Source organism: Xanthobacter aminoxidans (assembly GCF_023571765.1).
GTDB classification, from domain to species: Bacteria; Pseudomonadota; Alphaproteobacteria; order Rhizobiales; family Xanthobacteraceae; genus Xanthobacter; species Xanthobacter aminoxidans.
The window spans coordinates 57,672-114,794 of record NZ_JAMJXC010000001.1 but is presented as its reverse complement, the minus strand read 5'-3'; the positions used below and the strand labels follow the sequence as shown (position 1 = coordinate 114,794).

Below are 57,123 nucleotides of genomic sequence, written 5' to 3'. Positions count from 1 at the left end.
CGAGGGGCGAGCCCTGCTTGATGGCGGCGACGCGGGCGAGCGCCTTCTCCATGAACCTGTCGAACATGCTCTCCTGAACCAGCGCGCGGCTGGGGCAGGTGCAGACCTCGCCCTGGTTGAGGGCGAACATGACGAAGCCCTCCACCGCCTTGTCGAGGAAGTCGTCGTCGTGGGCCGCTACGTCCTCGAAGAAGATGTTGGGCGACTTGCCGCCCAGCTCCAGCGTCACCGGAATGAGGTTCTGGCTGGCATAGCCCATGATGAGGCGGCCGGTGCCGGTCTCGCCGGTGAAGGCGATCTTGGCGATGCGGGTGGAGGCGGCGAGCGGCTTGCCGGCCTCGAGGCCGAAGCCGTTGACGATGTTGAGCACGCCCGGCGGCAGCAGGTCGCCGATGAGTTCGGCCACCAGAAGGATGCTGGCGGGGGTCTGCTCGGCCGGCTTCAGCACCACGCAATTGCCGGCCGCCAGCGCGGGCGCCAGCTTCCACACCGCCATCAGGATGGGGAAGTTCCACGGGATGATCTGTCCGACCACGCCGAGGGGCTCGTGATAATGATAGGCGACGGTGTCGTGGTCGATCTCGGAGAGCGCGCCTTCCTGCGCCCGCACGCAGGCGGCGAAATAGCGGAAATGGTCGATGGCCAAGGGGATGTCGGCGGCCATGGTCTCGCGGATCGGCTTGCCGTTGTCCCAGGTCTCGGCGCGGGCGATCAGCTCGAGATTGGCCTCCATGCGGTCGGCGATCTTGTTGAGCACCAGGGCGCGGTCGGCGGCGGAGGTGCGACCCCAGGCCTTCTTGGCGGCGTGGGCGGCGTCCAGCGCGCGCTCGATGTCATGCTCGTCGGAGCGGGCGACCTCGCAGATCACCTTGCCGGTGATGGGGGAGGTATTCTCGAAATAGCGGCCGTTCACCGGCTCGACGAAGGCGCCGCCGATGAAGTTGCCATAGCGGGCCTTGAAGGGCGAGGTGTGAGTGCTCGACAGAAAGGCTGGGCTGTTCATTGTTTCCTCCCATTGGTGGTGCAGGAGGATTTGCAGCGGCCGTGCCAGTTCTCGAACGTGCACTGCACGCCTTTATTTGCAGTGCGGGAAGATGCTGCGAAAACTTGATTTTGTCCGCGTCAGGAGGACCTACGCAGAACCCCGACTTTACGGCCGGCGAATAGTCGTGCGAGACTGTCGCGCATAAGAACAAGGTGTCGCGACACCTGTCGCAAAATGCGACAGTCGCCGCGGGAAACGTCGCGCTAGGGAAGCGAAACGAGCCGAGGGACGAATGCCTGCGCCATTTCCGCCCCTCTCGCCGGTGCCGCCACCGGACGAGCTGCTCACCGCCCGCCGCCGGTTCTTTTCCGGCGCGCCCGGGGCGGAGCAGGCGCTCGCCCTTCCCATCATCCGCTCCTGGACCCGCTGCGCCGAGCGCGGCCTGCCCGTGGGCGGCCGGCTGAAGGCCGAGCCGCTGACGCAGGGCGAACTCTCCGTCCGCCGCGAGCGGTATGAGGCGCTCCGCCGCCGCTGCCGGCCGGAGCTGGAGGCGCTGCACCTCAGCGCCAGCGCCGCGGGCGGCATCGTCATCCTCACCGATCCCACCGGCCTCGTGCTCGACACCGTGGGCAGCGCCGATTTCGCCGATCGCGCGGCGCAGGTGGCCCTGCGGCCGGGCGTGAGCTGGAGCGAGGCGGACAGCGGTACCAACGCCATCGGCACAGCGCTGATCGAGCGGCGCGGCATCGAGGTGCGCGGTGCCGAGCATTATGCCGAGCCGCACGGCATCCTCACCTGCGCCGCCGCGCCCATCCACGATCCGTTCGGCGAGCTGGTGGGCCTGCTCGACCTCTCCGGCCCCTCCGCCGTGCCGCACCTGCATGCGCTGGCGCTGGTGGAGCTGGCCGTGGGGCAGGTGGAGCACCGCCTGTTCGAAGGCGCCTTCCCCGGCCGGGACGTGGTGCGCTTCCACGCCGATCCCTCCTTCCTCGGCACCGCGCGCGAGGGCGTGCTGGTGTTCGAGGACCATCGCCTCGTGGCCGCCAACCGCCCCGGCCTCGCACTGCTGGGCCTCGGCTGGGATGCCCTGGGCGCGCGGCGCTTCTCCGAACTGTTCGAGGGCAGCCTCGGCCGCCCCGGCGACGCCCGCCGCGCCCGCACGCCCAACGGCGCCGTCATGCTGCGGCTGGAGCGGCAGTCGCCGACCCCGGTGCGGGCCGCCCCGGCGCCCGTCGCCGCGCCGGCACCCGCCGTAGCCCCCGCCGGCCCCAGCTTCGATGCGGAGACCGAGCAGGCGCTGGGCCGGGCCATCCGCCTGATGAATGCGGGCGTGCCGGTGCTCATCCAGGGCGAGACCGGTTCCGGCAAGGAGGTGTTCGCCCGCCAGATCCATGCCCGCGGCCCGCGCGCGGCCGGCACTTTCGCGGCGGTGAACTGCGCCGCCCTGCCGGAAGGGCTGATTGAATCCGAGCTGTTCGGCTATGAGGACGGCGCCTTCACCGGCGCCCGCCGCGCCGGCTTCAAGGGCCTGTTCCGCGAGGCGGACGGCGGCGTGCTGTTCCTCGACGAGATCGGCGACATGCCCCTCGGCCTCCAGAGCCGCCTGTTGCGCGTGCTGCAGGAGCGGGAGGTGACCCCGCTGGGCGGCGGCAAGGCGGTGAAGGTGGATTTCGCCCTCGTCTGCGCCTCCCACCGCGACCTGAAAATGCTGGTGGAGCACGGCAGCTTCCGCGCCGATCTCTATTTCCGCATCGCCCAATACACCGTCACGCTGCCGCCTTTGCGCAGCCTCGCGGACCGGGAAGCGCTGGTGGAGCGCCTGTGGCGCGAGATGGCCGGCCCCGGCCCGGATGCGCCGCGTCTCTCGCCGGACTGCCGCGAGGTGCTGGCACGCCATACCTGGCCGGGCAATTTCCGCCAGCTCACCGGCGTGCTCAAGGTGCTGCTCGCCCTCGCCGAGCCGGGCGAAACGGTGGGGCCGGAAGCGCTCCCCGCCGACGTGCGGACAACCGATCTGCGCGCAACCGATCTGCGCAGTCCCGCGCAGCCCCCCGCCGCATCGATGCTCCCGGCCTCTCAGGCGGCCGATCCTGCGCCCGGCCTGTCCGGCGATCTCGGCAGCGTCACCCGCGCCGCCATGGATGCCGCCCTGAAGGACTGCGACGGCAACATCTCCCGCGCCGCCCGCCGCCTCGGCATCCACCGCTCCACCCTCCACCGCCACCTCGCCTCCCGCGGGCATTGAAGGGCGCGGGCGGGAGCCCGGCTGCGGAGGGAGACGACGCACGCCCTCTCATTCCGTCATCGCCCGCCTTGTGCGGGCGATCCACCGCGCGGCAAGAGGGGTGCCCCATCGGCGCGAACCGGACAAAAGGCGGAGTGGATCCCCCGGACGAGCCGGGGGATGACGGCGAAAAGCCCGGAAGCCGCGCGATGGCGGGTGGCGCCATCGCCCGCGTCAGGACGCCCTTCACACCCCCGCCAGATGGTGCAGCACGATCCCCGAGGTGGTGGCGACGTTCAGGCTGTCGAAGCCCTCCGCCATGGGGATGGCCACCGTGCGCACCCGCGCCATCACGTCCGCCGGAAGGCCCGGCCCCTCGGTGCCGAACAATGCGGCGACGCGCGGCGGGCGATCGAGACGGGAGAGGGTTTCCTGCCCGGACGGGGACAGCGCCACCGCCTCGAACCCCCGCTCGGAAAGCTGTTCGATGAGCACGCCGGCATCCCGCACCCGCGCGAACTGCACCACGAGGCTCGCCCCCACGGAGACGCGGATCGCCTTGCGGTAGAGCGGATCGCACGAGGCCTCATCGAGGATCACCGCATCGGCGCCGAAGGCCGCCGCATTGCGGAAGATGCCGCCCATATTGTCGTGATTGGTGAGGCCAAGGGCCGCCACCACCAGCGCCCGTGGCCCCAGCCCATCCAGCAGCGCGCCCACGTCCGGCAGCGGCCGCGCCGTGCCCAGCGCGAGGATGCCGCGATGGATGTGAAAGCCGACGATGGCGTCCATCATCGGCTGCGGCGCCACGTAAACGGGCAGGTCGTCCGGCAACGCCGCGATGAGATCGGACAGCCGCTCCGCCTGCGCCTGCGACAGCAGCACGGAGGAGAGGCGATGGCCGCCGCGCGTGCCCAGCCGGCCGGCGAGCAGGCGCAGCACCACCTCTCCCTCGGCCATGAAGCCGCCCTGCCGCCCCACCAGATCGCGCTCGCGCACGGCGCGGAAGCCGGCGATGCGGGGATCGTCGGCCTCGGATATCGGAACGATCATAGGGGCCGGCGCTTCACCGGCACGGGGGCGCAGGTGCTGGCGCGCACCACCAGCTCGGGCGTCATCTCCGCCCGCTCCACCGGCCGGCCGGGATCAGCGATGCGCTTCAGGGCCAAGGTTGCGGCGGCGCGGCCGTATTCGGGAATGAAGGTGTGCACCGTGGTCAGCGGCGGGTACCACACCCGCGCCTCCTCGATGTCGTCATAGCCGACAAGGGAGAAATCGCGGCCCGCGAGAAGACCGGCCGCCTGCAGCTCCATCAGCGCGCCGAAGGCGGAGAGGTCGTTGAAGCACACGGCGGCGGTGGGCGGCTCGTCCAGCGCGAGCAGGCGCGCCATGGCCTTGCGGCCTTCCGCGCGCAGGCCCGGACCTTCCATCACCAGCGTCGGATCGAAGGGAATGCCGGCCGCGGCAAGGCCCGCCTTGTATCCCGCGAAGCGCTTGCGGCCGGTGGAGATGGCGCCGAAGCCGCCGATCATGCCGATGCGCCGGTGCCCCAGCGCCACGAGGTGGGCGACGCCGAGCGCGACGCCGGTCACGTCGTCGGACCCCGCGAAGTCGAAGCCGGAGCCCTCGATCTCGCGCGTCACCTGCACCACGGCGATGCCGGTGGAGGCGAGCGCCTTCAGATCCTCCACCCGCGAATGGGCGGCGGGGGAGACGAGGAAGGCGTCGGGCCGGTATTCCGCCAGCGTGCCCAGCGTGCGGGTCTGGCGCGCCACATCCTCCTGGCTGACGCCCAGCAGCACGGTCTTGCCGGCCTCGGAGAGGGCATCCTCCACCGCCGCCAGAAGCTCGGTGAAGGAGGGGTTCACGATGTCATGCAGGCCGAGGGCGACGATGTTGGTGCGCGCCGTGCGCAGGGCCGCGGCGCCGCGGTTCGCCACATAGCCGCGCGCCCGCGCCGCCTCCTGCACCTTGAGGCGCGTCGCCTCGGCGACCATGGGGCTGTCGCGCAGGGCCAGAGAGATGGTGGCCGTGGACAGCCCCAGCTCCCGGGCGAGGCCCTGCAGCGTCACCTTGCCGATGGGCGCACCGGCGGGAGATGCACCGGGGTGAGCGGCACCCGGCGGAGGAGGATTCGTCTCGTCCATGGGCCATCCCTATAGCGGATCTGTCGCGTCTCGCGCCGTCCTTTCGGTCATGCTAAACGATTTAGCGACAACAGCAACGACAGCTGCGACGATACGAATCGGGAGGATGCCATGGCGGGTACGCGGGTTGGTTTCATCGGGGTCGGCCTCATGGGGCACGGCATGGCGAAGAACATCCTCGCCAAGGGCTTTCCCCTCGCCGTCATGGGCCACCGCAACCGCGCGCCGGTGGAGGATCTGGTCTCCCGCGGCGCCACCGAGGTGAAGACCCCCGCAGAGATGGCGGCCGAGTGCGACGTGATCGTGCTCTGCGTCACCGGTGCGCCGCAGGTGGATGAGGTGCTCAACGGCGAGAACGGCATCCTGAAGACCGCCAAGGCCGGCCTCCACATCATCGACACCTCCACCTCCGAGCCGACGCTGACCATGGCGCTGGCGGCGAAGCTGGCGCAGGACGGCATCTTCCTGTGCGACGCGCCGCTGGGCGGCACGCCCATCCAGGCAGAGGAAGGCGCCCTTTCCGCCATGGTGGGGGCGGACGACGCGGCGTTCGCGGTGATCGAGCCGGTGGTGGCGGCCTTCGCCAGCCGCATCGTGCGGGTGGGCGCGCCGGGCGCGGGCCACACCATGAAGCTGCTCAACAACTTCCTGTCGCTGGGCTACGGCGCCATCTATGCCGAGGCGCTGGCCATCGCCGGCAAGGTGGGCGTCACGGCGGAGGTGTTCGACAGCGTCATCCGCGGCTCGCGCATGGATTGCGGCTTCTACCAGACCTTCATGGGCTACGTGCTGGACGCGAACGTGAACGCCCACCGCTTCACCATCACCAACGCCCACAAGGACATGCGCTACGTCACCAACCTGGCCACCAACACCGGCGCTTCCGCCTTCATCAGCGCCACGGTGAAGAACCTCTATGCGGCGGCCGAGGGCCTCGGCAATGGCGGCAAGAACGTGCCGCAGATCACCGACGTGCTGGCGCAGATGAACGGCCTGCCCACCGTGATCGAGCTGAAGGCGGCGGCCGAGTAGCGTTACCGCAATTTACCGTCGCCCCGCCCCGGATTCACACTTCCGACACCGCCGCGCGCCAGCCTTCTCCGGCACGGCGTGCGGCGCAATGGCTCACGGGCAAGGCGGAACCTTCCGGCCCCGAAAGCATTTGCCGCCATATCGCGCCCCCTGCCGGGGGAGCGCCGGCAGGCAACGGGATCGGGAGGCTGCCAGACGTGTCGCAGACCGGGCAACGATTGGTGAGCATCGATTTCTGGCGGGGCTTCGCCCTGCTGACGATCTTCATCAACCATATTCCCGGCCACGTCTTCGGCGGCTTCACCTATCGCAATTTCGGCTTCTCGGACGCGGCCGAGCTGTTCGTCTTCCTCGCCGGCATCTCCGCCGCCTTCGCCTATCTGCGGCCCTTCTCCGCCGGCGAGCGCGTGCGGACCACCGCGCGGGTGTGGATGCGCGCCTTCACCCTCTATGCCGCCCATCTGGTGCTGGTGGTGATGTCCGTGGTGGTGGTGGGCGGCTTCGTGGTGCTCACCGGCGACGAGCGCATGCTCGAATGGATGCACCTCGACATCATCCCGCAATATCCGCTGGAATCCCTCGTGGGCATCGGGCTGCTCACCTACCAGCCGGGCTATCTCAACATCCTGCCGCTTTATGTGGGCCTCCTGCTGATGGCGCCGATCCTGCTGCTGCTGGCGCGGCGCAGCCTTGGCCTTGCCCTTGCGGCCTCGCTCACGCTCTATCTCGTCACCCAGTTCGCCGACCTCGCCTTGCCGGTGTGGCCGGGGGCGGGGGGCTGGTTCTTCAATCCGCTTGCGTGGCAGCTGCTCTTCACCTGCGGCCTCGTGACCGGCGCGCTGATGGATCGCGGCCTGCGTTCGGCCGCCCACCGCGTGCTGGACGTCGCCGCGCCGCTCTATCTGCTGGTGGCGCTGGTGTGGGCGGTCAACGGCTATCCGGTGACGCCCGACCTCTCCCCCGTGCCGCCCTTCCTGTGGGATTTCGACAAGACCAACCTCGCCCTGCCGCGCCTGCTGCATGTGCTGGCGCTGGCCTATTGCGTGTCGCGTTTGCCGCTGGAAGCGTGGCTGAAGAAGAGCCAGTCCGCGGCACCGCTCATCCTCATGGGCCGGCATGCGCTGCCGGTGTTCAGCCTCGGCACCGTGCTCAGCCTCGGCGCGCAGGTGGTGCGCCCCCTCGCCGATGGCGCGCTGGCCGTGGATTTGCTAATCGTTGCCGCAGGTTTCTCGCTCCAGTGGTCCCTCGCATGGGCACTCGAATGGCAGCGCCGCGATCGCGCCCCGGTGCGGCAGGCGGCGCCGGTCCCGGCTTCACCGGCCGTGGCGCTCGCGCCCGGGCCGTGAGGCGCGCGGGCGGCGTTTTTCTCGCCGTCTGGCTCCTGCTGTGCCCGCTCGCGGCCGGGGCCACGATCTCCAGCGCCTGCCGGGTGCCCGACATCTTCCTCGCCTTCGACAGCGATCTCGTCCGCACCGAGCGGCTGGTGGATCGCTCGGCCCCCGTGCGCATCCTGATGATCGGCCCCCAGCCCGACCGTCAGGCGCTGTCGGACAAGAAGCGCAGCCGCCTCGAGACGGAGCTGAGCAACCGCCTGCCCAACATCACCTTCACCATCATCGACGAGGGCGCGACGCAGGGCCTCGCGCGGGATGATTTCGGCCGCATCCGCTCCGCCGTGGAACGGGTGGCGCCGGACCTCATCATCTGGCAGGTGGGCACCGCCGATGCCCTCGCCGCCACCGATCCCGAGAGCTTCGCCCACACGCTGGAGCAGGCGGCCGACTGGCTGCGCGGACGCAACATCGACCTCGTGCTCATCGACCCGCCCTTCGTGCCGGGCGTGGACCACGAGCACCTCTACGGCCGCATCGTGAAGCAGATCGACGCGGTGTCGGACCGGGAGCGCATGAACGTGGTGCAGCAATACGGCGCCACGAGCTATCTCCAGTCCTCCGCCCGCTCCCCCGCCGAAGGCCGCGCCTGCATGGCGGAACTCGTCGCCGAGGCCATCGTGAAGGCCGTGACGAGATAGGTGCCGCAAGGTTTTCCCTTCACCCGCCCTTAACCCATTGCCGCCATTCTCACGATCGTGAGTAAGCGTTGCGTAGGGTTGCGTCATGCGTAGTGTGGCCAAGGGGGCGGCCGGGCGGACGGCGCGTCAATGTCGTCCGGAGTATCCCGCAATCGCCCCCTTGGCGGCCCCACCGGCCGCACCAAGGAAGGCGGCTTCTTCGGGAGCGGCTCCTGCGGGAGCGGTTTCGGACCGTGCTCTCCCCCTCAATGAAATTCTGATCGGCGACACCATCGCCCGCATGGCGGCCCTGCCCGCCGGATCGGTCGATCTCGTCTTTGCCGATCCGCCCTACAACCTCCAGCTCGGTGGCGAGCTGAAGAGGCCGGACGAAAGCCGCGTGGACGCGGTGGACGACCATTGGGACCAGTTCGAGAGCTTCGCGGCCTATGATGCCTTCACCCGCGCCTGGCTCTTGGCCGCGCGGCGAGCTCTGAAGCCCAACGGCACGCTCTTCGTCATCGGCTCCTATCACAACATCTTCCGCGTCGGCGCGCTGATGCAGGATCTGGGCTTCTGGATCCTCAACGACATCATCTGGCGCAAGGCGAACCCCATGCCCAACTTCCGGGGCCGGCGCTTCACAAATGCGCACGAGACCCTGATCTGGGCCGCCCGCAGCGCCGATTCGAAATACACCTTCAATTACGAGGCGCTCAAAGCCGGCAACGAGGATGTTCAGGTGCGCTCCGACTGGCTCTTCCCGCTCTGCACCGGGCAGGAACGGCTGAAGGACGAGAAGGGCCGCAAGCTCCATCCCACCCAGAAGCCCGAGGCGCTGCTCGCCCGCGTGCTGCTGTCCTCCACCAAGCCCGGCGACGTGGTGCTCGATCCCTTCTTCGGCTCCGGCACGACGGGCGCGGTGGCCAAGCGCCTGCGCCGGTCCTTCATCGGCATCGAGCGCGAAGAGACCTATGCCGATGCGGCGCGCGCCCGCATCGACGCCGTGGAGCCCCTGTCGGAAGAGGCGCTGGTCGCCCCGCCGAGCGCGCGGGAAGCGCCGCGTGTCGCCTTCTCGGCGCTGGTGGAGCGCGGCCTCGTCACCCCTGGCGCCGAACTCACCGACGCCAAGGGCCGCTTCCGCGCCGTGGTGCGGGCGGATGGCACGATTTCCCTCGCCGACAGCCCGAACGTGGGTTCCATCCACCGCGTCGGCGCCCTCGCCCAGGGGGCGGAGGCCTGCAACGGCTGGACGTTCTGGCACGTGGAAGAGGCGGGCCGCCGCCACCCCATCGACATCCTGCGCGCCCGCCTGCGGGCCGAGATGGGCATCGCCGCCGAATAGCTCAGAAGCGGTAGTTCACCCCCGCGCGGACGACGTTGAAGGCGGTGTCCGACGATGCGGCGATGACGAACTCCGGCACCGGGTTGGCCGGGCTGTTGGCAAGCGGGAAGGTGCTGCTGCCAAGGTTCACATAGAGATATTCCGCCTTCACCGACCAATGGGCGTCGATGCGCGTCTCCGCGCCGCCGCCCACGGTCCAGCCCCAGCGGGTGGAGGAGGACGAACCGGCCCACGCATATTGCGCGCCGTTGGCGCCGCCGATGAAAAGGTTCGTGCCCCCATCGCCGAAGGCGAGGCCGCCGGTGGCATAGAGCAGCGTCGCCCCCACCGCATAGCCGAGCCGAGCCCGCACCGTGCCGAACCAGTCGCCGGTCAGCGCATAGTCCTTGACGATGAACTGGCCGGGATTGACCAGCGAGGGGAGGATTTCGCTCCCGGCCTGGCTCCGGTCGGCATAGGCGAAGTCAGCCTCGAGGCCGGCCACCACCGCGTTCCACTGCCAATTGTAGCCGATGGTCGCTCCGGCGGTGAAGCCGGCCGAGGAGCCGCCCAGCGCATTCCCATACTCGAGCGCATGCTCCACCGGATTGACCACCAGGAACTTGCCGCCGATCTCAGGCGTGACGGTGGAGGCATCGATCACCGCGCCCGCGGTCACGCCCGCATAGAAGCCCTGCCAGGAGAGCGGCGCGGCGGCCGCCGCAGGCGCCGGCGCCTTCACCGCAAGATCTGCCGCGCACACCGGTGCGCATGTTGCCATCACGGCCGCAATAGCCAGTCCGAACCGCATTTTCTGCCCCCAGTGCCCGCAAACACGAGCTTAGCTTTACGAGGCTCATGCTGCCCTATGCAAGTACCCTCCGCGTGTCGCGTCTCATTGATCGTCGAGATGCGCGAGCACCTTGCGCATCACCGAGGGCAGCGCCTCCGCATCGAACCCCTCCGGCCGCACCCAGCGGTGCCCCTCCGGCGCAGGCGTCTTGGCAGGGAGATCGGCGCGCAGCACCTTCAACGTCAGCGCGAAATGGGTGAAGACGTGCTCCACCGCGCCGGGCAGCGCCCGCCAGCGCGCCTTGAGCGGCGCGTGGTTCTCCGGCGCCTCCGGCTTCGGGCCCCAGGGGGTGGAGGGCACCTCCGTCATCTTCGCCAAGAGCCCCTTGTCCGGCCGGGTGCGCAGCAGCACCGCGCCATCCGCCCGAACGGCGAGGAAGGCGACGCCCTCCCGCTTCGGCTTGTCGCCCTTGGGCGCCTTCACCGGATAAAGCGCCGCATCCCCCGCCGCCCGCGCCTCGCACGGCTCCATCCACGGGCAGAGCGAACAGGCCGGCGAGCGCGGCGTGCAGATGGTGGCGCCGAGGTCCATCATCGCCTGCGCGAAATCGCCGGGGCGCTGCGCTGGCGTGAGGGCGGCGGCCAGCGCCTTGATTCGCGGCTTGGCGCCGGGCAGCGGCTCCGCCACCCGATAAAGCCGTGAGACGACGCGCTCGATATTGCCGTCCACCGGGCTCGCCTTGAGGTCGAAGGCGATGGAAGCGATGGCCGCCGCCGTGTAGGGGCCGATGCCCGGCAGGTCGAGCAGCGCCGCCTCGTCGTCCGGGAAGCGCCCGCCATGGCGCGCCACCACCGCCTGCGCGCAGGCGTGCAGGTTGCGGGCGCGGGCGTAATAGCCGAGCCCGGCCCAGGCGGAGAGCACCTCCTCCAGCGGCGCGGCGGCCAGATGCGAGACCGTGGGCCAGCGGGCGAGGAAGCCGGTGAAATACGGCCCCACCGCCTTCACCGTGGTCTGCTGGAGCATGATCTCGGACAGGAAGACGTGGTAGGGGTCCGCCGTCCGGCCCGGCTCGGCCCGCCAGGGCAGGCGGCGGCGGTGGCGGTCGTACCAGGCGAGGAGCGCCGAAGGGGCCGGGGTTCCGGATCTGGAATTTCGGGCACCGCTTGCGGCCGCGCGTGCGGCGGGGGAGGATGTCATGCGGCCAAGGTGGCCGCGCCCGCGTGCCGGGGCAAGGGGTTCGGTGCCCCGTCGCCCCACCATCCCGTCCGTCCGCCGGAGACGCCTTGAACAGGTCCAACTTCACCCGCCGCTACCGAGGCCCGCGCCCCCTCGCCGATTTCGTGGCGCCGGGGATCAGCGACCTGTGCGGCCGCGCCGGCTTCTCGGTGGTGGAGGTGGTGACCCACTGGGACGAGATCGTCGGCCCGGACCTTGCGCCCCGCTGCATCCCCCTCAAGCTGCAATGGCCGCGGGAGGACGGAGCGGCGGCCACCCTCGTGGTGCGGGTGGAAGGCGCCTACGCCATCGAGCTGCAATATGCCGCCGGCATCGTGGTGGAGCGAATCAACGCCTATTTCGGCTGGCGCTGCGTCGGCCGCCTCACCCTGCGCCAGGGCCCGGTGCCCCAGCGCCACGCGCCGCCACCCGTGCCGCCGAAACCGGACAAGGCGACCATCGCCGCCGTGCGACACGAGATCGGCACCTTCGAGGACGAGGCGCTGGCCGAGTCGCTCGCAAAGCTCGGCGCGCTGGTGCGGCGCGAGCAGCGCGGCGGCTAGGGGGCGGGTGCTGACCGGCCGGCGTTCACCCGTCCGTTATCTCGGGCGCGCGGCGCGGGCCTTTCCCGCCATAAGGGCGACATGATAGAGCGCGAAGGCTCTTCTGCAGGTTCGGCGGTGCGGTGCCGGACTGTTCCCGTTTCCCGTTCTGATGCCCTAACGGAACCGGCGATGCGGCCAAGACCAGGCAAGCCCAGGAAAGCCCGGGGAAGCCCGGTCGCCAGCCGCCGGACCATTCGGAGATGTCCATGATTGTCGATCGCCGCCGTTTCCTGGTCACCGCAGGTCTCGCCGCGCTGGCGGCCGGGCTCGGCCTGCCGCTCTCCTTCGATCCCGCCGCGGCCCAGACCGTGGAGCAGGCCAAGCTGATCGCCCCCGAGGCGAGCCCGCTGCCGGAGAAGGCGCTGGGCAGCGCCACGGCGCCGGTCACGGTCATCGAATATGCCTCGATGACCTGCAGCCACTGCGCCGCCTTCCACACCGGCACCTTCCCCGAGCTGAAGAAGAAGTACATCGACACCGGCAAGGTGCGCTTCATCTTCCGCGAATTCCCGTTCGAGCCGGTGGCCACGGCTGCCTTCATGCTCGCCCGCTGCATGCCCGAGGACAAATATTTCCCCATGGTCTCGACCCTGTTCGAGACGCAGAAGACCTGGGCCTACAGCACCGATCCGGCCGCCGGCCTCCTCGCCGTGGCCAAGCAGGCCGGCATGAGCCAGGCCGATTTCGAGAAGTGCCTCACCGACCAGCAGCTCGGCGAGAAGGTGCAGGAAAGCGCCCTCTACGCCAACAAGGAGCTGGGCGTGAACGCGACCCCCACCTTCTTCATCAATGGCAAGAAGGTCTCCGGCGCCCTCGGCATCGCCGAATGGGACAAGGAACTGGCGCCGCTGCTCGCCGGCAAGTGAATTCGCCAGCCTGATCTAGAAGGGCCGGTGCGCTGCGCCGGCCCTTTTGATTTGCGTGTTGCTGACGCTCAGGCGCCGCGCGGGCTTTCACGCCGCCCGGAGCTTCCTCTCCACATAGCGGCTTTCCTGCGTGCGCCCGCCATAGCCATAGGCATCGGCCTTCACCTCGCGCACGAGGATGTAGCTCTCCTCGTCCAGATCCGGCAGCAGGCCGGACATGGCGGCGAAGACGGCTTCCAGATAGGCGGCCTTCTCGTCCTTGGTATTGGTGCCATCCACCACCAGGATGTCGAGGGAGAAGGACGTCCGCCCCTTCGCCGACAGCGCCTCCCCGCCCACGAACCAGTGCTCGGCCGGAACGAAGGAGACGGCCACCGCCGTCACCTTCGGGTCCTTGCGCAGGATGCCGGCGGTGAGACGGGACAAGGTGGCGGCGACATTCGCCGCGAGGGCGTCGTCCGGGGCGCCGGACAGCTTCACGTTCAGGATGGGCATTTCGTCCTCCAGGGCTGCGGTGGGTGCAGCGATGGCTTCTTGTAGGCCGCCCAAATCCATGAGAAAAATTGAATTCTAAAATTCCAGAGATTTGCTAATCTCATATCATGATCCGCAATCTCGACCTCGATCTCATCCGCAGCTTCGCCGCCGTGGCCGATCTCGGCTCCATCTCCGCGGCGGCGCGGAAGGTCGGACGCAGCCAATCCGCGGTGAGCCTCCAGATGGACCGGCTCGCCGAGGCGGTGGGCTTCTCCCTTCTGGAGCGGCGCGGGCGGGCGGTGTCACCCACCCTGCGCGGCGCCGCCTTCCTGGAGGACGCGCGGCGCCTGCTCGATCTCAACGACCGCATCCTCACCCAGCACGTCCACGGCGCCTTCGCCCAGCCGCTGCGCCTGGGCTTCGTGCAGGATGTGGGCGAGCAGGTGCTCCAGCGCATCCTCTACCGGCTTTCCGCCAGCTTCCCACAGGCGCCCATCACGGTGCGGGTGTGCACCACATCCACCATGCTCGACATGCTGCGGGCCGAGGAGCTGGACGTGGCCGTGGGCTTTCGCAGCGAGAGCGAATTGCCCGCCTCCCTGCTGCTGCGCGAATCCATGGTGTGGATCGCCGCGCGCCACCTTCGCCTCGACCGTGAGGCGCCGGTGCCCCTCGTGCTGTTCGAGCACCCGTGCTCCTGCCGCACGGCCGCCATCGCCGCGTTGAATGCCGCCGGGCGGCCGTTCCGCATCGCCTTCACCAGCCCCAGCCTGCCGGGGCTGATGGCGGCCGTGGGGGCGGGCATGGGCGTCACCGTGCGCTCGCCCCGGGCGCTCAGGCCCGACCTCGCCATCGTCGCCGATCTCGACCGCGCGGCGCTGCCGGACATGGAATTCCTGCTCTACACCCGCCCCGGCGTCCGCCCCCCGGCGCTCCAGAAGGTGGAAGAGGTGCTGCAGGAAGAATTGCGGCGCGAGCATCCGTTGTACGCGGTGGCGTGACCCAGCCCGCGCGGCGACTGAGCGAGGGCAATGCCCCCAAGCCCGCGCGGCGATTGAGCGGAGACAAAGCGAAAACCCCGCGCGGCGATTGAGCGAAGGCAACGCATAACTCGCTCAAGCTGGACAGGCCGGGACGAACCCGGCACCCTTTTCTGATCGTTCGGTCCGGGACTGCCCCTTTTCGAGCCCGGCGGAGATTGCCCCCGATGACCACCAGCTCCACCCCACAGCTGCCCCTGAAGGCGTCCCCCGCCTTCCCGTTCGACAATTCCTATGCCCGCGACCTCGCCGGCTTCTATGCGCCTGTCCTGCCCACCCCGGTGGAAGCGCCGGCCCTTGTGAAGGTGAACACCGCCCTCGCCGAGCTGCTGGGCCTCGACCCCGCCGACCTTGCGACCCCCGAAGGCGTCGCCGTGTTCGCCGGCCTCGCGGTGCCGGAGGGGGCCGAACCCATCGCGCTCGCTTATGCCGGGCACCAGTTCGGCCATTTCTCGCCGCAGCTGGGGGATGGCCGCGCCATCCTCCTCGGCGAGGTGGTGGGCCGGGACGGGCTGCGCCGCGACATCCAGCTCAAGGGCTCCGGCCCCACCCCCTTCTCCCGTCGCGGCGACGGGCGGGCCGCGCTCGGGCCGGTGCTGCGCGAATACATCGTCAGCGAAGCCATGGCGGCGCTGGGCATTCCCACCACGCGGGCGCTGGCGGCGGTGACCACCGGCGAGCGCGTGGTGCGCGATCGCGCTTTGCCCGGCGGCGTGCTGGCGCGGGTGGCGGCGAGCCACATCCGCATCGGCACCTTCCAGTTCTTCGCCTCCCGCAAGGCGTTCGACGCGGTGAAGCAGCTCGCCGACTACACCATCGCCCGCCACTATCCCGACCTCGTGGGCGCGGAGAACCCTTATCTCGCCCTGCTCGACGGCGTGATCGGCAGGCAGGCGGCGCTGGTGGCGCGCTGGCTGTGCGTCGGCTTCATCCACGGGGTGATGAACACGGACAACATGTCCGTCTCCGGCGAGACCATCGATTACGGCCCCTGCGCCTTCATGGACGCCTACGACCCCAACACGGTCTTCTCCTCCATCGACGAGATGGGCCGCTATGCCTATGGCAACCAGCCGGACATCGCCCACTGGAACCTCGCCCGCTTCGCCGAATGCCTCATCCCCATCATGGGGGACGACCGGGAGGCCGCCATCGCCGCCGCCAATGCGGCGCTCGGCACCTTCCCGAAGCGCTTCTATGCGGCCTACCACGCCGGGCTTGCCGCCAAGATCGGCCTGCCGGAAGCGAGCGAAGCGGATGTCGCCCTCGCCCATGACCTCCTCAACGTGATGATCGGCTCCAGGGCCGACTTCACCCTCACCTTCCGCCGCCTCGGTGCGCTGGCGGAGGACGCGGACGCGGGCGGGCCGGTGCGCGACCTGTTCCTCGACCGGGAAGCCTTCGACACCTGGGCCGAGCGCTGGCGCGCGCGCCTCGCCGAAACCGGCCGATCCGGCGCCGACATCCGCGCCGGGATGGATGCGGTAAACCCGCTCTTCATCCCCCGCAACCATCTGGTGGAAGAGGTCATCGCCGCCGCCATCGAGCGCGGCGACCTTGGGCCGTTCGAGCGGCTGAACACGGTGCTGGCGCGGCCCTATGCTGATCAGCCCGACTTCGCCGCCTATGCGGGGCTGCCGCCCTCCATGGAGGGGTATCGCACGTTCTGCGGGACGTGAGGTGGGAGCTGTCTAGGCCAGAGCCGGCCGGCCCCCTCTCCCCTTGCGGGAGAGGGCTGGGGTGAGGGGTATCACGCCAGCCCAAACCGGCACCGGACATGCGGGAGTAGTCCCCTCACCCCCACCCCCTCTCCCGCGAGGGGAGAGGGGAGCATTGCCGCTGCGCGGACTTTTGCGCTGGCCCCCGGATCAGCGCTCCGGCTGCGCCGTCGCTTGTCCGGGGAACCGGCGGCGACATCCCGTCCCGCCCTCGCGTCCCGGACGCATGCAGCGTCAGCGGAATGCGAGCCGGGACCCAGCGCAAGAGTTCGCCGAAGGCGCTTCTTTCCCCCGACGCTCTCAGGCCTTGCCCGCTTCGCGGAAGTTTCGCGCTGGCCCCCGGATCAGCGCTCCACCTTCGGTGTCGCTTGTCCGGGGAACCGGCAAAAGAAAAGGGCGCGGCCGAAGCCGCGCCCTCTCCCAATTCCCGAATGGGGCGATGGATCAGAAGTCCATGCCACCCATGCCGCCCATGCCGCCGCCGGGCATGGAGGGCATGCCGGAGTCACGCTTGGGCAGCTCGGCGACGAGCGCCTCGGTGGTGACGATCAGGGCCGCGATGGAGGCGGCGTCCTGGAGGGCGGTGCGCACGACCTTGGCCGGATCGACGATGCCGGCGGCGATCATGTCCACATACTCTTCCGTCTGGGCGTTGAAGCCGAAGGACGGATCGTTGGACTCCTGCACCTTGCCCACCACGATGGAGCCTTCCACGCCGGAATTCTCGGCGATCTGGCGGATGGGGGCCTCGAGGGCGCGCAGGACGATCTTGATGCCGGCCTTGATGTCGGCGTTGTCGGAGGTGACCTTCTCCACCGCCGCCTTGGCGCGGAGCAGGGCGACACCACCGCCGGGGACGATGCCCTCTTCCACCGCGGCGCGGGTGGCGTTGAGCGCGTCGTCAACGCGGTCCTTCTTCTCCTTCACCTCGACCTCGGTCGAGCCGCCGACGCGGATCACCGCGACGCCGCCCGCGAGCTTGGCCAGACGCTCCTGGAGCTTCTCGCGGTCGTAGTCCGAGGAGGTCTCCTCGATCTGCGCCTTGATCTGGTTCACGCGGGCCTCGATGTCGGCCTTCTCGCCGACGCCGTCCACGATGGTGGTCTTTTCCTTCTCGAGGATGACCTTCTTGGCGCGGCCGAGCTGGGCGATGGTGACGTTCTCGAGCTTGATGCCGAGATCCTCGGAGATCACGGTGCCGCCGGTGAGGATGGCGATATCCTCGAGCATCGCCTTGCGACGATCACCGAAGCCGGGAGCCTTCACGGCCGCGACCTTCAGGCCGCCGCGCAGCTTGTTGACCACGAGGGTGGCAAGCGCCTCGCCTTCCACGTCCTCGGCGATGATGACGAGGGGACGGCCGGTCTGCACCACGGCCTCGAGGACCGGCAGGATCGGCTGGAGGCCGGAGAGCTTCTTGTCGAAGATGAGCAGGAAGGGCTCTTCCAGGTCGGCGATCATCTTCTCCGCATTCGTGATGAAATAGGGAGAGAGATAGCCGCGGTCGAACTGCATGCCTTCGACCACTTCGAGCTCGGTCTCGGCGGTCTTGGCTTCCTCGACGGTGATGACGCCTTCGTTGCCCACGCGCTGCATGGCGCCGGCGATCATCTCGCCGATGGAGGCATCGCCGTTGGCGGAGATGGTGCCGACCTGCGCCACTTCGGCGGAGGAGGAGACCTTCTTGGCGCGGGCGCGGATGTCGGCGATGGCCGCGGCGACGGCGAGGTCGATGCCGCGCTTCAGGTCCATCGGGTTCATGCCGGCGGCGACCGACTTGGCGCCTTCCTTCACGATGGCCTGGGCCAGAACGGTGGCGGTGGTGGTGCCGTCGCCGGCGAGGTCGTTGGTCTTGGAGGCGACCTCACGCACGAGCTGGGCGCCGAGGTTCTCGAACTTGTCCTCGAGCTCGATCTCCTTGGCCACCGACACACCGTCCTTGGTGATGCGGGGGGCGCCGAAGCTCTTCTCGATGACCACGTTGCGGCCCTTGGGGCCGAGGGTCACCTTCACCGCATTGGCGAGGATGTCGACGCCGCGCAGCAGCTTCTCGCGCGCGTCCGAGGAGAACTTTACTTCTTTGGCAGCCATAACGGCCTCCTTGTGATTCTGTTTCGGTGGACCGGCTCAGAAGCGCGGACGACACATCACTTGGCGATGACGCCGAGGATGTCGCTTTCCTTCATGATGAGCAGGTCCTGGCCGTCGATCTTGACCTCGGTGCCGGACCACTTGCCGAACAGCACGCGGTCGCCGGCCTTCACGTCGAGCGGGACGAGCTTGCCGCTCTCGTCACGGGCACCGGCGCCCACCGCGATCACCTCGCCCTCCTGGGGCTTTTCCTTGGCGGTGTCGGGGATGATGATGCCGCCGGCGGTCTTCTGCTCGGCTTCGATGCGCTTGACGACCACGCGGTCGTGCAGAGGACGGAAGGACATGGGTCGTTACCTCTTCGGGGGGAGCGCGAGCCTTGGCCCGCCGTTCTGGCACTCCCGAATGAAGAGTGCCAAGCTCGTCGCGGAGATAAGGGCGCGCCCGGCGAACGTCAAGGCGCGCTGCAGCAATCGGTGGGCTAGCAAAGCGGTAACGAGCCGTGGGATAAGCTGTTCAGGAGCTGAGGCTTGACGGCGGGCGGGGGCGATGCGGACGGCATCGACGTCGACGGCGCAAGCCTTTATGGTCAGGCGACTGCCTGGGTGGTCGCACTCTTGTTCCAGGCGGCGGGAGGCCTCGGAAAGCACATGACGAAGATGGTTGCGGGATCCAAGTCTGCTTTCGAGCGATCTGCGTTCGGGCGGTCCGCGTTCGGATGGACGGCCTTCGGGCGGCCGCGCGCCGCGCTGGCCGGCGCTGCCCTTGCCGTGCTGGCCCTTGGCCTCGCCGGCTGCGAGACCACCCCTTCCGCGCCCCCGCCGGCCGCGCGCCCGGTCTTTACCAGCCCGATCCCGCCCGACCGCCTCGTCGGCCGCTGGGGCCTCGCCGCCTATCACCGGCCGGACGACGCCACCCGCACCGAGGCCCAGGCCAAGGCCTCCTGCGGCAACCAGCCCTATGTTATTACCGCCGGCACCAATGGCGGCGTGATGATGTACCTCGCCGACGACAACAAGCTCACCGAGCTGGTGTCGAAGCAGGTGGGCAACGGCCCGGTCTACATCGGCCCGCCGGATGACCCGGCCGGCGGCGAGCGCGACCGTCAGGTGGTGCGCTTCGACGGCAACATCCTGGTGCTGAAGTTCGTCGATCCGGAAGTGGCCAAGCGCTACGGCACCATGGTCTACGTGCGCTGCTCGTGACCTGAGGGGCCGCGCGCCCCTCACCGCCCGAAGGCGGCAAAAAACCAAAGCATGGCTCAGCGCCCGAGGGCGCTGAGCATGGCGGACCCCCGGTTGGTGGGGTCGAACACGTGCAGGCCCAGTTCCTCGGCCAGTTCCCGGAAGGCGGCGATGCCGCGCACGGAATTGCCGCGCCCGTCGAGCCGCGGTGAATAGGTGGCGATGCCGAGCTGGCGGTTGACCACCCCGAGGATGCCGCCGCCCACCCCGCTCTTGGCCGGCACGCCCACGTCGAAGGCCCAGTTGCCGGCGAAATTGTACATCCCGCAGGTGAACATCACGGCCAGCGTGGCGCGCACCGCATCCACCGCGAAGGCCGTCGTGCCGGTGAGCGGGTTCTCACCGATATTGGCCAAAGTCGCCCCCATGCGGGCGAGGTCGCTGGCCGTCACCAAAATGGAGCACTGGCGGAAATAGAGGTCCAGCGTCGCGTCCACCCCGGCGGTGAGCGCGCCGGCGCTGGTGAGGAGGTGCGCGATGCCGCGGTTGCGGTGGGCCGTCTCCGCCTCCGAGCGGAACACCGCCTCGTCCACCGCGAGCCGCCGCCCCGCCGCCGCCGAGAAGCGATCCAGAACGAACTCCAGCGCCTCGTCGCCGAGATGTTCCACCAGCAGGCCGGAAACGGTGATGGCCCCGGCATTCACCATGGGGTTGAACGGCCGGTTGGTGTCGGCATCGAAGACGATGGCGTTGAAGGCATCCCCCGAGGGCTCCACTCCGACGCGGGAGAGCACCTTGTCGCGGCCGGCCACATCGAGGGCGAGACAAAAGGCAAATGCCTTGGAAATCGACTGGATGGTGAACGCCACGTCGGCATCCCCCACCGCGACCACCTCCCCCTCCACCGACACGGCGGCGATGCCGAAGCGGTCCGGGTCCACCCGCGCGAGTTCGGGAATGTAGTCGGCGAGCGCGCCGGAGGTGTCGGCGCGGGTGCGCTCATAGGTGTGGCGCACCACCGTCTGAAGCCCGTGGCCGACCGGCGCGGCGGGAGCCGCGTGCGGGCTCGTATCCATCTTTATCCCCCTTGCGGGCCGCGCACCTGGACCACGGGTCCGCGGGGCCGTCCCGGCGAGCGAAGCACAAGCTGTGCCACGGCGGACGGGTCCGGCGTGCCCAGTGCTTTGCGCCATAAGGAGGAAAAGGCTCGGACTGGAATTAGTCTATTTCAAACCAGTCCACAGATCAGAAACGTTATCGTTTGTAGACAATCCAATATTATGCGCGACACCACCCTGCTTATTGCCCCAGCGGTATCTGATTAATAAAATATCATAAAGTAGTCCCAATTGCCCCGAGCCCGAAATGTCCGTTTATACAGTCTCTCCGCCCCGGGCCCGCCGTCGGAACAACGGCCAATCCAGTGGCGCAAGCCGGCATAGTCACGCGGTGGGGCCCTTCTCGACACTTGCAGTTACAGCCAAATCCCTGCTGGTCTCTTCGGCCCTGGTCTCTTCGGCCCTGGTCGCGCCCTTCGCCTTGGGCACGGCGCGGGCGCAGGAGGCGGCGCCGTCCGTCGCCCTGCCCACGGTAACGGTGGAGGGCGTGGCCGAGACCGCCTGGGGGCCGGTGGACGGCTATGTGGCGACCCGCTCCGGCGCCGGCACCAAGACCGACACCCCGCTCATCGACACGCCACGTTCCGTCTCCGTGGTCACGCGGCAGGAGATGGACGACCGGGGCGTCCAGAACGTGGTGGACGCCGTCTCCTACACGGCGGGCGTGCTCACCGGCTCCTATGGCTATGATCCGCGCTTCGACGACATCTACATCCGCGGCTTCTCGGTGTCGGCGCGCGGCAATTTCCGCGACAGCCTCGCCCAGCCCAGCGCCAATTTCGCCTCCTGGCGCACCGAGACCTACGGCCTCGAACGCATCGACGTGATCAAGGGGCCCGCCAGCGTGCTCTATGGCCAGACGGTGCCGGGCGGCCTCATCAACCGCATCTCCAAGATGCCGGTGGACACGCCCTTCGCGGAAGTGGAAGGCCAGCTCGGCGATCCCGCATGGTCGCAGGCCGCGTTCGACGTGGGCGGCCGCGCCACGACGGACGGCAGCGTGCTCTACCGCCTCACCGGCGTCGCCCGCGCCGCCGACGGCACGGTGAGCTACAGCACCAACAACGCCCTGTTCCTCGCCCCCTCGGTGACGTTCCAGAACGACACCACGCGCCTCACCATCCTCGGCAGCGTGCTGGACAGCCGCACGCCCTCGAACACCCAGTACTGGCAGACCCCGACCCAGCTCACCAAGATCCCCATGGGGACCACCTACAACGCCATCCAGCAGACGCAGGAGCAGATCGGCTACCAGCTGGAGCACGACTTCAACGACGTGTGGAGCGCCAAGCAGAACGTCCGCTACGGCCATATCGACAACCACAGCATGTGGATGGACGCCAACGGCGTGGTCAACGGGCCGCTCATCTCCATGACGGCGACCAACTACGTCGAGACCGTCAACAGCTTCCAGGCCGACAACCAGCTGCAGGCCAAGTTCACCACCGGCCCCGTCGAGCACAAGGTGCTGGGCGGCGTGGACTATCTCTGGCTGGACAGCTCCTACGGCATGGGCGACGGGCCGGCGGGGGACGTGAACATCTTCAACCCCGACGTGCCCAACCTCCTCGTGATGCCGGCCATCACCTCGCGCGACGGCGCGGGCCTCAACCAGGTGGGGCTTTATCTCCAGGACCAGATGGCATTCGGCAACGGCTGGCGCTTCCTCATCGGCGGGCGGCAGGATTTCGCCTCCACCACCCAGAGCAGCTTCGGCATCGACACCGCCAACCGCGACGACCAGGCCTTCACCTGGCAGGCGGGCCTGCTCTATGCGTTCGAGAACGGCGTCTCGCCTTATGTGAGCTACGCCACCTCCTTCCTGCCCTCCATCAACGTGGACCAGAGCGGCCAGCTGCTGGAGCCCTCCAGCGGCGAGCAGTACGAGGCGGGCGTGAAGTACCAGCCCACCGGCGGGCGCAGCTTCTTCACCCTCTCCGCCTACCAGATCACCCAGAACAACTACGCCGTGCCGGACCCGGTGAGCTTCTTCTATCTCCCGGTGGGCAACGTGCGCGTGCGCGGCTTCGAGGCGGAGGCGCTGGTGGAGCTGGCGCAGGGGCTGGACCTCACCGCCGCCTACACCTTCACCCAGGGCGAGATCATCAACAGCCTCGACCGTCCCACCATCGGCAACACGCCGCCCAACATGCCGGCGCACATCGCCTCGCTCTGGGCCAAGTACACGGTGCAGGACGGCGACTGGAAGGGCTTCGGCGTGGGCGCCGGCATCCGCTACATCGGCCCGTTCTGGTCGGATACCAACAATCTCTACAAGAACGGCGCGCAATATCCGGTGGACGCCGCGCTCTATTACGAAAAGGACAACTGGAAGTTCCAGCTGAACGGCAAGAACATCTTCGGCCAGCAGAACGCGCTGCTGAACGAGGGCTATTGGTACTGGCAGCAGGGACGCTCGGTGATCGCCTCCGTGCGCTATCGCTGGTGAGCGCCGTGACGAAGCCGGCGCCTGCCAAGCCCGCAGCAGCCAAGACTGCGCCCGCCAAACCCGCACCCGCCAAACCCTTCAGCCTGCGCCCGGCTCTGGTGTGGGCGCACCGCATCCTCGGCCTCTCCACGGCGCTGTTCCTGGTGGTGGCGGGGCTGACGGGCAGCGTGCTCGCCTTCCACCACGAGCTGGACGAGTGGCTGAACCCCTCGGCCTACCGCGCCACTGCGGCGGGCACGCCGCTCTCGCCCGACGCGCTGGCGCGGGCGGTGGAGGCCCGCCATCCCGACGGGCGGGTGTGGTACATGGCGCTGGCGCCGGCAGGTCATCCGGCTGATGTCGCCGCCATGGGCCCCATCGATCCCGCCACCGGCGAGGCCATGGACATTCCCGCCGACAGCTTCCAGGTGGACCCGGTGAGCGGCGAGGTGCTGGCCGCGCGCCTGTGGGGCGCCTGCTGCTTCTCCGCGCTGAAGGTGATGCCCTTCCTCTACGAGTTCCACCACAACCTCAGCCTGCCGGGCGTCTATGGCGTGCTGTTCATGGGGGTGGTGGCGCTGCTGTGGCTGGTGGACGGCTTCGTCGGCTTCGCGCTCACCCTGCCGCGCGGGCGGCCGTTCCTCGCCAAATGGCGCCCCGCCTTCACCATTAAGGGCGGCAGCGCCTTCCGCCTGAACCTCGACTGGCACCGCGCGGCCGGGCTCTGGCTGTTCGTGGTGCTGATCGCCCTCGCGCTGTCCTCGGTGGCGATGAACCTGCGGCAGGAGGTGGTGGAGCCGGTGGTGGGGCTGTTCTCGAAGCTCACGCCCACACCCTTCTCCGGCGCCCCGCTGGCGCCCCTGCGCGAGCGCACCCTGCCGTTCGACACGGTGCTGGAGGCGGGGCTCAAGGAGGCGCGGGCCCGCGGCTGGCAGGAGCCGGCCAGCGAGATCTTCTACTCGCCCCATTACGGCGTGTTCGGCGTCGCCTTCGGCGACCACGATGATCCCATGGACACGCGCTGGCTCTATTTCGACGGCGCGACGGGCGCCTTCAGGAGCGCCAACCTGCCGGGCGTGGGCTCGGCCGGGGATGTGTTCCTCCAGCTCCAGTTCCCCATCCATTCCGGCCGCATCTTCGGCCTCACCGGGCGCATCATCATCGCGGTGATGGGCGTGGTGATCGCCGGCCTCGCCATCACCGGCGTCGCGGTGTGGTGGATGAAGCGCAAGGGGCGCGTGGGCCGGAAGGGGAAGGCGAAGGCAGCCGCCGCCCGGACCAGGGTGATGCCGGCGGAGTGAGCCCCCTGCTCACTCGTCCATCTTCAGCGCGGCGATGAAGGCTTCCTGCGGAATCTCCACCTTGCCGAACTGGCGCATCTTCTTCTTGCCTTCCTTCTGCTTGTCCAAAAGCTTGCGCTTTCTGGTGATGTCGCCGCCGTAGCACTTGGCGGTCACGTCCTTGCGCAGGGCCTTGATGGTCTCGCGGGCGATGATCTTGGCGCCGATGGCGGCCTGGATGGGGATGTTGAAGAGGTGCTGGGGGATGAGATCCTTCAGCTTCTCGCACATCACCCGGCCGCGCGCCTCGGCCCGCGTGCGGTGGACCAGCATGGAGAGGGCGTCCACCGGCTCGGCATTGACGAGGATGGACATCTTCACGAGGTCGCCGGGACGGTATTCGGTGATCTGGTAGTCGAACGAGGCGTAGCCCTTGGAGATGGACTTCAGCCGGTCGTAGAAATCGAACACCACCTCGTTCAGCGGCAGGTCATAGGTGACCATGGCGCGCGCGCCCACATAGGTGAGCTCGATCTGGTTGCCGCGCCGGTCCTGGCAGAGCTTGAGCACGCTGCCGAGATAATCGTCCGGGGTGAGGATGGTGGCGCGGATCCACGGCTCGTGGATCTCCTCGATCTTCACCACGTCCGGCATGTCGGCCGGGTTGTGCAGGTCGATGGTCGTGCCGTCCGTCATCTCGATCTGGTAGATGACCGAAGGGGCGGTGGCGATCAGGTCGAGGTTGAACTCGCGCTCCAGCCGCTCCTGGATGATCTCCAGGTGCAGCAGCCCGAGGAAGCCGCAGCGGAAGCCGAAGCCGAGCGCGGCCGAGGTCTCCATCTCGAAGGAGAAGCTGGCGTCGTTGAGGCGCAGCTTGCCCATGGCGGCGCGCAGATCCTCGAACTGGGCCGCATCCACCGGGAACAGGCCGCAGAACACCACCGGCTGCGCCGGCTTGAAGCCCGGCAGCATCTCCGCGCAGGGGCGCTTTTCCTCGGTGATGGTGTCGCCGACGCGGGTGTCCGCCACTTCCTTGATGGAGCCGTTGAGGAAGCCGATCTCGCCCGGTCCCAGCTCGTTCAGCACCACCATCTTGGGGGTGAACACGCCCACCCGGTCCACGTCATAGGTGGCGTCGGCGGCCATCATCTTGATGCGCTGGCCCTTCTTGAGCACGCCGTCGATGATGCGCACCAGCACCACGACGCCGAGATAGGTGTCGTACCAGCTGTCCACCAGCAGCGCCTTCAGCGGCGCATCGCGGTCGCCCATGGGGGGCGGCAGGCGGGTGACGATGGCTTCCAGCACCTGATCGACATTGAGGCCGGTCTTGGCGGAGATGCCGATGGCGTCCGACGCGTCGAGGCCGATCACGTCCTCGATCTGCGCCTTCACCTTCTCCGGCTCGGCGGCGGGCAGGTCCACCTTGTTGAGGACCGGCACGATGTCGTGGTTGTTGTCGATGGCCTGGTAGACGTTGGCGAGCGTCTGCGCCTCCACGCCCTGGGAGGCGTCCACCACCAGCAGCGAACCCTCCACGGCGGCGAGCGAGCGGTTCACCTCGTAGGCGAAGTCCACGTGGCCGGGGGTGTCGATGAGGTTGAGGACGTAGGTCTCGCCGTCCTTGGCCTTGTAGGAGAGGCGGACCGTCTGCGCCTTGATGGTGATGCCGCGCTCGCGCTCGATATCCATGCTGTCGAGCACCTGCTCCGTCATCTCGCGCTCGGAGAGCCCGCCGGTGATCTGGATCAGGCGGTCGGCGAGGGTCGACTTCCCGTGGTCGATATGGGCGACGATGGAGAAGTTGCGGATGTGCTTCTGGGCGCTGGCGGTCATCCGCGCCGCATAGCATCGGCGCGGGGCGGCCACAAGGCGAAGGCGCGATTAGGGTCGCGCCGGGACACCCAACGGCCGGCTTGCGCGCCCTTCTCCCGCGAGGGGAGAGGGGAAGGGTGGTTCATTCCCGATCAGAATGAGAGTGCCAGACTCCCCGTCAGCGCCCCCTCTCCCATCGAAGCCGGCTATAGCCGGCTTCGAACTCCACGAGCCAAACTCGGCAAAAGCCGAGTTTGGGCGGGAGAGGGTTGGGGTGAGGGGTGTTTCTCCGCCCATCCCGTATTGTGAGGACCTGAGCCAGCCCCCTCATCCGTCACGCGGCTGCGCCGCGCGCCACCTTCTCCCGCGAGGGGAGAAGGGAAACCGGCGGGATCGTCCTCAGCGGCGCTCACAGCCCCATCAGGCGGCGGGACTTGGAGGTCGGGTCGGGTTCCTCCGTCGCGTCCGCCTCGGGGCCGGGATCATCAGGCAAAGGCGGCAGGGCGACGATGGCGTCGGCCTTCTTTGCGTTCTCGGGCCTGCCGGTCTCGGGCTTGCCGTTCTGCCTCGCCCGGGCGCGGGCACTGTCCGCGCCATTGCCGGCGGGCGGGGCGAGGATGACCGGCACCGGCTCCGCGGCCTTGCCGGCCTTGGGATCGGGCGTTTTGGGGTCGGTAATTTTCGAGGCGGGGGCCGCACCAGCGGCGACGGGCTCAGGCGGCACGGGCGCCTCGGACACCACCACCGCCGCTCCGGAGGTGGCAGCCTCCGCCGCAGCAGTCTCCGCCGCCTTCGTCTCCACGGCCTTCAGCTCGGCCAGCTTCTGCTCCGCGATCTTCTTCTGCTCGGCGATCTTGGCGTCCTCGCTGGCGCGGACGGCGGCGATGGCCGCCTTCACCCGCTCGGCCTCGTGCTCCAGGATCGGGGTGGCGGAGACGCCGGGCGGTACCTCCCACACGAAGGCGTCGAGCCGGCCGGACACCGGCGACACCGGCGCCCAGCGGTCGGAGACCACGCCATCGGCGATCCAGGCGGGATCGCGATTGGCGCGCACGGCGCGGGCGGTCCACTCGCGGGCCTTGCCGATATCGGCATGCTCGGCCGCTTCCAGCTCCGCCATGAGCAGGCAGACGCGCTGGCTGGGATCGTCCAGCAGCGGCTCCAGCACGAGGCGGGCCTGGCGGAATTCCTGCGCATCGATGGCCGCACGGGCGAGCGCGATGGCGCTTTCCCGCTGGGAGGGCGCCTTGTTGGCGAGGGTACGGATGCGCTTGAGCCGGTCGAGGGCCGCATCGCCGGGGCGCAGATACGCCTCCACGTCGGCGAGTTCCGGGTGCGGGTTGGCGGCGAACGCGGTCTCGACGATCTTCGCCGCCTTGCGCAATTCCCCGGCGGCGCCCAGCAGGCGGCCGGCGCAGGCGGCGGCGGGCACGAGGGTGGGGGCGAGGCGCACCGCCTCCACCGCCTTCTCGCGGGCGACCAGCGGGTCGGTCTGTTCCAGCGCGATGGCCTCGGCGGCGAGCAGCACGGCGCGGCGGCGCTTGTACTGGGCCTTGTCGATGCCCTTCTGCGCCATCTGGCGTTCGAGCACCGTGCGGGCGCCGGCATAGTCCCCGGCGGCGCAGCGCGCCTCGATCACCGCATCGGCGGCCCAGCCGAGCGTCGGGGCGGCGGATGCGGCCTCCTCGGCGATGGCATAGGCGGCGGCCTTGTCGCCGGCCTTGCGGGCTTCCATGTGCAGGCCGCGCAGGCCGAGCAGGCGGGTGGAGGGATCGTCCACCATGGCGCGGAAGGCGGCGATGGCCACCTCCGGCTTGCCGTCGAGCTGGGCGGCCTGGGCGGTGAGGAGATGGGTCAGCGGCTCGTGCGGCAGGAGCCGCGCGGCGTCATGGCGCGCCTGCCGGACGGCGGCGTTGTCGCCGATGCCCACCGCGAGCAGGCCGCGCGACACCGCCTGCCAGCCCTTCTCGCGCTTGCGACGGCGGGAGAAGGCGGCGATCAGCTTGGGCGAGCGGACGAGCAGCGAGAGCAGCCGCCACAGCAGCAGCAGCACGCCGGAGACCACAGCGATGACCGCGAGGGCCACCGGCACGGTGGTTTCCACCCGCCAGCCCTCCCACACCACGGCGATCTCGCCCGGCCGGTCGGCGAGCCAGGAGACGCCGAAGGCGGCGGCGGCGAGGAGGATGAGGAGCAGGACGAGGCGGATCACGGCACCTTCCCCGAAATGGCAGCCAGCTGCTGCTGGAAGAGAGATCCGGCGGCCTTGACCGCGGCGGCCCGCGCCTCGATGTCGCGGAGGACGGCGAGGCGCTGCTGCACGCTGTCGGGCAGCTGTTTCAACGTCTTCAGGGCCTCGTCGAGCTGGCCGGCGCGCACCTGGGTGACGGCGGTGCCGAGGAGCCCTTCCGAATCCACCGAGCCGGGGCCGGTGGCGGGGCGCACCTTCACGAGGTTTTCTGCCGAGGACATCAGCCGGTCCATCAGCGAGGCGCTGGTATTCGCCGGGGCGGGCGCGGCGGCACCGAGGGCGGCGGCGCCTTCCTGCGCGAGGCGGGCGGCCAGCGCGGCGGAGGGCGCGAAGCCCTTCTCGGCGGAAGCGGCGAAGGCGTCGAGCTGGCCGGCATTCGCGCCGAGCGTGGCGCGGGCGGCGGCGAGTTCGGCGGCGAAGGGGCGGCCGGAGACCACCGCATCGCGGAAGGCCGCGACCACCACGAGGCTGGAGGCCGTGCGGTTGAACTGGGTCGCGGCGGCGCTCGCCTCCTCGATCTGCTTCTTCAACGCGTCGAAGCGGGGGCCGATGGCCTCAGCCTGCTTCTCCAGCCCCTGCACCTGCGGCCCGAGGGCCTGGGTCTGGGTGGCGAGGGCCTGCACCTGCGGAGCGAGCGACTGGGTGGCACCGATGAGCGCCTGCACCTGCGGGGCCAGAGCCTCCACCTTCGCGCCGGCCTCGCGGGTGCCGGTGGTGGCGGCGGCGACCGCCGTGCGCAGGGCGCTGTCGCTGCCCTTCAGCGCATCCACGTCACGGCGCAGGGCGGCCAGCGCCTCGCGGCCCTGCTCGGCGGCGGTCTTGAGATCGTCCACGCTTTTCACAAGCGCCGGGGGGATGGCGGGCGCAGCAGATGGGGCCGGCGCCGCGGAGGCCGGGGCGGCCTTCAACCCGGCGAGGGCCTCCTGCACCGCCTTCAGTGCGGCCTCGTCGCGATCGAGTCGCTCGGAGAGGGCGGCGATGGCCCGGGGATCGACGGCGGGCCGGGCCTCCAGCGCGGCGATGCGCGACTGGAGCGGCGAGAGATCCACCTTCGGCGCGGCCACCGGGGTGGGCGGATAGAGGATCGGCAGGGCATACCAGAGCCCGCCGGCCGCCGCGCCACCGCCGATGAGGCCGGCGATCAGCGCCGCGAACACGGTGCCGCCGCCGCCCTTGCGGGGGGGCTCCGGCGAGGGCTGGGACGGGGTGGGGGCGTCACTCTTGGCTTCAGCCTCGGCTTCGGCCTCCTTGCCCACCTCAGTCTCCGCGACCTGCTCGGCGCTCTTTCCGGCCGCAGCGCTGGACGCTGCGCTTTTGCCGGGCGCGTCTTTGGCGGTCGCGTCGCCTGCGGGAGCGCCAGTGCTCGGGCCAGTGGCTTTGGCCGCCTCGGCCGGCGCGGCACCGGCCGCGGGCTTCTGGGCCGCCGGAGCAGCCGGCTTGGGCTCGGACGCGATTTCCTGCGCCTTCAGATCGAGCGTGGGCGGGGTGCGGGGCGGTCGGGAGGAGAAGTTCTCCGCCTTCGGATCGTCGCTCGCCGGCGTATTGGTGGCCATCGGCGTCGCTCGTGCCTCCCTATTGGGTTCGGACCCGTCTTCGGGACCGGGATAGACCGGCCGGGGCCGGGCCGCAACCGCGGCGCCCGCCCCCGTCCCTCACAGCCGCGTCACAGCAGCGCGAACAGCGCGTCCTCATTGGGCGCGGCGGCGACCTCCACCGCCAGACCCTTGCGAACGAACGGCTCGGCCACCTGCTCGGAAAGGCACAGTTCCCTCACACCGGTCAACGTGTCGTTAAGCCCCGCGCCTTCGACGCACCTGAGCAGCGTCTTTACCGTTCGCTGGGAGAAGTGCAGCGCGGCCTTAACGGTTCCGCTCGCCAGCGCCGCGCGGGCCTCTTCGCTCAACGCATCGGCCGGCTCGGCGGCATAGACGATGGCGAGATCCAGCGAGATGCCGGGGGCGGCGAGCAGGCCGGCGAGATCGGCGGCGCGGTCCTCCCCCGCCGGATTCAGCACCCGCGCACCGGACGGGAGCACCGCCGCGATGCGTCCGGCCAGCGCCGAGGCGTCGCCGTCGCAGTCGGTGACGCTGGCAAAGCCGATGGCGCGGGCCTCCTTGGCCGTGCGCGGCCCCACCGCGAAGGCCGGCAGATGCAGGAAGCGCTTTCCGTCCGGGTGGGCGGCGAAGGCCGTCACCCCGTTGATGGAGGTAAAGGCCACCGCATCGAACGGGCGGTCCGGCAATGGTGTCGTGGTGGGGGCGATCCGCAGCATGGGATCGACGGTCACGTCATGCCCCAGCGCCTTAAGACGCTTGGCGGTCTGGTTCGCCGCGGGCAGCGGCCTTGTGACGAGAACATGCATCTGAAGAATCAATCGAGCGGAAGAACGGGGCAGAACAACGGCCGACGCGACACCTGCCGCGCCGAAAAACACCGGACGCGGCGGAAGCCGCGCCCGAAACCCGAACTCCGGCGCGACCGAAAGGACCGCGCCGGAAACTCACAATCCCAGCGCTCTCGCCGGGGCACTGGCGCGCAGCTCGGTGCCGAGCGCCGTGCCGAGCGCGGCGGCATCGGCAATGGGTGCCGCACCGGAGGCTTCCGCCGCGTCCGAGCCATCGGGCGTCATGACGAGGCCGGAGAGGCGCACCTGGTCGCCCTCCACCTTGGCAAGGCCGGCGATGGGGGTGCGGCAGGAGCCATCAAGCGCGGTCAGGAACGCGCGCTCGGCGGCCAGCGCGATGCCGGTGTCGCGGCAGGCGATGGCGGCGATGGCGGCATTGGTGGCGGGGTCATGCACGCGGCATTCGATGGCCACGGCCCCCTGCCCTACCGCCGGCAGGAACTCCGATGTCGCCAGCACCGCGCTCGCCACGTCGGCGAGGCCGAGCCGGGTGAGGCCGGCGAGGGCGAGAAGCGTGCCGTCGAAATCCCCGTCCCGCACCCGGGCGAGGCGGGTGTGGACGTTGCCGCGCAGCAATTCGACCTTGAGGTCCGGCCGCAGGCGCCGCAATTGCGCCTCCCGCCGGAGCGAGGCGGTGCCCACCCGCGCGCCGGCCGGCAGATCGGCGAGACCGGCGCCGGATTTCAGGATCAACGCATCGCGCACATCGGCGCGCGGCAGGTAGCCGGCGAGGTGCAGGCCCTCGGGCAGGTAGGTGGCCACGTCCTTGGCGGAATGCACGGCGAGGTCCACGCGGCCGTCCAGCAGCGCTTCCTCCAGCTCCTTGGTGAAGAGCCCTTTGCCGCCGGCCTCGGACAATGCCCGGTCCTGGATCTGGTCGCCGGTGGTGCGGATGACCTCGACGGCGACCTCGGCGGGCGCGACGTTCAGCGCCTCAGCCAGGGCCGCCTGCACCGCATGGGCCTGCCACAAAGCAAGCGGGCTGCCACGGGTGCCGATGCGCAGAACAGGGGATTTTCCGCCGGACATTTCTTCCAATTTCGTATTCTCGTTCAGGGATGCGTAGAATGCGCGAGGGATTCGAAACGGGATAGGCGGCGTTGCGGCGCAGCGCAATGGCGGCGTGCAATAGCCTTGGAGGATGTGAGTTTGCCCGATCTCATGGTGCTCGGCATCGAGACCACGTGCGACGAGACGTCGGCCGCGGTGGTGACGCGCTCGCCCTCGGGCGCGTCGGACATCCGCTCCAACGTCATCCGCTCGCAGGTGGAAATCCATTCGCCCTATGGCGGCGTGGTGCCGGAGATCGCGGCGCGCGCCCATGTGGAGGTGCTGGACCATGTGATCGCCGAGGCCATGCGGCAGGCGAACGTGGATTATTCCGAGCTGTCCGGCATCGCGGCGGCGGCCGGCCCCGGCCTCATCGGCGGGGTCATCGTCGGCCTCACCACCGCCAAGGCCATCGCGCTGGCGGCCAAGAAGCCGCTGGTGGCGGTGAACCATCTGGAAGCCCACGCCCTCACCGCCCGCCTCACCGATGGCGTCGCCTTCCCCTACCTGCTGCTCCTCGTCTCCGGCGGGCACACCCAGCTTCTCGCCATCGAGGATGTGGGCAAATACACCCGCCTTGGCACCACTTTGGACGATGCGGTGGGCGAAGCCTTCGACAAGGTGGCGAAGATGCTGAGCCTGCCCTATCCGGGCGGCCCACAGGTGGAGGAGCAGGCCAAGCACGGCTATTCCGCCCGCTTCGCCTTTCCGCGCCCGCTCATGGGGCGGCGCGAGCCAGATTTCTCCCTTTCCGGCCTCAAGACCGCGGTGCGGCTGGAGGCGGATCGCCTCGCCCCGCTCTCGGACGAGGACGTGGCGGATCTGTGCGCCAGCTTCCAGGCGGCGGTGGTGGACCTCATCGCCGACCGCGTGCGCGCCGGCGCCCGCGCCTTCCGCGACCGGCTGGGGCGCGGCCCCACCGCTTTGGTGGTGGCCGGCGGCGTCGCCGCCAACGGCATGATCCGCGAGAGCCTCGCCAAGGTGGCGGCGGAGCTGAACACCCGCTTCGCCATGCCGGCGCCGGTGCTGTGCACCGACAATGGCGCCATGATCGCCTGGGCCGGAGCCGAACGGCTCGCCCGTGGCATCCGGGACCGCCTCGACGTGAGCCCGCGCGCCCGCTGGCCGCTCGATCCGGCGGCCGCCGCCTCCGCCACCGCGCGGGCCTGACACGGTGTCGGGTTCCAGCTTTCGCCGCATCGGCGTGATGGGCGCGGGTGCCTGGGGCACCGCCCTCGCCAATGCCGCCGCCCGCGCCGGGCGCGAGGTGGTGCTGTGGGGGCGCGACGCGCAGGCCATGGCCGACATGGCGGCGGCCCGCGAGAACCGGGCGGATTTGCCGGGCATCGCGCTTGATCCCGCCGTCTCCCCCGTCTCCGACCTCGATTTGATCGCCGATTGCGACGCCGTGCTGCTGGTGGTGCCGGCGCAGGCCTGCCGGGAGGCGCTGGGGCATCTCGGCGCCCGCGTGCCGGCGGGACTGCCCGTCATCTGCTGCGCGAAGGGCATCGAGCGCGGCACCCGCGCCTTCATGAGCGAGGTGATCGCCGAGGCCCTGCCCGGCGCCCGCCCCGCCGTGCTCTCCGGCCCCAGCTTCGCCACCGACGTGGCGGCGGGCCTCCCCACGGCGGTGACGCTGGCGGCGGGCGACGGCGCGCTGGCGAAGGACCTTGCGCAGGCCCTCGGCTCCTCCACGCTGCGGCTCTACCACTCCACCGATGTGCGCGGCGCCGAGATCGGCGGGGCGGCGAAGAATGTGCTGGCCATTGCCGCCGGCATCGTCGCCGGGCGACGGCTCGGGGCCAGCGCCGCCGCCGCTCTGGTGGCGCGGGGCTTTGCCGAACTCATGCGCTTCGGCGCCGCCTATGGCGCGCGGCCGGAGACGATTACCGGCCTGTCCGGCCTCGGCGACCTGATCCTCACCACCTCCGGCCCGCAATCGCGCAACTTTGCCTTCGGCCGCGCGCTGGGGGCGGGGGAGGCGGTGGCGGGAAAGCTGGCGGAAGGCGCCTTCACCGCCAGCGTGCTGGTGGAGATGGCGGCGGCCAAGGGCGTGGACGTTCCCGTCAGCGCCGCCGTGGACGCCGTGCTCGCCGGCCGCCTCGGTATCGACGGCGCCATCGAGGCGCTGATGGCGAGGCCGCAAAGGGCGGAGTGAGCGAAAGGTGGAGGCCGGAGCCCGTGCCGCCTCTCACAGCCGTCATCCCCCGGCTCGGTGTTCACGCCGTCATCGCCCCTTCACAAGCGTCATCCCCCGGCTCGTCCGGGGGATCCACCCATCCGCGCGTCCGGTTCTCGCAGGCCGGGCACTCTTCTGGCGGCTCGGTGGATCGCCCGCACAAGGCGGGCGATGACAGGGGGATGAAGTCGCGCGGGCTTTGTTCGCTGCCTTCGCTCAGGCGCCGCGCGGGCTTTATGGGCCGTCTCGCTCAGACGCCGCGCGGGCTTCAGGCCTTCAGCCGGTCGAAGGTGCGGCCCATCTCCTCGCGGCTCACATGAGCGATGATGGCGGGGTCCAGCACATCCTCGCCGGCGCGGAAGGCGGCCTCGGCGTCGGGGTGGGCGAGCGCGATGCGCAGGGCGCCGAGCAGGTCGTAGAGCGCCCACGGCTTGCCGGCATCCCGCAGGGCCGATTGCAGCGCCCCCTGCACCAGCGCCCGCACCGTGCGATGGGATTCGGAGACCGGCACCTCGTCCGCCTCGCCTTCCAGCGCGGCGATGCACGCCTCCGCATCGAAGGAGACGTGGCCGCGGCAGGCCAGCGGGCGCACCGGATAGATCACGCAGATGCCCTCGGCGAGGAACGGGCATTCCCCGCCCAGCGCCATGGTGCCGGAGGCGGCGGGCGCGGTGGCCTGCGCGGCGGCGAGGCGGGCGGGAAGGTCAATGCCCACCTTGCGGAAGCCCTCGGCCATGGTGCGGACATAGCGCGCCACCATCAGCACCTCGGGCATGGTGGCCGCCACCTGGATGCGGCAGCAGGTGCCGCATCCCTTGTGGCAGGCGAGCGGCGGCAGATCCTTCGTCTGTTCCGTTACGTTGTGCTCGTAGCTGGAGAAGGCCTGCATCCAGATGCGGTCGACGAGCTCGGCCGAGCCCGCATGGGCGCCGAGGGTCGCGCCGAACGCGGCATGCTGGGCACGGAAAAAGGCGGCAGGACCATCGGACGCGGGGTCCGTCCCGGAAGCGATCGCCACGGCAAGCCTCCAAAAATGCGTCGCGCCCCAAACGGGCGATCCGGCACGCTGGCAAAGGGCGTGCGCCGGAGCATTGAGATGGAACAAGCTATGTACGATCGGGAATAGCCAACAAGTCCGGGAAACTGCGTAGGGGCCCGCCCCCTGCCGGAGGGGGCGGGACCGCGATCAGAAGTAGGTGGCCGTCACGCTGGTGTGCTCCACCGACGGCGGATTGGCGAAGTGGGGGCCGGCGAGGCGGCGCCATTCCTGGAATTCGGGCGAATTGCGGAAGTGGACCATGTGGTCCTCCACGCTGTCCCAGGTGACCACGAGGTAATAGCGCGAGGGCGTCTCCACGCAGCGCTCCAGCGACAGGCCGCGGCAGCCGCGCGACTTCTGGAAATAGGGGGCCGCCTCCTTCACCGCCGCCTCGAAGGCGGCTTCGGAGCCTTCCTTGATGTCGAGCGTGGCAATCTCATAGACCATGGTGCGTTTCCTCGTGGTGCGGCGCCCGTCCGCGCCGCCGGCGGCGGACATTAAGGCCTCGGCCGCAACACGCAATCCTTGCCATCATGCCTTGCCAAGCAAGGCGGGAAACGGCACATCCGAACCATCGATTGCGAACGCGAGCATTGCCATGGCCCACTGGCTCTACAAGTCCGAACCCTTCAAATGGTCCTGGGAGATGCAGGTGAAGGCGGGGGCCAAGGGCACCCACTGGGACGGGGTGCGCAACCACCTCGCCAAGCAGCAGATGCTCGCCATGAAGATCGGCGACACCGGCTTCTTCTACCATTCCAACGAGGGCAAGGAGATCGTCGGCATCGTCGAGGTCATCAAGGAGGCCTACCCGGACCCCTCCGACCCCACCGGCAAGTTCGTGATGGTGGACATCAAGGCGGTGAAGCCGCTGAAGACCCCCGTCACCCTCGCCGCCGTGAAGGCCGAGCCGCGCCTCGCCGAAATGGCGCTGATGAAATTCTCCCGCCTCTCGGTGCAGCCGGTGACGGACGAGGAATGGTCCCTCGTCTGCGCCATGGGCGGCATCAAGGGGTGAGCCGCCCCATCACCGACCCCAACGCCTTCATCCGCGCCGAGACGCGCCTGCGCCCGGTGCCTCTGGTGCCGGAGGTGTCGCTGCATGTGGCCGACGAGGCGGTGCCCATCTGGCATCGCACCGAGGAGGAACTGGGCGAACTCGGCCTGCCGCCTCCCTTCTGGGCCTTTGCCTGGGCCGGCGGGCAGGCCCTCGCCCGGCATGTGCTGGACCACCCCGAGACGGTGCGCGGGCGGCGCGTGCTGGATTTCGCCTCCGGCTCGGGGCTGGTGGGCATCGCCGCCATGAAGGCGGGGGCGGCGGGCGTCACCTGCGCCGACATCGACCCCTTCGCGGTGGCCGCCATCGCCCTCAATGGGGCGGCGAACGGCGTCGCCCTCTCGCCCACCCAGGCGGACCTCATCGGGCGGGACGACGGCTGGGACACGGTGCTCGCCGGCGACATCGCCTATGAGCGCGATCTTTCGGAGAAGGTGTTCGCCTGGCTCCTCGCCCTCGCCGCGCGCGGCGCCACCGTGCTCATCGGCGATCCCGGCCGCACCTATCTGCCCAAGGACCGGCTGGTAAAGCTCGCGGAATACTCGGTTCCGGTGACGCGGGAGCTGGAGGATATGGAGATCAAGCGCACGGCGGTGTGGCGGCCGGCGTGAATGAGCACCGTTCCCCGGACAAGCGACGGCGCAACCGGAGCGCCGATCCGGGGTCCAGCGCAAAAGCACCGCGCAGCGGGCAATGCCCTGGGGTGTTCAGGCATGGAAGCGCCTTCGGCGGTTCCTTGCGCTGGGTCCCGGCTCGCCTTCCGCTCCGCTGCAGGCGTCCGGGACGCGAGAGCGGTCTGTGTCCCTCGGCGACGCATCCGGTCCGCGCCGCGCTCTCCCCTCAGCACTCCACCCGGTTCGGGCAGAACGCCTTGTGAAGGGCGGCGATCACCGCCAGCACCTCCTCGCGCGCGATGCGATAGAACACGCTGGTGCCTTCGCGACGTGCCTCCACCAGCCCATCCGACCTCAGCCGCATGAGTTGCTGCGACATGGGCACCTGCTCGATGGCGAGTTCGTCGCGCAGCTGCGCGACGGATTTCTCGCCGTCCACCAGCGCGCACAGCACCAGCAGGCGCTGCGGGTGGGACAGGCTGCGCATCAGTTCGGCGGCCCGCTCCGAAGCGGGGATCATCTCGACAACATTCATAGTCTTGAATTTATGATAATCGAATGTTAGATGCAATGGCAACGCGGGACGCCCCGCACGGAAGGGACGCCCGAAAGAGCGCCTCAACGAAGCAGGATCTCGGGAGCAGGATAATGTCTGTCGATCGCATCGTCATGATGTTTGCGGGTTTCATGGTGCTGGCGTCGCTCGGCCTCGGCCTCACCGTGTCGCCCTATTTCTTCTGGCTCACCGCCTTCGTGGGCGCGAACCTGATGCAGGCGTCGGTCACCGGCTTCTGCCCGGCGGCCATCCTCTTGAAGAAGCTGGGCGTGAAGCCCGGCGTCGCCTTTACCTGAACTCCCAAATCTGACCCCCGCCCGGCGCGAGGCCGGGCAGAGAGAGCCACCATGTCCCTGCGCTTCATCCCGCCCGCCGCGGCCTTCGCGGTGGCGATGGCTGCCCTTTTGCCTGCGTATGGCGCCTTCCCCGGCACCGCCCGCGCCGCCGATTTCACCGTGCGCAACGTGGAGGTGCCGGAGCTGAAGGGCGTCTTCGGCGAGGTCAAGAGCCGCACCGTGGTGCCCGCCCGCGCCCGCATCGGCGGCACCGTGCGTGCCGTCTCCGTCTCCGAGGGCGACAGCGTGAAGGAGGGCGACGAGATCGCCCTGGTGGTGGACGACAAGAACGCCCTCTCTCTCAATGCCGCCGACGCCAGGATCAAGGAGCTGACCTCCCAGCTCGACAATGCGAAGATCGAACTGGATCGCGCCCAGCAGCTCGTCGCCCGCGGCGTCGCCAGCCAGGCGCGGCTCGATACGGCAAAGACCCAGTTCGATGTCGCCACCAACCAGGTCACGGCCTCGCAGGCCGACCGCGCGGTGGTGCTCCAGCGTGCCCGCGAGGGCGCCGTGATCGCGCCCGCCGATGGCCGCGTCCTCACCGTTCCGGTGACGCCCGGCAGCGTGGTGCTGGCCGGCGACGAGATCGCCCGCGTCGCCTCGGGCCCCTATTACCTCAGGCTCTCCTTGCCGGAGCGTCACGCCGCCTCCATCCGCGAGGGCGGCACGGTGCGCATCGGCGAGCGCGGCATTTCGCAGGACAAGGCCGGCTCTCCCGCCACCGCCCGGCCGGGCCGCATCGTGAAGGTCTATCCGGAGATTTCCGCCGGCCGCGTCATGGCCGACGTGGAGGTGAACGACCTCGGCAACTACTTCGTCAACGAGCGCACGCTGGTGTGGGTGGAGATCGGCAAGCGCGCGGTGCTGGCCGTTCCGGCCGCCCTCATCCGGACCCAGCACGGCATCGATTATGTGACGCTTTCGACCGCAGGCGGGCCGCTCGACGTGCCCGTCATCCTCGGCGAGCGGTTTGCCGGCGACGACGGCGAACGGGTGGAAATTCTCACCGGCCTCAAGGACGGGGACGTGATCTCCGCGGCGGGGCACTGACCATGAGCGAGACCTCCCACGGCGTGCCCCATTCGGGCGAGACCCATTCGGGCGAGACCCGCCCCCTCGGCATCGCCGGCGTGCTGACGCGCACCTTCATCGCCTCCCCCCTCACCCCGCTGCTGCTGCTCGCGGCCTTCGCCTTCGGCCTCATCGCGCTCGTCACCCTGCCGCGCGAGGAGGAGCCGCAGATTTCCGTGCCCATGGTGGACATCCGCGTCTCGGCCCAGGGGCTGAAGGCCGAGGATGCGGTGAAGCTCGTCACCGAGCCGCTGGAAACCATCGTCAAGGCCATCGACGGGGTGGAGCACGTCTATTCGCAGACCGAGGACGACGGCGTGGTCGTCACCGCGCGCTTCCTCACCGGCACCAGCCCAGATGCCGCCATCCTGCGCGTGCACGAGAAGGTGCGGGCCAATCTCGACCGCATCCCGGTGGGCATCACCGAGCCTCTGATCGTCGGCCGCTCCATCGACGACGTGGCCATCCTCGTGCTCACCCTCGTGCCCAAGCCCGAAGCCGCGAGCCGCTGGACCGCCAACGACCTCACCCGCGTCGCGCGGGAGCTTCAGGCCGACATCTCCAAGCTGCCCGACATCGGCCTCACCTACATCGTGGGCGAGCAGCCGGAAGAGATCCGCGTCGCGCCCGATCCCGAGCGCCTCTCCCTCTACGGCATCACGCTTGCCCAGTTGCAGGGCAAGCTGGAAGGCGCCAACCGCACCTTCAACACCGGCACCGTGCGCGAGGCCAATGGCCAGCGCACCCTCGTCGCCGGCCAGACGCTGCAGACCCCCTCCGAGATCGGCGGCATCCTCCTCACCTCCCGCGACGGGCGCCCGGTCTATGTGCGCGACGTGGCCAACGTGACCCTCGCCACCCAGCCGGCCGAGCACTACGTCACCCATATCGAGAAGGGGCCGGATGGCCTCACCCGGCGCCCGGCGGTGTCGCTCGCCATCGCCAAGCGCCCCGGCACCAATGCGGTGGTCATCGCCGAGGAGGTGCTCAACCAGATCAAGGCGGCAAACGGCTCCACCCTCCCCGCCGACGTGGAGGTGAAGGTCACGCGCAACTACGGCGAGAGCGCCAACGAGAAGGCCAACGAGCTGCTGCTGCATCTCGGCCTCGCCACCGTCTCCATTGTCGTGCTGGTGGGCTTCGCCATCGGCTGGCGCGAGGCGCTGGTGGTGGCGGTGGTCATCCCCACCACCATCCTGCTCACCCTCTTCGCCGCCCGCCTCATGGGCTACACGCTGAACCGCGTGAGCCTGTTCGCGCTCATCTTCTCCATCGGCATCCTGGTGGACGACGCCATCGTCGTCATCGAGAACATCGCCCGCCACTGGGCCATGAAGGACGGGCGTTCCCGCGCGCAGGGCGCCATCGACGCGGTGGCCGAGGTGGGCAATCCCACCATCGTCGCCACGCTGACCGTGGTGGCGGCACTGCTGCCCATGCTGTTCGTCTCCGGCATGATGGGCCCATACATGAGCCCCATCCCGGCCAACGCCTCGGCGGCGATGGTCTTCTCCTTCTTCGTCGCCGTCGTCCTCACCCCCTGGCTGATGCTCAGGATCGCCGGCCGGGCGGGGCAAGGTGATGGCAGCACCCATGGCGGCGACCATGGCGAAGCCGCCGACGGCGGCCGGCTGGGGCGCTTCTATGTCAGGGTGGCCCGTCCCATCCTCGCCTCCCGCGCCCGCTCAGGTGCCTTCCTCGCCACCGTGGGGGTGGCGACCCTCGCCTCCCTCAGCCTCTTCTACACCCACGCGGTGACGGTGAAGCTGCTTCCGTTCGACAACAAGACCGAACTGGCCGTCATTCTGGACATGCCAGCTGACACCCCTGTGGAACGCACCGATTCCACCCTGAATGCCATGGTGAACGCGCTCTCGGACCTGCCGGAGTCCGTTTCCTTCCAGACCCATGCCGGCACCGCTGCGCCCTTCAATTTCAACGGCTTGGTGCGCCACTACGGCCTCCGGGCCGCCCCCAAGCAGGGCGACATCCAGATCAACCTGAAGGAGAAGGGCGAGCGCTCCCGCACCAGCCACGAGATCGCGCTCGACGTCCGTAACCGATTGAAATCAATCGCACTTCCGCCGGGCTCGTCACTCAAGGTGGTGGAGCCGCCCCCCGGCCCGCCGGTGCTCGCGACCCTCCTGGCCGAGATCTACGGCCCCGACCCGGACACCCGCCGCGCGGTCGCCCGCAAGGTGCGCCAAGCCTTTGAAAGTGTTCCCTTTATCGTGGACGTGGACGACAGCTTCGGCACCCCCGGAGAGCGCGTCCGCCTCGCCATCGACCAGGACAACCTCGAATTCTACAAGGTGGAACAAGGGGATGTGTACGACGCCATCCGCGGTATCTTCGCCGGCGGCACCCTGGGCTATTCCCACCGCGGCGGCGGCCGGGCGCCGATCCCGATCCGACTCGAAATGTCAAAGGGAAACAAGGCTGTAGACGAACGCACCCTGGCGACGCCCGTGCCTGCCAACGCCCTGCCCGGCGGGCGCGGCGTGGTGGAACTGGGCGACGTGGTCCGCGTCGTCCGCGAACCCGCCTCCTTCCCCATCTTCCGCCACAACGGCCGCCCCGCCGAGATGGTCACGGCCGACCTCGCCGGCGCCTACGAGGCCCCCGTCTATGGCATGATGGCTGTGTCCAAGGCCTTGGAAAACATGGATTTCGGCGGCTTGCCCAAGCCTGTCATCGCCCTCCACGGCCAGCCCTCCGACGAGGCGAAGCCGACCCTCCTGTGGGACGGCGAATGGGAGGTGACGTGGGTGACGTTCCGCGACATGGGCGGCGCCTTCATCGTCGCCATCCTCGGCATCTACATCCTGGTGGTGGCGCAGTTCGGCTCGTTCAAGCTGCCGCTTGTCATCCTGACGCCTATCCCATTGACATTCATAGGAATAATGACCGGCCACTGGCTGTTCGGCGCGCCCTTCTCGGCCACCTCCATGATCGGCTTCATCGCCTTGGCCGGCATCATCGTGCGCAACTCCATCCTGCTCGTGGACTTCATCCGCCACGCCCGCACACCCGGCCGTCCGCTCGAGGAAGTGTTGCTGGAAGCGGGCGCCATCCGGTTCAAGCCCATCCTCCTCACCGCTTTGGCGGCGATGATCGGCGCAGCGGTGATCCTGACGGACCCGATCTTCCAGGGCCTCGCCATCTCCCTGCTGTTCGGCCTCGCCTCGTCCACGGCGTTGACCGTGCTGGTCATCCCGGCCATCTACGTGGTGCTGAGAGGCCAGCGCACGGCCGGACCACAAGGGACGTGACGCGGAACGGTGGACAGGCTGAAAATCCCGTCCTCGCCGGGATTTTCCCCGCTTGACAGCATGGGGCCCCAAATCATAAATGGCGCCTCCCACGGTTCGGGGCCGTAGCTCAGATGGGAGAGCGCTGCAATCGCACTGCAGAGGTCAGGGGTTCGATTCCCCTCGGCTCCACCAATCAAAATTCCATAAATACCTGAAATACAATAAAGACTCCTGACCACGAAAAATCGTGCCCTGGCATCTGCCCCAGCACCTGCATTCGCTCGTGGTGGTCCCCGGTAGACACAATCGGGATTTGCCGGAAATGGGCGGGATCGAGCGGGACGGCAGATTGTGTCGGCCAGCGAGCTACGGACGGTTGGAGCGGATAGCCAATTCTGGTGATCTCGTCGCAGCGATTCGAATTTCCTGCATGGCACTGAAAAGGGTTTCAAACTCGGCCAGTTCCATTGGGTCATAGCTGAGATAATTCCCAGCGTTCCGCACGAGAACGACGTATAAATCTCCGTCACGTCCTTCCTTAAGGCGGAGCGAAATTGTTACGCCACCGCCACCGATTGTGGTGTCAATTTTCTTGACTACACGACCCGTGAAAACCTGCCTTAAGCCGCGAAATAAATTCCACACCATTGTTTGTCCCGCCAAGGTGATCCGAGACCATTCGTTGGACCGCCGGAAGTTGGACTTTCCGGCCTTGCTCACGGCGGTGGGCTGGGGCGCCGCCGGAGTTCTGCAACGTCATCGGAGGGTTATGGCAGGCGGCCCCACGCAGCCGATCCTCGTCGTAGTCCCTGAGCCAAGCCTCCGTCTTTTCCGCCGCGTCGGCAAGCGTCAGAAACCAGTGGGTGTTCAGGCGCTCACTCCGGAAGCACCCATTGAAGGGATCGATGAACGCGTTGTCGGTGAGCTTTCCTGGCCGGGAGAAATCGAGCGTGACGCCCCTCGCATAGGCTCCTCGCCTGACGGTGCCGACGATGTTCACCGTGCGTGGCGGATGGCCATCTGGAGGCCGCGCAGGAAGGCGGTGACGGCGCGGGAGCGCTGGCGCGCCTTGAGGGCGAAGATCTGGATGCTGCCGTTCTCCACGGCCGGGTCGGCAATGGGCACGCCCGCCAGCCGGCCCTGCGCCACCGCGGTGCGGCCGGACAGTTCCGCCAGCAGCGCCACGGCCTGCGTGCGCGCGGCGGTGTTCAGGCGCAGCGCCACGGAATCGCTCTCCACCGCCACCCGCGTGGTGACGCCCTGGCGCCGCATGGCCTCGTCGATCAGTCGCCGCGTCGGCGAGCGGGCGGGCGGCAGGATGAGCCGGCAGCCCTCCAGCGCCTCCAGCGCGATGGCGGCATGCGCGGCGAGCGGATGGTCCGGCGCGACGAAAGCCGTCAGCGGCTGGTCCACGGCGGTGAGCACGGCGAGGTCCGGGTCGGGCGGCGGGTTATAGCCGATGCCGATTTCCGCCAGCCCTTCGCGCACCAGCCCCTGCACCTGGCGGGTATTGCCGACGCGGACATCGAAGGAGATGTCCGCGTGGCGGGCCTGGAAGCGGGTGATGAGGCCGGGCAGGATGTCCTCTGCCAACGGATCGATGGTGGCGATGCGGATTTCGCCCCGACGCAGCCCCTGCAAGGCGGCGATCTCGTCATGGGCCATGGCGACGGCGGAGAGGGTGTCCCGCGCATGCCGCAGCAGCACGCGCCCGGCCATGGTGGGGGCGATGCCGCGCGGCAGGCGCGACAGCAGCGGCGCGCCGAACGCCTGCTCCAGGTTCTGGATCTGCCGGCTGAGCGCGGACTGCGCCACATGCAGCCCTTCGGCAGCCTCGCGCATGGAGCCGGCCTCCACCACGGCGACGAAATAGCGGAGCGACGTGAGGTTCATGGGCGGGCGCTCGGGCTGGGATCTGCTGAAAGGTATCTCACTTCGGCATCATGATCGATATCAGATTGCAATTGTGAGATCGATCCCGCCGCCTGCAGATTGTCCCAGGACATCAGAACGGGAGTTTCAGGCGCATGCGTTGGATAGCTGGCGACTGGATAGCCTGCTCATGATGATCGGGGTCGATGTGGGCGGAACCTTCACGGACCTCGTGGCGGCCGACCCGCTGAGGGGCCTACGCTTCGTCAAGACGCCCTCGACGCCGGACGATCCCTCGCGCGGCGTACTGGACGCGCTGAAACTGCTGGCCGACGAGCTGGAACTGACGCTGGATACCCTCCTGCCGGGCATCGAGCTGTTCATCCATGGCACCACGGTGGCCACCAACATCCTGGTGGAGCGGCGCGGTGCGCGCCTCGGGCTCATTACCACCCAGGGCTTTCGCGACCTGCTGGAGCTGCGGGAGGGGGCGCGCGACAACCGCTATGCGCTGCGCACCGCCCCGCCCACGCCGGTCATTCCCCGGCCGTTGCGGCTGGAGGTGCGCGAGCGCGTCGCGCCGGACGGCACAGCCGTGCTGCCGCTCGACCCCGAGAGCCTGGACGCGGCCATCGCCACCCTGCGGGCGGCCGGTGTGGACGGGGTCGTCGTCTGCTTCCTCCATGCCCACCGCCGGCCCGCGCACGAGCAGGCGGTGCGCGCGGCCATCGCCGCCACCGGCTGGGAGCCCTTCATCTCGCTGGGCCACGAGATCCTCGGGCGGGAGGGCGAATATGACCGGCTCTCCACGGCGGTGGTGAACGGCTATGTGGGCCCCGGCCTCAAGACCTATCTGAACCGCCTGTTCGGGCGGCTGACCGAGCGCGGCATCACCGTGCCGGTGCAGGTGATGCAGTCCAACGGCGGTGTGCTGCCGGTCGCCGAGGCCGGCACGCGGGCGGTGGGGGCGGTGACCAGCGGCCCGGCGGGCGGCGCCATGGCCGGCGCACTCTACGCCCGCGCCCTCGGCCTGCCGCAACTGGTGACCTATGACACCGGGGGCACCAGCACCGACATTTGCATCATCCAGGACGGTCTCCCGGTGGAGCGCAACCGCGCCGAGCTGGCGGGCCTGCGCATCGCGGCCCCCGCCATCGAGATCAATCCGCTCGGCATCGGCGGCGGCAGCATCGCCCGCATCGATGCCGGGGGCATGCTGGACATCGGCCCCATGAGCGCCGGCGCCGTGCCCGGCCCGGCCTGCTTCGGCAAGGGCGGCACGCGGGCGACGCTGACCGACGCCAATCTTGTGCTCGGCCTCATCTCCGGCGAGACCTTCCTCGGCGGGCGGATGCGACTAGACGTGGCGGCGGCGCGGGCGGTCATCACGCAGGAGATCGCGGCCCCGCTGGGCATCGGCGTGGACGAGGCCGCCTATGCCATCCACGTGCTCGCCACCTCGCGCATCACCGAGGGGATCCGCCTCGCCACCGTGCGACGCGGCATGGACCCGCGCGATTTCGCGCTGATGTCGTTCGGCGGCGCCGGCGGGCTGCACGCCAATGCGGTCGCGCGCGAGCTGGAGATCCCCACCGCCATCATCCCGGCCATGGCCTCGGTGCTCTCCGCGCTGGGGTTCCTGGCGGCGGACGTGCGGCAGGATCTCCAGCAGACTGTCAACGCGCCCATCCGTGACCTGCACGACGGCCGGCTGGCGCAGGTGTTCGGCGCTCTGGAAGTCGAGGGCCGCGCGGCGCTGGAGACATCTCGTAGTCGTGGCGGCCATGCAGGCGACATCCATGTGCGCCGCTTCGCCGACTGCCGCTACGAGCGGCAGGTGCACACAATCCCGGTGCCGCTCGAGCCGGACGACACCGCGGCCGATCTCGAACGGCGCTTCGTCGCGACCTATGAGGACCTCTACCACCACACCCATCCTGGCGAGCCGGGCATCGTGGAGACCTGCCGCGTCGCGGTGTTCAACACGCTGCCCAAGCTCGCCCTGCCCGTGCTCGACGCGGCACCGGCGGGCGGCGTGGACTGCGCGGCGGCACGCACCGGGGAACGCCGCATCTTCATTGGCGCGGCGGTGATGGCGCCGGTCTATTGGTTCGAGGAGATCCGCCGCGGCATGGTCATCGCCGGGCCGGCGCTGATCGATTCCGCGGCCACCTCGGTCCTGGTGTTGCCGGGCAGCACGGCCACCCTCGATGCCACCGGCAGCCTCTGCCTATCCGACGCCGCCGCCCCCGCGGGAGAACGGGCATGCTGAACCCTCTGACCCTGGCGGTGGTCCGCCACAAGCTGAAGGCGGTGACGGAGGAGATGGTGGAGACGATGACGCATACGTGCTTCTCGCCCATCCTCAACCAGAACCAGGATTTCTCCGCCGTCCTGCTGTCCTCCGACATCCAGACCGTCTCACAGGCCGAGCGCGTGCCCATCCACATGGGCGCCATGCCGCTCGCGGTCCGGCTGATGGCGGAGGCCTTCGAGGACGACCTCGCCGACGGCGACATCCTGATGGCCAATGACCCGTTCTGGGGCGGCAGCCATCTGCCGGACGTGACGCTGGCCATGCCCTTCTTCCACGGCGGAAAGCTGCGCTTCTGGGTGGCGCTCAGGGCCCACCAGGGCGACATCGGCGGCCTGTCGGCGGGCGGCTACAGCGCCGCCGCCCGCGAGATCTGGCACGAGGGGCTGCGCATCCCGCCGGTGAAGCTGGCGGCGCGCGGCGGCGTGCGCCGCGACGTGCTGCGGATGGTGGCCAGCAATTCCCGCCGGCCGGAGGACCTGGAAGGCGACCTGATGGCGCAGCTCGCGGCCGTAAAGGCCGGCGCGGCGCGGCTGGAAGAGCTGTTCCGGCGCTATGACGCCGAGGAAATCGAGGCCTGCGTCTGCGCGGTGCTGGACGGCGGCGAGGCGATCATGCGGCAGATGCTGCGCGGCTGTCGCCAGGGCCGGTACGAGGGGCGCAGCTGCATGGAATACGAGCCGGCGCCCGGCCACCTGCTTCCCATTCCCGTCATCGTCACCCTTGAGGACGGGCGCGCGGTGGTGGACCTGACCCAATGCCCCGACCAGGTACCGGCCTTCATCAACAGCCCCTATGCCAACACCCGCGCGGCGGTGATGGTGGCCTTTCTCTATTTCAGCGGCGATGAGCAGGGCCTGAATGACGGCAGCGCCCGCGCCATCGAGATCCGCACCCGGCCCGGCAGCCTCCTGGACCCGGTGCTGCCCGCCCCCGTGGGGGCCTGCACCTCCTCCACCGCCTGCGCGCTCATCGAGGCGGTTCTCCAGGCGTTGGGGGGCGCCAATCCGGAGCGTGCCATCGGCGGCTTCGCCCGCCGCTTCCGCTTCGCCTTGGCCGGCGCGGACCGGCAGGGGCGGCCCTTCATCTGGCACTATTTCTTCAACAAGGGCGGCACCGGCGGCAATCGCGATCACGACGGCTGGCCCAATCTCGGCGGCCTGCACAATCCCGGCGGCACGCCCTCGCCCTCCATCGAGCGCACCGAGGCCTCCTATCCGCTGGTGGTGGAGGAATATGCCCTGGCGCCCGACACCGGCGGCGCCGGGCAGCAGCGCGGCGGCCTCGGCGGGCTGATGCGGCTACGCTATGACGGCACCACGCCGGCGGTGCTCAACGCCTCGGGCGAGGGCGTGCTGGTGCCGCCCTTCGGTACCGGCGGTGGCGCGGACGGGGCAGGCCACGACTACCGTATTGCCCAAGCCGACAGCGGTGAGCGCCGTCTGGGCGTGCACGACAGCGGCGTGGTGCTGGAGCCGGGGGCCTGCCTCGTGTGCACATCGGCGGGCGGCGGCGGCTATGGCGTCCCCTGCTCCCGTGATCGTGACGCGGTGCGCCGCGATGTGGCGTTCGGTTATGTCAGCGCTGCCGCGGCGCGCGCGGTCTATGGGCTAGAGGACGCGCCAGAACCGCCCGACCGCAGAGATTCGGTGCACCGGACGGCCTGATGTTCAATCCCCGCCATCCCTACCCAGGCCAAGGGATCAACACAGCTCGCAAAAGAGGGGCGCCGCGCCGCGGCGACTGATGCGGCGCCGCAGCCTTTTATCTGACGTTTCGGGCCATCAGGCGTTCGGTGCGGAAGCCCCTTCGGGATAGGTCTGCCGCACGTATTCGGGGGTGAGCTTTTCCTGGTGCAGATCCTCGGCGATCCGCGCCACATCGCGGGCGGCCGGCTCGCCGTAGCCGCCGGCCCCAGCCATCTCGAAGCGCAGGACGTCGCCGCTCTTGAACCGGCGGGTGAATTTGGACGGCAGCGGCTGGGCATCCGGGCCGGGGTTCAGGATGGACTTGGCGCCCGCGCCCGGTCCTCCTCCGAACAGGCCCCAGGGCTGGGAGGTGAAGCGGTCGGAGCGCACCTGCACCTGCACGTCGTCCACCAGCAGCCGATACTGCCGCACCATGCCCAGAGCGCCGCGATACTGGCCGGCACCGCCGGTGTCGGGGAGGAAGGCATATTCCTCGATGCGCAGAGGATGCTCGGCCTCGATCAGCTCCACCGGCACATTGGCAAGGTTGCCGATGCAGTAGGGTCCGGCATCCTGGCCATCGCTGTCCGGACCGCCACCGAGGCCGGTGTTGTTGTGGAACTCCAGATGCAGGAAACGGCGTCCCGCCGCATCGTTGCCCGAGGCTGCGATGGCGAATTCCGAGCCGCCGGCGCAGGCCGGCAGGCGGCCCGGCAGCAAGGTGGCGAGCGCGCCCAGCACGATGGAGCGCAGGCGGAAGCCCACCTGGCCGCGTGAGCCCACCGCCGCGGGATAGCGCACGTCCACGAAGGTACCCGGCCGGGTCTTGACCGTGATGGCGCGGTAAAGGCCGGCATTGTTGGGAATGGACGCGCCGAGCACGGTGCGGATGGCCGCATAGACGCAGGAGACGGTGAAGGCGCGGTTGCAATGGACGGCGCCGCCCTTGTCGTCGTCGGTGCCGGTGAGGTCGGCCTCGATCTCGCTGCCAGTCTTGGTGAGCTTCAGGTGGATGCGGATCGGGCCGTTGCCGACGCCGTCGTCATCATTCCACTCCACGAACTCCACGGAACCGTTCGGCAGCGCCGCAAGATCGGCGCGGGTAAGCGTCTCGGCATAGTCGATGAGGTCATCCAGATAGGCATCGAGGACATCCGGATCCCAGGTGGCGGCGAGCTTTTCCACTTCGGCCGCGGCCTGGTCGAGGGCGGCGAGCTGCGCCCGCACGTCGCCCATCACCCGGTCGGGCACGCGGGTGTTGAACTCGATGATGCGCATGAGCGTCTCGTTGGGCTTGCCCGCTTCGACGATCTTCAGCGGGGGAATGCGCAGTCCCTCCTCCAAGATCTCCATGCTGTCGGCGGCGTTGCCGCCGGGCACCCGGCCACCGAGGTCCGAATGGTGCAGGATCAGGCTCACGAAGGCGATGCGCCGGCCCTTCACATAGACCGGCTTGAAGGTGAAGATGTCGTTGAGGTGGCTGCATCCCGAATAGGGATCGTTGCTGGCCAGCACGTCGCCTTCGCGCACATCCTCGCCGAAATGGGCGAGGCAGGCGTCCAACGCCGGCATCACCACGCCCAGGTGCACCGGCACGGCGAGCCCCTGCGCCACCAGCCGGCCCCGGCCGTCGCAGATGGCGGCGGAGAAATCCATGCTGTTCTTGACGTTGGAGGTGCGCGCCGTACGCGTGACCATCACCAGCGCGTTGTCGGCGGTGGTGATGAGGGCGTTCTTCAAGAGTTCGCGGCGGACGGGATCGATGATCGTCATGTCAGGCTCCCTCACGCTGCGCTGCGTGTGACGAGGACGTTGTTCCAGCTGTCGAGGGCCGCGCTCCAGCCGGGCAGGACGACGATGGTGGTGTCGTATTCCTCGACGATCAGCGGCCCGGACATGGCGCCGGCGGCCAGTGCCGCACGCGGTACCACGGGTGTATCGAACCAGCCCTCCAGGCCGAAATAGGCGCGACGCACATGGGCGGTGGCCGTCTTCTCGGCGCTGCGACGGGCCTGGTCGGGCATGCGCGGATGCTCGGGCACGCCACGGCACACCAATTTGAGCGAGACGAACTGGATCGGCTCGTGCGGCGAAGCATAGCCGAACACGCCGGAATGCTCGGTATGGAAGGCGGCCGCCAGCTTCTCCAAAGCGTCGGCGCCATCCGGCACCGGCAGGGTCAGGGGCGTCGTCTGGCCCATGTAGCGCAGGTCCGCGAACAGGCTGACGCTCTGCCGATCCGGCGTGGCGAAGCCTTCGGCGCGGAGCATCTCCAGGCCACGGGCGCGCAAGGGCGCAAAGGCCTCCTCCAGGCGCGTCAGGTCCGTCTCGTCCAGGCGGCGATAGAAGGCCTGGACCAACTGGTGCTCCACGTCGGCAAACAACATGCCCAGCGCGCTGAACAGCCCGGCCACGGGCGGCACCACGATGTGGGTCATGCCCGCCGCCTGAGCCAGCGAGCAGGCATGCACAGGCCCGTTGCCGCCGATGGCCAGCATGGCGTATTGCGCCGGATCGCGGCCCTTCTCGGAGGAGACGCCGCGCAGGGCGCGCAACATGGTCGCGTCGGCAATGGCGTGGATGCCGTAGGCGGTCTCGATGGCCGGAAGGCCGACCCTCTCGCCCAGCGAGGCGATGGCGGCGTGGGCGCCGTCCATGTCCAGCTTCAGCTCGCCGCTGACCAAGGCATGCGGGTTGAGATAGCCCAGCACCAGATTGGCGTCGGTCACGGTGGGGCTTGTGCCACCGCGCCCGTAGGCGACCGGGCCGGGCTCGGCCCCGGCGCTGCGCGGGCCGACCAGTAGGCCGCCGGCCGCATCGCTGGCGGCGATCGAGCCGCCGCCGGCGCCCACCTCGGCGATGTCGATGGTGGGCACTTGCACCGGATAGCCGGCGCCCTTGATCATGCGCGTGCCCAGCGCCGCGCCACCGCCCACTTCGGTCTCCGGGCACAGCGAGAAGGCGTGCTTTTCGATGACGGTGGCCTTGGCGGTGGTGCCACCCATATCGAACACCAGCATGTCGCCGATGCCGATCTTCACCCCCAGGCGCTGGCCGCCCAGCACGCCGGCGGCCGGTCCGCTCTCGATGATGTCGATGGGCTGGCGGGCCACCACGTCGCCGGGCGAGATGCCGCCCGAGGACTGCATGATCATCAACGGAGCCTGGATGCCGAGGCGATCGAGCCGGGCCTTGAGGGCCGAGACATAACGCTCCACCACCGGGCGGATGTAGGAGTTCACCACCGTGGTGGAGGTGCGCTCATATTCGCCCAGCTGCGGCAGCAGGTCGACCGAGGCGGTCACCGGAACACCCGGCAGAAATTGGCGCAGCATCTCGGCGGCGCGGCGCTCATGCGCGCCATTGGCGTAGGAATTGATGAAGGTCACCGAGATTGCCTCGACACCTTCCGCCGCGAACACCTTGGCGGCCGCGGTCGTCGCGACCTCGTCGAGAGCGGTGATGACGCTGCCGTCGGCGGCGATGCGCTCGTCCACCTCCAGGCGCAGGTGGCGATCCACCAGCGGGGCGGGCTTCTTGTAGGTCATGTCATAGAGCTTGGGGGTGCGGAAGCGGCCGATCTCCAGCACGTCGCGGAAGCCGCGCGTGGTGAGGAGGCCGACCTTGGCGCCCTTGCGCTCGATGATGGTGTTGGTGGCCACCGTGGTGGCGTGGACGAACTCGCGGATCTGCGACGCGGCGATATTCAGCTCGGCCAACAGCGCCGAGACGCCGGTCTCGATGCCCTCGCTATAATCGAGGGGGGTGGACAACACCTTCTTGCTGAAGATGGAGCCATCGGCGCTCATCAGCACCACGTCGGTGAAGGTGCCGCCGATATCGACGCCGAGACGATAGGACGGGTCTGCCGCTGCGCGTGTCATACAAGTCTCTGATGCTGGTTGGGGGATGGCGCGTCAGCGCAGGCGCGCGGCCCGTGGAATGCGCCAGAGGTGCGCGATCTGCCCGGCTCGCAGGGCATGAATCTCGTCATGGAGATGGACGGTAGTGTCGGCATAGCCGACCACCACCCGGATGCGGTCGCCGACGCGCGGTTCCTCGCTCGGCCCCTGCAATTCGATCTTGCCGTGCTCGGCGGAAAACCCCACCGAGGCGACCGGCGGCAAATCCAGCGGAAACGGCATGCCGGCATCCGTGCTCATGGCCTTCTTGCCGGCATCGCAGATCACCCGCTGCGGCGTCGGCCGGCTGGTGACGGTGGAGAGCACGGTCAGCCCGTAGTCCAGCGGCACATTGTAGATGGTGCGGTAGCGCACATCACCGAAGATGCCGCCGCCAGCCTGGATCTCGGTTACGCCGGGAATGCCGGCGGAGGTTTCGAACGTACCGGTGCCGCCGCAGCTGACGATGGCAATGGGAAAGCCCGCCGCGCGGCACAGGTCGGCGCTGCGCACCAGATCGCCCACCGCCTGCGCGATGGCGGCGCGCTTCTCGGCGGGGTCGCGAATGCGGGTGGTGTGACCCTCCCAGGTCATCACGCCGGCCAGCTCCAATCCGGGATGGGACGCGATGATGCGCGCCAGTTCAACCACCGGCGCGCCGGGCAGCACCCCGGCGCGCCGCGTGCCCGTATCCACTTCGATGAGCACGCGCAGCCGCATGCCGGCGGTCTGTGCGGCAGCGGCCAAGGCGGCCACATTGTCCGGGCCATCCACCGCCACGGCCACATCCACCCGCTGGCGCAGGGCCATCAGCCGGGCGATCTTGAGCGGGCCGGCGATCTGGTTGGCGATGAGGATGTCGGTGATCCCCGCCTCCGCCATCGCCTCGGCCTCCGACAGCTTGGCGCAGGTGACGCCGATGGCGCCGGCGGCGATCTGCAGCCGAACGATGTCGGGCGACTTGTGCGACTTGCAATGGGGCCGCCAGCCGACGCCGGCCTGCCGGCAACGCGCGATGATGCGCGCCATGTTGGCTTCCATCACGTCGACGTCCACCAGCAGGGCCGGCGTATCGATCCCGTCGAGCGGGGTGAGAGCGTGCGGCGTCATGCGACGCGCCCGTTCTGGCGGCACCTGAGGAACAATGCGATGAGATCACGCGCCGTCGGCGCCTCGTCCAGCCGCATCACCTGTTCTTGAAGCGCAGTCGCGTCATCCGGTGCCGTACCGAAGCCGTGCTCCAGGCAGGCGCGGAATTTTGCGAACACTTCCTCTTCGCTCATCGGCTCGTCGGGTGCGCCCTTCATGGTCCAGCGGGTGCGCTCCAGGGTGCGGCCATCCTTCAGATGCAGCCGCACGCGGGCCGGGGGGACGGCGGTGGGCTCCATGTCGGCGGCGGCGATGGTCTCGAACAGCGAGCCGAAGGCCACATCCGGTGCGCGGATGCGACCGGGCGTGAAAGTGGGGATGGTCACCTTGCCGTCGGTAAGTGCGGCGGCGAAGGCATAGGCCGCATTGAACTGGGCGTGGACCACCGGATTGTGGTGGTCCTGGTCGAACGGCGAACCGACGATCTGGCGGTTCACCTCGCTGAGCTCGATAGTGCCTGAAGCGATGTGGGCGCCGGTGATGCCTTCTGCACGGTAATCGAGCGCGATCTGGATGACCGTGTGGACGCAGCGGCAGCACGGATAGGGCTTCATGCTGAGTTCGCGTACGCGCCAGATTTCACCGATCCCGTCGGAGAGGATCTCGGGCCGCACCTCGCCGCGCTCGTAGAGCTCGAACAGGCCCGCCTTGCCCTCTAGGAAGCGCCAGGGGCCGGTGACGCCGTGCCGGGCCATCTGCGCCGCTAGCACGCCGGACCGGGCGGCGAAGCCCGGCCCGATGCGCTTGGCGAGCGCGCCGTCGGCAATGAACTGCGTCGTGCCGCTCAACTGCACGAAGGCCAGCGCCATGGCGTGCAGGGTCTTGTCGGCGTCGAGCTTGTACAGCTTGGCGACGGCGGCGGCGGCGGAGATGGTGCCCAGGGCCGTCGTGGGATGCCAGCCCTTGCCCAGCGAATTGTAGCAGGCCAGGCCGAGCCGGCAGAACACCTCGACACCCACCGCGATCGCGGCGAGGGCGTCCTTTCCGCTGATCTTCCGCTCGGCTTCCAACGCGGCCAGAACCGCCGGCAGCACCACACAGAACACGTGGACGCGGGCCGGGTCGTGCTGGTCGTCGAAATCCAGGCTGTGCGCGGCCGCACCATTGGCCAGCGCCGCGGTGACCGGATTGGCCGTGCGCCCGCTCAGCAGCAGCGTGGACGTGCCACTCGCTTCCCATTCAGTCAGCGCCGCCTGCAACTCCGCCATGCCGGGAGCCTTGGCGGCACCGCCGATCACGCCCAGCGTATCCAGGGTGAACAGCTTGGTGAGCTGCACCACGTCCGGCGGCAGGTCCTCGAAGCTAAGGCGCGCGAGATCGGCAGCGAGTCGTCTGCCGATGTCCGGTGTGCCGGGGGTGTGCATGCTCATGGTATCGCTCAGGCCTTGATGTCGTGGCGAAGCAGGTCCGAGATCTCGCGGCGCAGCTCCAGGAATTCCGGGGCGAGCTTCATGTCTTCCCTGCGGGGACGCTCGAAGGGAACCGTGATCTCCTTCAGCACATGCGCCGGGCGCTTGCTGAAAACGAGGATGCGGTCGGCGAGATAGAGCGCCTCCTCGATGCCGTGGGTGACGAACAGCACCATCTTGCGCTCGGCTTCCCAGATGCGGACCAGTTCATCCTGGAGGATGTCGCGGGTCTGGACGTCGAGGGCGCCGAACGGCTCGTCCATGAGCAGCAAGGAGGGCTGGATGCAGAAGGCGCGGGCGATGCCCACCCGCTGCTGCATGCCGCCGGACAATTGATGGGGCCATTTGTCGGCGGCGCCGTCGAGACCGACCATGTGCAGATAATGCATGGCGCGGCGTGTGCGCTCGGCCTTGGAAACGCCCATCACCTCCAGCCCGAAGGCCACGTTCTCCAGCGCCGTGCGCCAGGGGAACAGATCCGATCCCTGAAACACCATGCCGCGTCCGCTGCCGGTCCTGCCGGTGATGTCCTTGCCGTCCAGCACGACACGGCCGGAATCGGCGCTGACCAGGCCGTTGATGATCTGCAGCAGGGTGGACTTGCCGCAGCCCGAGGGGCCGAGGAGGGCGACGAACTCGCCCTCCCGGACCTCCAGCGACTGGTCCACCAGCACCGGCAAGCCGGCGAACGACTTCGAGATGTTCGAGACCGTGAGATGTGCCATGTCAGGCGAGCTCTTTGATCGCCTGTTCGAGATAGGTGCGGTCGATCAGCTTGTTGAGGTCCACCGTGCCGTTCAGCGCACCGGCCGCCTTGTAGACCGGGATCACCTTGGCGACGTCGTCGGGGGTCAGCGTCTCCATCTTCGGCGGGAAGGCCTTGATGTCCTCGGTGAGCGTCTTCCAGATCGGCTTGAGGAAATCGTCACCTGCCGCCTTCAGCTCCTTCGAGGAGGCGTACTGGCCGACCTGCGCCTTGTACCAGGCATAGTCCGCATCGGTGCTGCGGAAGGAGGTCAGGACGGCCTTCAGCAGCGCCACGGCGGCGAGCTTGTTCTCATCCTTCTGGAGCCAGGCGCCGGTGGTCATGATGACCGCGCTGAACCAGTTGGGATATTCCTGCCACGGGCGCACCAGGATCTGGTAGTTGCCCCGCTCCTTCAGTTGCACAGCCTGCTCGATATGCATGGGCACCGCATCGACGCGACCAGCGAGCAACGCGCGGGCGCGGTCGCCGGAACTGCCCATCTCGATGAAATTGACCTTCTTGGGATCGATGTTGCGCTTCTGCAGGACGCCGATCAGCATCACGTACATGAAGTCGCCGATGGAATTGACGGCGATGGTGCCGCCGTTGGCGGCGATTTCTTCCAGGCTCTTGGTCTTGTCGGCATTGACCACGATCACCTGGGAGGTGTTGCTGTAGGACAGGCCGATGATCTTGAGGTCCGCGCCGGCCTCCGCGGCGGCGAGGGTAGACGCCACGTCGGCGTCGCCGATGTCCGCGGAGCCGGCGATCACCTCCTGGGCGATCTGCGGGATCTTGGCGGTGGGGCGCACCTCGGCGTCAGCGAAGCCGCTGATCCTGCCAAGCTGCATGCGCAGCGCCGCCTGCATGGGCACGTTCACAGCGGCGGCGGAGGCCAAGGTGTTGACCTTGAGCACGCGGGGTGCAGCCGCGAAAGCCCGGGACACCGGGCCGAGGGTCAGGATGCCACCAAGGGCGGCGCCGGCGGAAAGGCTGGTGCGCAGGAGGTCACGTCGGCTGAGCATATCGAACATGGAAGGTCCCCTTTTTATTGGAAGGCGTCGTCAGCCGCCGGTCTGGCTCCGGTACCAGGGCGCCGAGCGGTGCCCGATCCAGCGCAGCACGCCGGTGGCGCTGATGGAGATGAGCATCAGCATCACGATCAGCGCGAACAAGGGCGCAGTGGACAGATCGAGGCCCGCATCGTTCAGCAGCCCGCCGAAGCCGGCGGAGATGAACATTTCCGCAGTGACCATGGCGCGCAACGCGTGGACCAGGCCAATACGGGCGGCGATCAGCACATAGGGATAGAGGGCCGGCAGGATGACCATCCGGAACCGCTGGAAGCCGGACGCATCGAAGGCGCGGGCCACGTCCAGCAGGCGGGGCGACACGCCGCGCGCGGCCTCTGTCATGGTCAGCACCACGTACCAGACCGTGGCGACGAACACGATGGACGTGCAGAATAGAACGCCCCGTCCCATGAGGATGATGAACAGCGGCACGATGGCCGCCGCCGAAACCACGATGAACAACGAGGCCCAAGGCTTCACGATGGCCAGCACGAGGTTCGAGCGGCCCATGGCGATGCCGAGCGGGATGCCCACGAGCAGTGCCGCCGCATAGCCGATCAGCATCTGCCACAGCATGGACCACAGCGCCGGCCAGAAGGCCCCCTCGCGCAAGGTGGCGACCAGGCTGACGGCGGCCTGCACCGGGGTTGCCACCAAGGCCTCGCCGAGCCGCATGCCGGCGACCTGCCACAGGGCGAGAACAATGAGAATGCCGAGCGCGTTGACGGCCAGCGAGCGGGTCCTCATCGCCGGCCCTCCGGCCGCCAGATGCAGACGCGACGCTCAGCCAGCAGCAGCAGTT

47 protein-coding genes, 1 tRNA gene and 1 pseudogene (2 of these 49 running past the window's edge) are annotated in these 57,123 nt (G+C 69.1%); 22 read left to right on the top strand and 27 right to left on the bottom strand.

The features are described 5' to 3' along the window. Positions 1-1,003, bottom strand: partial view of an aldehyde dehydrogenase gene (adh, locus tag EJ105_RS00485; RefSeq protein ID WP_250164897.1) — the 5' portion only. The gene continues 518 nt to the left of window position 1, outside the view; the window shows 1,003 of its 1,521 coding nt (coding positions 1-1,003); it begins with the start codon at positions 1,001-1,003; the stop codon falls past the left edge of the window. Positions 1,004-1,277: 274 nt separating this feature from the next. On the opposite strand from adh, the gene EJ105_RS00480 reads away from it, so the two are divergent. Next, positions 1,278-3,230 (top strand): sigma-54-dependent Fis family transcriptional regulator, encoded by a 1,953-nt coding sequence (locus EJ105_RS00480; RefSeq protein WP_250164896.1) that lies wholly within the window; start codon positions 1,278-1,280, stop codon positions 3,228-3,230. Positions 3,231-3,455: 225 nt separating this feature from the next. Here the strand turns inward: EJ105_RS00480 and EJ105_RS00475 are convergent, their stop codons facing one another. Together EJ105_RS00475 and EJ105_RS00470 are read right to left on the bottom strand one after the other, a co-directional pair. Continuing rightward, positions 3,456-4,262, bottom strand: a complete 807-nt coding sequence (locus EJ105_RS00475) for a TrmH family RNA methyltransferase (RefSeq protein ID WP_250164895.1) — start codon at positions 4,260-4,262, stop codon at positions 3,456-3,458. Continuing rightward, positions 4,259-5,356 (bottom strand): LacI family DNA-binding transcriptional regulator, encoded by a 1,098-nt coding sequence (locus tag EJ105_RS00470; protein ID WP_250164894.1) that lies wholly within the window; start codon positions 5,354-5,356, stop codon positions 4,259-4,261. Before EJ105_RS00470 ends, EJ105_RS00475 begins: the two co-directional genes overlap by 4 nt. An 18-nt stretch (positions 5,357-5,374) precedes the next feature. Between EJ105_RS00470 and EJ105_RS00465 the strand changes: the two genes are divergently transcribed. The 4 genes from EJ105_RS00465 (at position 5,375) to EJ105_RS00450 (ending at position 9,744) form a co-directional block, all read left to right on the top strand. Next, complete coding sequence (locus tag EJ105_RS00465) at positions 5,375-6,388, top strand: NAD(P)-dependent oxidoreductase (protein WP_347881296.1); 1,014 nt, start codon at positions 5,375-5,377, stop codon at positions 6,386-6,388. Positions 6,389-6,609: 221 nt separating this feature from the next. Continuing rightward, entirely contained in the window at positions 6,610-7,734 is a 1,125-nt protein-coding gene (locus EJ105_RS00460) for an OpgC family protein (RefSeq protein WP_250164892.1), read from the top strand. After that, positions 7,731-8,420 carry an SGNH/GDSL hydrolase family protein gene (locus EJ105_RS00455; RefSeq protein ID WP_250164891.1) on the top strand — a complete coding sequence of 230 codons (690 nt, stop codon included), beginning with the start codon at positions 7,731-7,733 and terminating at the stop codon, positions 8,418-8,420. Before EJ105_RS00460 ends, EJ105_RS00455 begins: the two co-directional genes overlap by 4 nt. An 85-nt stretch (positions 8,421-8,505) precedes the next feature. After that, on the top strand, positions 8,506-9,744 hold the full coding sequence (locus EJ105_RS00450) for a site-specific DNA-methyltransferase (protein ID WP_374251636.1): 1,239 nt from the start codon (positions 8,506-8,508) through the stop codon (positions 9,742-9,744). 1 nt (position 9,745) lies between these two features. On the opposite strand, the gene EJ105_RS00445 is transcribed toward EJ105_RS00450, so the two are convergent. Together EJ105_RS00445 and mutY are read right to left on the bottom strand one after the other, a co-directional pair. Further along, positions 9,746-10,504 (bottom strand): outer membrane protein, encoded by a 759-nt coding sequence (locus EJ105_RS00445; RefSeq protein WP_250164890.1) that lies wholly within the window; start codon positions 10,502-10,504, stop codon positions 9,746-9,748. Between the two features lie 114 nt (positions 10,505-10,618). Beyond that, a complete protein-coding gene (mutY, locus tag EJ105_RS00440; RefSeq protein WP_250164889.1) occupies positions 10,619-11,713 on the bottom strand; it encodes an A/G-specific adenine glycosylase in 1,095 nt (364 codons plus the stop codon). Between the two features lie 86 nt (positions 11,714-11,799). Here mutY and EJ105_RS00435 point away from each other — a divergent pair, with 86 nt between their 5' ends. Together EJ105_RS00435 and EJ105_RS00430 are read left to right on the top strand one after the other, a co-directional pair. Continuing rightward, positions 11,800-12,294, top strand: coding sequence for a DUF721 domain-containing protein (locus tag EJ105_RS00435; RefSeq protein WP_250164888.1), 495 nt, complete (start codon positions 11,800-11,802; stop codon positions 12,292-12,294). Between the two features lie 248 nt (positions 12,295-12,542). After that, positions 12,543-13,202: a DsbA family protein gene (locus EJ105_RS00430; protein ID WP_029556588.1), complete on the top strand. Its 660-nt coding sequence runs from the start codon at positions 12,543-12,545 to the stop codon at positions 13,200-13,202. Positions 13,203-13,289: 87 nt separating this feature from the next. Here EJ105_RS00430 and EJ105_RS00425 read toward each other — a convergent pair whose 3' ends face one another. Next, complete coding sequence (locus EJ105_RS00425; RefSeq protein WP_250164887.1) at positions 13,290-13,697, bottom strand: tautomerase family protein; 408 nt, start codon at positions 13,695-13,697, stop codon at positions 13,290-13,292. A gap of 107 nt (positions 13,698-13,804) precedes the next feature. On the opposite strand from EJ105_RS00425, the gene EJ105_RS00420 reads away from it, so the two are divergent. Beyond that, positions 13,805-14,680, top strand: a complete 876-nt coding sequence (locus EJ105_RS00420) for a LysR substrate-binding domain-containing protein (RefSeq protein ID WP_029556586.1) — start codon at positions 13,805-13,807, stop codon at positions 14,678-14,680. Positions 14,681-14,886: 206 nt separating this feature from the next. Then, positions 14,887-16,398 carry a protein adenylyltransferase SelO gene (locus EJ105_RS00415; RefSeq protein WP_250164886.1) on the top strand — a complete coding sequence of 504 codons (1,512 nt, stop codon included), beginning with the start codon at positions 14,887-14,889 and terminating at the stop codon, positions 16,396-16,398. 483 nt (positions 16,399-16,881) lie between these two features. On the opposite strand, the gene groL is transcribed toward EJ105_RS00415, so the two are convergent. Both groL and groES read right to left on the bottom strand, forming a co-directional pair. Then, positions 16,882-18,528: a chaperonin GroEL gene (gene groL / locus EJ105_RS00410; protein WP_029556584.1), complete on the bottom strand. Its 1,647-nt coding sequence runs from the start codon at positions 18,526-18,528 to the stop codon at positions 16,882-16,884. 56 nt (positions 18,529-18,584) lie between these two features. Next, entirely contained in the window at positions 18,585-18,875 is a 291-nt protein-coding gene (groES, locus tag EJ105_RS00405) for a co-chaperone GroES (RefSeq protein WP_029556583.1), read from the bottom strand. Positions 18,876-19,178: 303 nt separating this feature from the next. Here groES and EJ105_RS00400 point away from each other — a divergent pair, with 303 nt between their 5' ends. Further along, positions 19,179-19,733, top strand: coding sequence for a hypothetical protein (locus tag EJ105_RS00400; RefSeq protein WP_245279315.1), 555 nt, complete (start codon positions 19,179-19,181; stop codon positions 19,731-19,733). A 56-nt stretch (positions 19,734-19,789) separates the two neighbouring features. Here the strand turns inward: EJ105_RS00400 and glsA are convergent, their stop codons facing one another. Then, positions 19,790-20,788 carry a glutaminase A gene (glsA, locus tag EJ105_RS00395; protein WP_250164885.1) on the bottom strand — a complete coding sequence of 333 codons (999 nt, stop codon included), beginning with the start codon at positions 20,786-20,788 and terminating at the stop codon, positions 19,790-19,792. Positions 20,789-21,161: 373 nt separating this feature from the next. On the opposite strand from glsA, the gene EJ105_RS00390 reads away from it, so the two are divergent. Together EJ105_RS00390 and EJ105_RS00385 are read left to right on the top strand one after the other, a co-directional pair. Then, complete coding sequence (locus EJ105_RS00390) at positions 21,162-23,279, top strand: TonB-dependent siderophore receptor (RefSeq protein WP_250164884.1); 2,118 nt, start codon at positions 21,162-21,164, stop codon at positions 23,277-23,279. A gap of 5 nt (positions 23,280-23,284) precedes the next feature. Then, positions 23,285-24,559 carry a PepSY-associated TM helix domain-containing protein gene (locus tag EJ105_RS00385; RefSeq protein ID WP_250164883.1) on the top strand — a complete coding sequence of 425 codons (1,275 nt, stop codon included), beginning with the start codon at positions 23,285-23,287 and terminating at the stop codon, positions 24,557-24,559. 9 nt (positions 24,560-24,568) lie between these two features. On the opposite strand, the gene lepA is transcribed toward EJ105_RS00385, so the two are convergent. The 5 genes from lepA to hemC form a co-directional block, all read right to left on the bottom strand. Next, entirely contained in the window at positions 24,569-26,374 is a 1,806-nt protein-coding gene (gene lepA / locus EJ105_RS00380) for a translation elongation factor 4 (RefSeq protein ID WP_024281111.1), read from the bottom strand. Positions 26,375-26,762: 388 nt separating this feature from the next. After that, positions 26,763-28,565: a heme biosynthesis protein HemY gene (locus EJ105_RS00375; RefSeq protein WP_250164882.1), complete on the bottom strand. Its 1,803-nt coding sequence runs from the start codon at positions 28,563-28,565 to the stop codon at positions 26,763-26,765. Further along, positions 28,562-30,157 carry a hypothetical protein gene (locus tag EJ105_RS00370; protein WP_250164881.1) on the bottom strand — a complete coding sequence of 532 codons (1,596 nt, stop codon included), beginning with the start codon at positions 30,155-30,157 and terminating at the stop codon, positions 28,562-28,564. Before EJ105_RS00370 ends, EJ105_RS00375 begins: the two co-directional genes overlap by 4 nt. Before the next feature lie 110 nt (positions 30,158-30,267). Next, positions 30,268-30,966: a uroporphyrinogen-III synthase gene (locus tag EJ105_RS00365; RefSeq protein WP_250164880.1), complete on the bottom strand. Its 699-nt coding sequence runs from the start codon at positions 30,964-30,966 to the stop codon at positions 30,268-30,270. 138 nt (positions 30,967-31,104) lie between these two features. Further along, the gene (gene hemC, locus EJ105_RS00360) at positions 31,105-32,037 is read right to left on the bottom strand and encodes a hydroxymethylbilane synthase (protein ID WP_250165195.1); all 933 of its coding nucleotides are present in this window, start codon (positions 32,035-32,037) and stop codon (positions 31,105-31,107) included. A gap of 132 nt (positions 32,038-32,169) precedes the next feature. On the opposite strand from hemC, the gene tsaD reads away from it, so the two are divergent. Beyond that, positions 32,170-33,228, top strand: coding sequence for a tRNA (adenosine(37)-N6)-threonylcarbamoyltransferase complex transferase subunit TsaD (gene tsaD, locus EJ105_RS00355; RefSeq protein ID WP_250165194.1), 1,059 nt, complete (start codon positions 32,170-32,172; stop codon positions 33,226-33,228). 4 nt (positions 33,229-33,232) lie between these two features. After that, complete coding sequence (locus tag EJ105_RS00350) at positions 33,233-34,216, top strand: NAD(P)H-dependent glycerol-3-phosphate dehydrogenase (RefSeq protein WP_347881292.1); 984 nt, start codon at positions 33,233-33,235, stop codon at positions 34,214-34,216. 289 nt (positions 34,217-34,505) lie between these two features. Here the strand turns inward: EJ105_RS00350 and EJ105_RS00345 are convergent, their stop codons facing one another. Both EJ105_RS00345 and EJ105_RS00340 read right to left on the bottom strand, forming a co-directional pair. Continuing rightward, positions 34,506-35,255 carry a YkgJ family cysteine cluster protein gene (locus tag EJ105_RS00345; RefSeq protein WP_250164879.1) on the bottom strand — a complete coding sequence of 250 codons (750 nt, stop codon included), beginning with the start codon at positions 35,253-35,255 and terminating at the stop codon, positions 34,506-34,508. A 168-nt stretch (positions 35,256-35,423) separates the two neighbouring features. After that, on the bottom strand, positions 35,424-35,723 hold the full coding sequence (locus tag EJ105_RS00340; protein WP_250164878.1) for an antibiotic biosynthesis monooxygenase family protein: 300 nt from the start codon (positions 35,721-35,723) through the stop codon (positions 35,424-35,426). A 151-nt stretch (positions 35,724-35,874) separates the two neighbouring features. Here EJ105_RS00340 and EJ105_RS00335 point away from each other — a divergent pair, with 151 nt between their 5' ends. Further along, a complete protein-coding gene (locus tag EJ105_RS00335; RefSeq protein ID WP_250164877.1) occupies positions 35,875-36,294 on the top strand; it encodes an EVE domain-containing protein in 420 nt (139 codons plus the stop codon). Next, entirely contained in the window at positions 36,255-36,944 is a 690-nt protein-coding gene (locus EJ105_RS00330) for a class I SAM-dependent methyltransferase (protein WP_250164876.1), read from the top strand. Before EJ105_RS00335 ends, EJ105_RS00330 begins: the two co-directional genes overlap by 40 nt. 229 nt (positions 36,945-37,173) lie before the next feature. Here EJ105_RS00330 and EJ105_RS00325 read toward each other — a convergent pair whose 3' ends face one another. Continuing rightward, positions 37,174-37,467, bottom strand: a complete 294-nt coding sequence (locus EJ105_RS00325; protein WP_029877678.1) for an ArsR/SmtB family transcription factor — start codon at positions 37,465-37,467, stop codon at positions 37,174-37,176. A 128-nt stretch (positions 37,468-37,595) separates the two neighbouring features. Here EJ105_RS00325 and EJ105_RS00320 point away from each other — a divergent pair, with 128 nt between their 5' ends. The 4 genes from EJ105_RS00320 (at position 37,596) to EJ105_RS00305 (ending at position 42,358) form a co-directional block, all read left to right on the top strand. Next, positions 37,596-37,799, top strand: coding sequence for a YgaP family membrane protein (locus EJ105_RS00320; protein ID WP_024281123.1), 204 nt, complete (start codon positions 37,596-37,598; stop codon positions 37,797-37,799). A gap of 51 nt (positions 37,800-37,850) precedes the next feature. After that, positions 37,851-38,891 (top strand): efflux RND transporter periplasmic adaptor subunit, encoded by a 1,041-nt coding sequence (locus EJ105_RS00315; RefSeq protein WP_347881291.1) that lies wholly within the window; start codon positions 37,851-37,853, stop codon positions 38,889-38,891. A 2-nt stretch (positions 38,892-38,893) separates the two neighbouring features. Next, positions 38,894-42,184, top strand: coding sequence for an efflux RND transporter permease subunit (locus tag EJ105_RS00310; RefSeq protein ID WP_250164875.1), 3,291 nt, complete (start codon positions 38,894-38,896; stop codon positions 42,182-42,184). A gap of 98 nt (positions 42,185-42,282) precedes the next feature. Then, a tRNA-Ala gene (locus EJ105_RS00305) sits at positions 42,283-42,358 on the top strand. A 524-nt stretch (positions 42,359-42,882) separates the two neighbouring features. On the opposite strand, the pseudogene EJ105_RS00300 reads toward EJ105_RS00305, so the two are convergent. Next, positions 42,883-43,136, bottom strand: a pseudogene (locus tag EJ105_RS00300) (integrase core domain-containing protein); the annotation flags it as partial. A 26-nt stretch (positions 43,137-43,162) separates the two neighbouring features. Next, positions 43,163-44,059 (bottom strand): LysR family transcriptional regulator, encoded by an 897-nt coding sequence (locus EJ105_RS00295; protein ID WP_250164874.1) that lies wholly within the window; start codon positions 44,057-44,059, stop codon positions 43,163-43,165. 169 nt (positions 44,060-44,228) lie between these two features. Here EJ105_RS00295 and EJ105_RS00290 point away from each other — a divergent pair, with 169 nt between their 5' ends. Next, positions 44,229-46,310, top strand: coding sequence for a hydantoinase/oxoprolinase family protein (locus tag EJ105_RS00290; protein ID WP_250164873.1), 2,082 nt, complete (start codon positions 44,229-44,231; stop codon positions 46,308-46,310). Then, complete coding sequence (locus EJ105_RS00285; RefSeq protein WP_250164872.1) at positions 46,304-48,019, top strand: hydantoinase B/oxoprolinase family protein; 1,716 nt, start codon at positions 46,304-46,306, stop codon at positions 48,017-48,019. Before EJ105_RS00290 ends, EJ105_RS00285 begins: the two co-directional genes overlap by 7 nt. Positions 48,020-48,136: 117 nt before the next feature. On the opposite strand, the gene EJ105_RS00280 is transcribed toward EJ105_RS00285, so the two are convergent. The 8 genes in view from EJ105_RS00280 to EJ105_RS00245 are tightly spaced (at most 33 nt apart) and all read right to left on the bottom strand, a layout consistent with a single transcriptional unit that may run on beyond the window. After that, positions 48,137-49,813: a hydantoinase B/oxoprolinase family protein gene (locus tag EJ105_RS00280; protein ID WP_250164871.1), complete on the bottom strand. Its 1,677-nt coding sequence runs from the start codon at positions 49,811-49,813 to the stop codon at positions 48,137-48,139. Between the two features lie 11 nt (positions 49,814-49,824). Beyond that, entirely contained in the window at positions 49,825-51,924 is a 2,100-nt protein-coding gene (locus tag EJ105_RS00275) for a hydantoinase/oxoprolinase family protein (RefSeq protein WP_250164870.1), read from the bottom strand. A gap of 33 nt (positions 51,925-51,957) precedes the next feature. Next, on the bottom strand, positions 51,958-53,052 hold the full coding sequence (locus tag EJ105_RS00270; protein ID WP_250164869.1) for a DSD1 family PLP-dependent enzyme: 1,095 nt from the start codon (positions 53,050-53,052) through the stop codon (positions 51,958-51,960). Beyond that, on the bottom strand, positions 53,049-54,461 hold the full coding sequence (locus EJ105_RS00265; protein ID WP_250164868.1) for an MmgE/PrpD family protein: 1,413 nt from the start codon (positions 54,459-54,461) through the stop codon (positions 53,049-53,051). The genes EJ105_RS00270 and EJ105_RS00265 overlap by 4 nt, the downstream gene beginning before the upstream one ends. An 8-nt stretch (positions 54,462-54,469) precedes the next feature. Next, positions 54,470-55,225: an ABC transporter ATP-binding protein gene (locus tag EJ105_RS00260; protein WP_029556557.1), complete on the bottom strand. Its 756-nt coding sequence runs from the start codon at positions 55,223-55,225 to the stop codon at positions 54,470-54,472. A 1-nt stretch (position 55,226) separates the two neighbouring features. Further along, positions 55,227-56,282, bottom strand: a complete 1,056-nt coding sequence (locus tag EJ105_RS00255) for an ABC transporter substrate-binding protein (protein ID WP_250164867.1) — start codon at positions 56,280-56,282, stop codon at positions 55,227-55,229. A 30-nt stretch (positions 56,283-56,312) separates the two neighbouring features. Further along, on the bottom strand, positions 56,313-57,068 hold the full coding sequence (locus EJ105_RS00250) for an ABC transporter permease (protein WP_250164866.1): 756 nt from the start codon (positions 57,066-57,068) through the stop codon (positions 56,313-56,315). Beyond that, positions 57,065-57,123 carry the final stretch of an ABC transporter permease gene (locus tag EJ105_RS00245; RefSeq protein WP_250164865.1) on the bottom strand. Its footprint extends 757 nt past the window's final position, so only the last 59 of its 816 coding nucleotides appear in the window; its start codon lies beyond the right edge, outside the window; its stop codon occupies positions 57,065-57,067. Before EJ105_RS00245 ends, EJ105_RS00250 begins: the two co-directional genes overlap by 4 nt.

What these genes read in the sequence shown, in the direction of transcription:
- EJ105_RS00480 (WP_250164896.1), top strand. Translation starts at nt 1,278, where the DNA reads ATGCCTGCGCCATTTCCGCCCCTCTCGCCGGTGCCGCCACCGGACGAG.
- EJ105_RS00475 (WP_250164895.1), bottom strand. Translation starts at nt 4,262, where the DNA reads ATGATCGTTCCGATATCCGAGGCCGACGATCCCCGCATCGCCGGCTTC.
- EJ105_RS00470 (WP_250164894.1), bottom strand. Translation starts at nt 5,356, where the DNA reads ATGGACGAGACGAATCCTCCTCCGCCGGGTGCCGCTCACCCCGGTGCA.
- EJ105_RS00450 (WP_374251636.1), top strand. Translation starts at nt 8,506, where the DNA reads ATGCGTAGTGTGGCCAAGGGGGCGGCCGGGCGGACGGCGCGTCAATGT.
- EJ105_RS00445 (WP_250164890.1), bottom strand. Translation starts at nt 10,504, where the DNA reads ATGGCAACATGCGCACCGGTGTGCGCGGCAGATCTTGCGGTGAAGGCG.
- mutY (WP_250164889.1), bottom strand. Translation starts at nt 11,713, where the DNA reads ATGACATCCTCCCCCGCCGCACGCGCGGCCGCAAGCGGTGCCCGAAAT.
- EJ105_RS00430 (WP_029556588.1), top strand. Translation starts at nt 12,543, where the DNA reads ATGATTGTCGATCGCCGCCGTTTCCTGGTCACCGCAGGTCTCGCCGCG.
- EJ105_RS00425 (WP_250164887.1), bottom strand. Translation starts at nt 13,697, where the DNA reads ATGCCCATCCTGAACGTGAAGCTGTCCGGCGCCCCGGACGACGCCCTC.
- EJ105_RS00420 (WP_029556586.1), top strand. Translation starts at nt 13,805, where the DNA reads ATGATCCGCAATCTCGACCTCGATCTCATCCGCAGCTTCGCCGCCGTG.
- EJ105_RS00415 (WP_250164886.1), top strand. Translation starts at nt 14,887, where the DNA reads ATGACCACCAGCTCCACCCCACAGCTGCCCCTGAAGGCGTCCCCCGCC.
- groL (WP_029556584.1), bottom strand. Translation starts at nt 18,528, where the DNA reads ATGGCTGCCAAAGAAGTAAAGTTCTCCTCGGACGCGCGCGAGAAGCTG.
- groES (WP_029556583.1), bottom strand. Translation starts at nt 18,875, where the DNA reads ATGTCCTTCCGTCCTCTGCACGACCGCGTGGTCGTCAAGCGCATCGAA.
- EJ105_RS00400 (WP_245279315.1), top strand. Translation starts at nt 19,179, where the DNA reads ATGACGAAGATGGTTGCGGGATCCAAGTCTGCTTTCGAGCGATCTGCG.
- glsA (WP_250164885.1), bottom strand. Translation starts at nt 20,788, where the DNA reads ATGGATACGAGCCCGCACGCGGCTCCCGCCGCGCCGGTCGGCCACGGG.
- lepA (WP_024281111.1), bottom strand. Translation starts at nt 26,374, where the DNA reads ATGACCGCCAGCGCCCAGAAGCACATCCGCAACTTCTCCATCGTCGCC.
- EJ105_RS00370 (WP_250164881.1), bottom strand. Translation starts at nt 30,157, where the DNA reads ATGGCCACCAATACGCCGGCGAGCGACGATCCGAAGGCGGAGAACTTC.
- EJ105_RS00365 (WP_250164880.1), bottom strand. Translation starts at nt 30,966, where the DNA reads ATGCATGTTCTCGTCACAAGGCCGCTGCCCGCGGCGAACCAGACCGCC.
- hemC (WP_250165195.1), bottom strand. Translation starts at nt 32,037, where the DNA reads ATGTCCGGCGGAAAATCCCCTGTTCTGCGCATCGGCACCCGTGGCAGC.
- tsaD (WP_250165194.1), top strand. Translation starts at nt 32,170, where the DNA reads ATGGTGCTCGGCATCGAGACCACGTGCGACGAGACGTCGGCCGCGGTG.
- EJ105_RS00340 (WP_250164878.1), bottom strand. Translation starts at nt 35,723, where the DNA reads ATGGTCTATGAGATTGCCACGCTCGACATCAAGGAAGGCTCCGAAGCC.
- EJ105_RS00335 (WP_250164877.1), top strand. Translation starts at nt 35,875, where the DNA reads ATGGCCCACTGGCTCTACAAGTCCGAACCCTTCAAATGGTCCTGGGAG.
- EJ105_RS00330 (WP_250164876.1), top strand. Translation starts at nt 36,255, where the DNA reads ATGGTCCCTCGTCTGCGCCATGGGCGGCATCAAGGGGTGAGCCGCCCC.
- EJ105_RS00325 (WP_029877678.1), bottom strand. Translation starts at nt 37,467, where the DNA reads ATGATCCCCGCTTCGGAGCGGGCCGCCGAACTGATGCGCAGCCTGTCC.
- EJ105_RS00320 (WP_024281123.1), top strand. Translation starts at nt 37,596, where the DNA reads ATGTCTGTCGATCGCATCGTCATGATGTTTGCGGGTTTCATGGTGCTG.
- EJ105_RS00315 (WP_347881291.1), top strand. Translation starts at nt 37,851, where the DNA reads ATGTCCCTGCGCTTCATCCCGCCCGCCGCGGCCTTCGCGGTGGCGATG.
- EJ105_RS00310 (WP_250164875.1), top strand. Translation starts at nt 38,894, where the DNA reads ATGAGCGAGACCTCCCACGGCGTGCCCCATTCGGGCGAGACCCATTCG.
- EJ105_RS00295 (WP_250164874.1), bottom strand. Translation starts at nt 44,059, where the DNA reads ATGAACCTCACGTCGCTCCGCTATTTCGTCGCCGTGGTGGAGGCCGGC.
- EJ105_RS00290 (WP_250164873.1), top strand. Translation starts at nt 44,229, where the DNA reads ATGATGATCGGGGTCGATGTGGGCGGAACCTTCACGGACCTCGTGGCG.
- EJ105_RS00285 (WP_250164872.1), top strand. Translation starts at nt 46,304, where the DNA reads ATGCTGAACCCTCTGACCCTGGCGGTGGTCCGCCACAAGCTGAAGGCG.
- EJ105_RS00280 (WP_250164871.1), bottom strand. Translation starts at nt 49,813, where the DNA reads ATGACGATCATCGATCCCGTCCGCCGCGAACTCTTGAAGAACGCCCTC.
- EJ105_RS00275 (WP_250164870.1), bottom strand. Translation starts at nt 51,924, where the DNA reads ATGACACGCGCAGCGGCAGACCCGTCCTATCGTCTCGGCGTCGATATC.
- EJ105_RS00270 (WP_250164869.1), bottom strand. Translation starts at nt 53,052, where the DNA reads ATGACGCCGCACGCTCTCACCCCGCTCGACGGGATCGATACGCCGGCC.
- EJ105_RS00265 (WP_250164868.1), bottom strand. Translation starts at nt 54,461, where the DNA reads ATGAGCATGCACACCCCCGGCACACCGGACATCGGCAGACGACTCGCT.
- EJ105_RS00260 (WP_029556557.1), bottom strand. Translation starts at nt 55,225, where the DNA reads ATGGCACATCTCACGGTCTCGAACATCTCGAAGTCGTTCGCCGGCTTG.
- EJ105_RS00255 (WP_250164867.1), bottom strand. Translation starts at nt 56,282, where the DNA reads ATGTTCGATATGCTCAGCCGACGTGACCTCCTGCGCACCAGCCTTTCC.
- EJ105_RS00250 (WP_250164866.1), bottom strand. Translation starts at nt 57,068, where the DNA reads ATGAGGACCCGCTCGCTGGCCGTCAACGCGCTCGGCATTCTCATTGTT.